Origin of the sequence: uncultured Streptococcus sp., assembly GCF_963545685.1 — a bacterium.
GTDB lineage: Bacteria > Bacillota > Bacilli > Lactobacillales > Streptococcaceae > Streptococcus.
In genome coordinates, this window is record NZ_CAUUKN010000009.1 from 1 (window position 1) to 54,104 (window position 54,104).

At 40.3% G+C, this 54,104-nt stretch carries 52 protein-coding genes and 3 pseudogenes; 14 read left to right on the forward strand and 41 right to left on the reverse strand.

From position 1 onward, the window contains the following. Positions 1-113: 113 nt before the first annotated feature. The 10 genes from RWZ99_RS03025 to RWZ99_RS03070 all read right to left on the reverse strand — a co-directional run bounded on the left by RWZ99_RS03025 (position 114) and on the right by RWZ99_RS03070 (position 8,693). Complete coding sequence (locus RWZ99_RS03025; RefSeq protein WP_314676266.1) at positions 114-1,328, reverse strand: ABC transporter permease; 1,215 nt, start codon at positions 1,326-1,328, stop codon at positions 114-116. Beyond that, complete coding sequence (locus RWZ99_RS03030) at positions 1,325-2,218, reverse strand: ABC transporter ATP-binding protein (RefSeq protein ID WP_314676267.1); 894 nt, start codon at positions 2,216-2,218, stop codon at positions 1,325-1,327. The genes RWZ99_RS03025 and RWZ99_RS03030 overlap by 4 nt, the downstream gene beginning before the upstream one ends. A gap of 11 nt (positions 2,219-2,229) precedes the next feature. After that, the gene (locus tag RWZ99_RS03035; RefSeq protein WP_314676268.1) at positions 2,230-3,030 is read right to left on the reverse strand and encodes a DUF3169 family protein; all 801 of its coding nucleotides are present in this window, start codon (positions 3,028-3,030) and stop codon (positions 2,230-2,232) included. Beyond that, positions 3,027-3,236, reverse strand: a complete 210-nt coding sequence (locus RWZ99_RS03040; protein WP_314676269.1) for a helix-turn-helix transcriptional regulator — start codon at positions 3,234-3,236, stop codon at positions 3,027-3,029. The genes RWZ99_RS03035 and RWZ99_RS03040 overlap by 4 nt, the downstream gene beginning before the upstream one ends. Positions 3,237-3,241: 5 nt before the next feature. After that, on the reverse strand, positions 3,242-3,562 hold the full coding sequence (locus tag RWZ99_RS03045) for a hypothetical protein (RefSeq protein WP_314676270.1): 321 nt from the start codon (positions 3,560-3,562) through the stop codon (positions 3,242-3,244). Positions 3,563-4,197: 635 nt separating this feature from the next. Next, positions 4,198-4,800, reverse strand: a complete 603-nt coding sequence (locus RWZ99_RS03050) for a nitroreductase family protein (protein ID WP_314676272.1) — start codon at positions 4,798-4,800, stop codon at positions 4,198-4,200. Positions 4,801-4,920: 120 nt separating this feature from the next. After that, positions 4,921-5,781, reverse strand: a complete 861-nt coding sequence (locus RWZ99_RS03055; protein WP_314676273.1) for a VOC family protein — start codon at positions 5,779-5,781, stop codon at positions 4,921-4,923. Positions 5,782-5,915: 134 nt separating this feature from the next. Next, positions 5,916-6,365 carry an Rrf2 family transcriptional regulator gene (locus tag RWZ99_RS03060; RefSeq protein ID WP_314676274.1) on the reverse strand — a complete coding sequence of 150 codons (450 nt, stop codon included), beginning with the start codon at positions 6,363-6,365 and terminating at the stop codon, positions 5,916-5,918. A gap of 185 nt (positions 6,366-6,550) precedes the next feature. Further along, complete coding sequence (locus RWZ99_RS03065) at positions 6,551-7,414, reverse strand: alpha/beta hydrolase (RefSeq protein ID WP_314676275.1); 864 nt, start codon at positions 7,412-7,414, stop codon at positions 6,551-6,553. Then, complete coding sequence (locus tag RWZ99_RS03070; protein WP_314676276.1) at positions 7,401-8,693, reverse strand: PTS sugar transporter subunit IIC; 1,293 nt, start codon at positions 8,691-8,693, stop codon at positions 7,401-7,403. Before RWZ99_RS03070 ends, RWZ99_RS03065 begins: the two co-directional genes overlap by 14 nt. Before the next feature lie 248 nt (positions 8,694-8,941). On the opposite strand from RWZ99_RS03070, the gene RWZ99_RS03075 reads away from it, so the two are divergent. Together RWZ99_RS03075 and RWZ99_RS03080 are read left to right on the forward strand one after the other, a co-directional pair. Further along, complete coding sequence (locus RWZ99_RS03075) at positions 8,942-9,862, forward strand: ABC transporter ATP-binding protein (protein ID WP_314676277.1); 921 nt, start codon at positions 8,942-8,944, stop codon at positions 9,860-9,862. A 4-nt stretch (positions 9,863-9,866) separates the two neighbouring features. Further along, positions 9,867-10,622, forward strand: coding sequence for a hypothetical protein (locus tag RWZ99_RS03080; RefSeq protein WP_314676278.1), 756 nt, complete (start codon positions 9,867-9,869; stop codon positions 10,620-10,622). A gap of 467 nt (positions 10,623-11,089) precedes the next feature. Here the strand turns inward: RWZ99_RS03080 and RWZ99_RS03085 are convergent, their stop codons facing one another. The 14 genes from RWZ99_RS03085 to RWZ99_RS03150 all read right to left on the reverse strand — a co-directional run bounded on the left by RWZ99_RS03085 (position 11,090) and on the right by RWZ99_RS03150 (position 24,758). Then, positions 11,090-11,338 (reverse strand): hypothetical protein, encoded by a 249-nt coding sequence (locus RWZ99_RS03085; RefSeq protein WP_314676279.1) that lies wholly within the window; start codon positions 11,336-11,338, stop codon positions 11,090-11,092. 97 nt (positions 11,339-11,435) lie between these two features. After that, positions 11,436-12,158 carry a hypothetical protein gene (locus RWZ99_RS03090; RefSeq protein ID WP_314676280.1) on the reverse strand — a complete coding sequence of 241 codons (723 nt, stop codon included), beginning with the start codon at positions 12,156-12,158 and terminating at the stop codon, positions 11,436-11,438. A 96-nt stretch (positions 12,159-12,254) separates the two neighbouring features. Next, positions 12,255-13,130, reverse strand: coding sequence for a HAMP domain-containing sensor histidine kinase (locus RWZ99_RS03095; RefSeq protein ID WP_314676282.1), 876 nt, complete (start codon positions 13,128-13,130; stop codon positions 12,255-12,257). Continuing rightward, positions 13,127-13,813: a response regulator transcription factor gene (locus RWZ99_RS03100; protein WP_314676283.1), complete on the reverse strand. Its 687-nt coding sequence runs from the start codon at positions 13,811-13,813 to the stop codon at positions 13,127-13,129. The genes RWZ99_RS03095 and RWZ99_RS03100 overlap by 4 nt, the downstream gene beginning before the upstream one ends. Before the next feature lie 166 nt (positions 13,814-13,979). Beyond that, positions 13,980-14,612: a nitroreductase family protein gene (locus RWZ99_RS03105; RefSeq protein ID WP_314676284.1), complete on the reverse strand. Its 633-nt coding sequence runs from the start codon at positions 14,610-14,612 to the stop codon at positions 13,980-13,982. 92 nt (positions 14,613-14,704) lie between these two features. Continuing rightward, positions 14,705-15,391: a YoaK family protein gene (locus tag RWZ99_RS03110; protein WP_314676285.1), complete on the reverse strand. Its 687-nt coding sequence runs from the start codon at positions 15,389-15,391 to the stop codon at positions 14,705-14,707. Between the two features lie 100 nt (positions 15,392-15,491). Continuing rightward, on the reverse strand, positions 15,492-16,334 hold the full coding sequence (locus RWZ99_RS03115) for an aldo/keto reductase (RefSeq protein ID WP_314676287.1): 843 nt from the start codon (positions 16,332-16,334) through the stop codon (positions 15,492-15,494). A gap of 131 nt (positions 16,335-16,465) precedes the next feature. Next, the gene (galE, locus tag RWZ99_RS03120) at positions 16,466-17,467 is read right to left on the reverse strand and encodes a UDP-glucose 4-epimerase GalE (protein ID WP_314676288.1); all 1,002 of its coding nucleotides are present in this window, start codon (positions 17,465-17,467) and stop codon (positions 16,466-16,468) included. 127 nt (positions 17,468-17,594) lie between these two features. Beyond that, a complete protein-coding gene (gene dexB, locus RWZ99_RS03125) occupies positions 17,595-19,205 on the reverse strand; it encodes a glucan 1,6-alpha-glucosidase DexB (RefSeq protein WP_314676290.1) in 1,611 nt (536 codons plus the stop codon). A 231-nt stretch (positions 19,206-19,436) separates the two neighbouring features. Further along, positions 19,437-20,741: a HAMP domain-containing sensor histidine kinase gene (locus RWZ99_RS03130; protein WP_314676291.1), complete on the reverse strand. Its 1,305-nt coding sequence runs from the start codon at positions 20,739-20,741 to the stop codon at positions 19,437-19,439. Then, complete coding sequence (locus RWZ99_RS03135) at positions 20,738-21,391, reverse strand: response regulator transcription factor (protein ID WP_314676293.1); 654 nt, start codon at positions 21,389-21,391, stop codon at positions 20,738-20,740. Before RWZ99_RS03135 ends, RWZ99_RS03130 begins: the two co-directional genes overlap by 4 nt. A gap of 69 nt (positions 21,392-21,460) precedes the next feature. After that, complete coding sequence (locus RWZ99_RS03140) at positions 21,461-22,837, reverse strand: FtsX-like permease family protein (protein WP_314676294.1); 1,377 nt, start codon at positions 22,835-22,837, stop codon at positions 21,461-21,463. Between the two features lie 13 nt (positions 22,838-22,850). After that, the gene (locus tag RWZ99_RS03145; protein WP_314676295.1) at positions 22,851-23,483 is read right to left on the reverse strand and encodes an ABC transporter ATP-binding protein; all 633 of its coding nucleotides are present in this window, start codon (positions 23,481-23,483) and stop codon (positions 22,851-22,853) included. 15 nt (positions 23,484-23,498) lie between these two features. Next, on the reverse strand, positions 23,499-24,758 hold the full coding sequence (locus tag RWZ99_RS03150) for an FtsX-like permease family protein (RefSeq protein ID WP_314676296.1): 1,260 nt from the start codon (positions 24,756-24,758) through the stop codon (positions 23,499-23,501). A gap of 305 nt (positions 24,759-25,063) precedes the next feature. Between RWZ99_RS03150 and RWZ99_RS03155 the strand changes: the two genes are divergently transcribed. Continuing rightward, positions 25,064-26,548 carry a DUF1846 domain-containing protein gene (locus RWZ99_RS03155; RefSeq protein WP_314676297.1) on the forward strand — a complete coding sequence of 495 codons (1,485 nt, stop codon included), beginning with the start codon at positions 25,064-25,066 and terminating at the stop codon, positions 26,546-26,548. A 221-nt stretch (positions 26,549-26,769) separates the two neighbouring features. On the opposite strand, the gene RWZ99_RS03160 is transcribed toward RWZ99_RS03155, so the two are convergent. After that, on the reverse strand, positions 26,770-27,114 hold the full coding sequence (locus tag RWZ99_RS03160; protein ID WP_314676298.1) for a hypothetical protein: 345 nt from the start codon (positions 27,112-27,114) through the stop codon (positions 26,770-26,772). Between the two features lie 262 nt (positions 27,115-27,376). On the opposite strand from RWZ99_RS03160, the gene RWZ99_RS03165 reads away from it, so the two are divergent. The 6 genes and pseudogenes from RWZ99_RS03165 (at position 27,377) to RWZ99_RS03190 (ending at position 32,958) form a co-directional block, all read left to right on the forward strand. Then, a complete protein-coding gene (locus RWZ99_RS03165; RefSeq protein ID WP_314676299.1) occupies positions 27,377-28,570 on the forward strand; it encodes a ferric reductase-like transmembrane domain-containing protein in 1,194 nt (397 codons plus the stop codon). Positions 28,571-28,882: 312 nt separating this feature from the next. Continuing rightward, positions 28,883-29,605, forward strand: a complete 723-nt coding sequence (locus RWZ99_RS03170) for a metal ABC transporter ATP-binding protein (protein WP_003004103.1) — start codon at positions 28,883-28,885, stop codon at positions 29,603-29,605. After that, on the forward strand, positions 29,602-30,444 hold the full coding sequence (locus RWZ99_RS03175) for a metal ABC transporter permease (RefSeq protein ID WP_003004302.1): 843 nt from the start codon (positions 29,602-29,604) through the stop codon (positions 30,442-30,444). The genes RWZ99_RS03170 and RWZ99_RS03175 overlap by 4 nt, the downstream gene beginning before the upstream one ends. An 11-nt stretch (positions 30,445-30,455) precedes the next feature. Beyond that, positions 30,456-31,385 carry a metal ABC transporter substrate-binding lipoprotein/fibrin-binding adhesin FimA gene (fimA, locus tag RWZ99_RS03180; RefSeq protein ID WP_314676302.1) on the forward strand — a complete coding sequence of 310 codons (930 nt, stop codon included), beginning with the start codon at positions 30,456-30,458 and terminating at the stop codon, positions 31,383-31,385. 75 nt (positions 31,386-31,460) lie between these two features. Continuing rightward, positions 31,461-31,610 (forward strand): annotated as a pseudogene (locus RWZ99_RS03185) (lipid hydroperoxide peroxidase); the annotation flags it as partial. Positions 31,611-32,304: 694 nt separating this feature from the next. Beyond that, on the forward strand, positions 32,305-32,958 hold the full coding sequence (locus RWZ99_RS03190; protein ID WP_314676303.1) for a metal-dependent transcriptional regulator: 654 nt from the start codon (positions 32,305-32,307) through the stop codon (positions 32,956-32,958). 16 nt (positions 32,959-32,974) lie between these two features. Here the strand turns inward: RWZ99_RS03190 and RWZ99_RS03195 are convergent. The 6 genes and pseudogenes from RWZ99_RS03195 to dhaK form a co-directional block, all read right to left on the reverse strand. Further along, positions 32,975-33,103, reverse strand: a pseudogene (locus RWZ99_RS03195) (D-aminoacyl-tRNA deacylase); the annotation flags it as partial. A gap of 97 nt (positions 33,104-33,200) precedes the next feature. After that, on the reverse strand, positions 33,201-34,292 hold the full coding sequence (locus RWZ99_RS03200; RefSeq protein ID WP_314676304.1) for a glycerol dehydrogenase: 1,092 nt from the start codon (positions 34,290-34,292) through the stop codon (positions 33,201-33,203). A 140-nt stretch (positions 34,293-34,432) separates the two neighbouring features. Continuing rightward, a complete protein-coding gene (locus RWZ99_RS03205; RefSeq protein ID WP_314676305.1) occupies positions 34,433-35,416 on the reverse strand; it encodes a Gfo/Idh/MocA family oxidoreductase in 984 nt (327 codons plus the stop codon). Positions 35,417-35,429: 13 nt separating this feature from the next. Next, on the reverse strand, positions 35,430-35,804 hold the full coding sequence (gene dhaM / locus RWZ99_RS03210) for a dihydroxyacetone kinase phosphoryl donor subunit DhaM (RefSeq protein ID WP_314676307.1): 375 nt from the start codon (positions 35,802-35,804) through the stop codon (positions 35,430-35,432). Positions 35,805-35,807: 3 nt separating this feature from the next. Continuing rightward, entirely contained in the window at positions 35,808-36,383 is a 576-nt protein-coding gene (dhaL, locus tag RWZ99_RS03215) for a dihydroxyacetone kinase subunit DhaL (RefSeq protein WP_314676308.1), read from the reverse strand. A 58-nt stretch (positions 36,384-36,441) separates the two neighbouring features. Next, positions 36,442-37,431, reverse strand: a complete 990-nt coding sequence (gene dhaK, locus RWZ99_RS03220) for a dihydroxyacetone kinase subunit DhaK (protein ID WP_314676309.1) — start codon at positions 37,429-37,431, stop codon at positions 36,442-36,444. Between the two features lie 324 nt (positions 37,432-37,755). Here dhaK and RWZ99_RS03225 point away from each other — a divergent pair, with 324 nt between their 5' ends. The 3 genes from RWZ99_RS03225 to RWZ99_RS03235 all read left to right on the forward strand — a co-directional run bounded on the left by RWZ99_RS03225 (position 37,756) and on the right by RWZ99_RS03235 (position 42,813). Continuing rightward, the gene (locus tag RWZ99_RS03225) at positions 37,756-39,015 is read left to right on the forward strand and encodes a threonine/serine exporter family protein (protein ID WP_314676310.1); all 1,260 of its coding nucleotides are present in this window, start codon (positions 37,756-37,758) and stop codon (positions 39,013-39,015) included. Positions 39,016-39,392: 377 nt separating this feature from the next. After that, the gene (locus tag RWZ99_RS03230; protein ID WP_314676311.1) at positions 39,393-40,847 is read left to right on the forward strand and encodes a KxYKxGKxW signal peptide domain-containing protein; all 1,455 of its coding nucleotides are present in this window, start codon (positions 39,393-39,395) and stop codon (positions 40,845-40,847) included. Further along, complete coding sequence (locus tag RWZ99_RS03235; protein WP_314676312.1) at positions 40,795-42,813, forward strand: hypothetical protein; 2,019 nt, start codon at positions 40,795-40,797, stop codon at positions 42,811-42,813. The genes RWZ99_RS03230 and RWZ99_RS03235 overlap by 53 nt, the downstream gene beginning before the upstream one ends. Positions 42,814-42,958: 145 nt before the next feature. Here RWZ99_RS03235 and RWZ99_RS03240 read toward each other — a convergent pair. The 10 genes and pseudogenes from RWZ99_RS03240 to RWZ99_RS03285 all read right to left on the reverse strand — a co-directional run bounded on the left by RWZ99_RS03240 (position 42,959) and on the right by RWZ99_RS03285 (position 52,990). Beyond that, a pseudogene (locus tag RWZ99_RS03240) lies at positions 42,959-43,792 on the reverse strand (metallophosphoesterase family protein). A gap of 201 nt (positions 43,793-43,993) precedes the next feature. After that, positions 43,994-44,569 (reverse strand): NADPH-dependent F420 reductase, encoded by a 576-nt coding sequence (locus RWZ99_RS03245; protein WP_314676313.1) that lies wholly within the window; start codon positions 44,567-44,569, stop codon positions 43,994-43,996. A 10-nt stretch (positions 44,570-44,579) separates the two neighbouring features. After that, a complete protein-coding gene (locus RWZ99_RS03250) occupies positions 44,580-44,900 on the reverse strand; it encodes a MoaF-related domain-containing protein (RefSeq protein WP_314676314.1) in 321 nt (106 codons plus the stop codon). Between the two features lie 19 nt (positions 44,901-44,919). Continuing rightward, positions 44,920-45,294, reverse strand: a complete 375-nt coding sequence (locus RWZ99_RS03255) for a nuclear transport factor 2 family protein (protein ID WP_314676316.1) — start codon at positions 45,292-45,294, stop codon at positions 44,920-44,922. A gap of 229 nt (positions 45,295-45,523) precedes the next feature. Next, the gene (locus RWZ99_RS03260) at positions 45,524-45,841 is read right to left on the reverse strand and encodes a hypothetical protein (protein WP_314676317.1); all 318 of its coding nucleotides are present in this window, start codon (positions 45,839-45,841) and stop codon (positions 45,524-45,526) included. After that, on the reverse strand, positions 45,831-46,436 hold the full coding sequence (locus RWZ99_RS03265; RefSeq protein WP_314676318.1) for a DUF1648 domain-containing protein: 606 nt from the start codon (positions 46,434-46,436) through the stop codon (positions 45,831-45,833). The genes RWZ99_RS03260 and RWZ99_RS03265 overlap by 11 nt, the downstream gene beginning before the upstream one ends. Continuing rightward, positions 46,426-46,701, reverse strand: coding sequence for an autorepressor SdpR family transcription factor (locus RWZ99_RS03270; RefSeq protein WP_314676319.1), 276 nt, complete (start codon positions 46,699-46,701; stop codon positions 46,426-46,428). The genes RWZ99_RS03265 and RWZ99_RS03270 overlap by 11 nt, the downstream gene beginning before the upstream one ends. Next, on the reverse strand, positions 46,688-47,425 hold the full coding sequence (locus tag RWZ99_RS03275) for a YhfC family glutamic-type intramembrane protease (RefSeq protein ID WP_314676320.1): 738 nt from the start codon (positions 47,423-47,425) through the stop codon (positions 46,688-46,690). Before RWZ99_RS03275 ends, RWZ99_RS03270 begins: the two co-directional genes overlap by 14 nt. 204 nt (positions 47,426-47,629) lie before the next feature. Beyond that, positions 47,630-47,956 carry a bacteriocin immunity protein gene (locus tag RWZ99_RS03280; protein ID WP_314676321.1) on the reverse strand — a complete coding sequence of 109 codons (327 nt, stop codon included), beginning with the start codon at positions 47,954-47,956 and terminating at the stop codon, positions 47,630-47,632. 270 nt (positions 47,957-48,226) lie between these two features. Beyond that, complete coding sequence (locus tag RWZ99_RS03285) at positions 48,227-52,990, reverse strand: glycoside hydrolase family 70 protein (protein WP_314676322.1); 4,764 nt, start codon at positions 52,988-52,990, stop codon at positions 48,227-48,229. Between the two features lie 390 nt (positions 52,991-53,380). On the opposite strand from RWZ99_RS03285, the gene RWZ99_RS03290 reads away from it, so the two are divergent. Both RWZ99_RS03290 and RWZ99_RS03295 read left to right on the forward strand, forming a co-directional pair. Beyond that, a complete protein-coding gene (locus RWZ99_RS03290) occupies positions 53,381-53,563 on the forward strand; it encodes a hypothetical protein (protein ID WP_314676323.1) in 183 nt (60 codons plus the stop codon). 18 nt (positions 53,564-53,581) lie between these two features. After that, positions 53,582-54,104: NAD(P)-binding domain-containing protein (locus tag RWZ99_RS03295; protein ID WP_314676324.1), on the forward strand; the 523-nt coding region annotated here is incomplete at its 3' end.

Consider the following 54,104-nt stretch of genomic DNA (forward strand, 5'->3'; position numbering starts at 1 on the left):
ACTCAATATAGTTCATGTCCGCCTCCTTTTCTGTAGTTCTATTGTAGTGAAAAGGTTTTCGAAAGTCAATTTGAAATCAAAAAGCCCTCAGCAAGAACTGAGAGCTCGATAGATTAGCGATAGCTAAGAGCACGTTTGATGGTCTTCCATGGTCCCAGGTCGTCGGTTTGGAGGATTAGGCTCGCATAGATACGGGCAATAAGCACTGTTCCCACGATGGTGAAGAGAATCGCAATTCCTAAAGAAGCCCATGATTCAAGACTAGTCGCATAGCCATTGATGGTACGGAAAGGCATGAAGAAAGTTGAAAAGAATGGAATGTAAGAACCAATCTTCAATAAGAAGACATCCCCGGCACTTCCCAAGGTGGTTACCCCAAGGAAGCTAAAGATAACTAACATCATCAGTGGCGAAATCGCTTTTCCTGAATCTTCAGGTCGTGCAACTGTTGAACCTAAGAAGGCAGAGAGCACCACATACATAAAGATCCCAAGGATAATGAAGAAGACTGTATTGAGCGAGATTGACTCTGCTAGGTGTTGGGTAATTGGAGAGTTTGGAGTAAGGATATCTTTAACAACTGGGATATCTGCTCTAAAGATCCAAACAGCTACCAAACCAATCACATAGACAAAAATGTGGGTAAAGATCACTCCGAAGAGTCCGAGCATGCGTGCGAAGAAATAGTCGGTTGCTTTGATACTAGAGAAGACCACTTCCATGATCTTCGTTCCCTTTTCACTGGCCACTTCTTGGGCTGTGATACTCGAGTAGAAGATCAAAATCATATAAAGCAGCATTCCTAGACCACCTGCAACCATGGTTTGCACCATTTTCAAGCCTTCTTTTTTCTCATCAATTTTCTCTTTCAGAGAAACCTGTTGAGACAAGGCTGTCAGTTGCTCTTTACTTAGATTGGCACGCGCTAGATTGATCCCTTGTTGGACCTGGCTTAATTTCGCAGCGACAAGGCTTTTCAATTCCGTCTTCATGGCTTGGTCGCCCACATAAGTGGCTTCTAGTTGACCATCTTTTTCATCGACCGTCAAGTAAGCAGCAGCTTTCTCATCCTTGATGGCTTTTTTAGCTGTGGCTTCATCTTTGTAGTCTAAGGTCAAGCCAGCGGTTCCTTTGAGGCTTTCTTTGACAGCTGGCACTTCTGTCACCAAGGCCACCTGGTTTTTGGCATCTGTAGAAGAACCTGTCAGATAACCGATTCCAATGCTCAACCCTAAAAAGAGGAAGGGACCCAAGACCATGAAGAGAAAACTCCATGATTTCACTTGTCTGAGATAGGTTTCTTTCATTACGACAAACATCTGTTTCATACTTCTACTCCTGATTCAAGTTTAAAGATCTCGTCAATAGTTGGGGCTTGGTGGTCAAAGGTCGCTAGGTAGCGCCCCTTGGTCAAGCGATCAAATAATTCTGGACCGGCTGACGCATCATCCAAGATCAGCTTCCAAGTCCCTTGCTTGGTCATGCTGACCTTGGTCACGTGTGGGAGAGCTTCTAGCTCTTCTTTGCTAAAGTCATTTGAGACAAAGAGGCGGGTCTTGCCGTAGCTATTACGGACATCTTGGACAGGACCCGATAAGACCACCGAACCATCACGGATCATAAGGATATCATCACACAACTCTTCGACATTGGTCATGACATGGTCAGAAAAGATAATGGTCGCCCCACGCTCTTTTTCTTCAAAGATGACCTGCTTGAGCACTTCTGTATTGACCGGATCCAGCCCGCTAAACGGTTCATCTAAAATGATTAATTTAGGCTCATGGATCAAGGTGATGATCAGTTGAACCTTCTGTTGGTTCCCTTTTGAGAGGCTCTTGATTTTATCAGTCAATTTTCCTTTAACTTGGAGTTTTTCCATCCAGGTCGGTAATTTTTCCTTGACCTCGGCAGTGCTCATTCCTTTCAAAGCAGCCAAATAACGGACTTGCTCAAAAATCGTGAGTTTTGGCATGAGGCTGCGCTCCTCTGGTAAATAACCAATTTCTTTGTAGGTCTCTTGGGTAATCGCTTTGCCATCTAGGTGAATCTCACCGCTGTAGTCCAGAAAGCTCAGGATGCTGTGGAAAATGGTTGTTTTTCCGGCCCCATTTTTCCCAACCAAACCAAGGATATGCCCTTGTTGAGCTGTTAGATCCACTCCAAAGAGGACCTGCTTATTGCCAAAGCTCTTTTCTAAATTTCGAATTTCTAACATGGATGACTCCTTTACTCTTTATAATAACGTTTGGTAATCTTGTATTGTGAAATAAGGATATAAATATAGATGATGGATACAACGAACAAAGCTAAGAGGATATCCGTATGGAAGGCAACTCCAATGATTAAGAGAGCAAGAAGAATGCTTGGCAAGATATAATTGCTTAACTTAACTACCACTTCAAAATTTTCCTCGTAGCTAATTTGTTTTTGCGCCTCATCCATCCTACTCATCATAAATTGCCGCACTTCCTTGGCATTTGCATTGCGAGGAATTTCCATACCATAAATTAATTTAAAGGTCTTACGATAGAGTTGGTCAGCTACGACAAACATAGCAAACAGGCTAACAAAAATATAAAACATGGTATAGCTTCCAAAGATATGCATATACGTTCCTGTCATCTTATCATCAAAAGAGTACTGTTGAGTATAAAAGATAATCACAAACATATAAGGAATCAGCAGAATCCCTTTGAAAATCGTAGCCAAGTCGTAACGTTTTTTCATCTGACTTTCAAATCTATAAGCCTCCTCATCTTCTGTTTCACTCATTTTGTAATAAGATTTTCGTGACATCAAAAGTAAGGACAATACAACCACAAAAATGATTAGAAAAAGAATGAAGCTTCCCACATACAAGTTCTCTTTATCAAAAAGATTTTGCAATTCAATGCTTGTTTTCGATCCAAACATTCCTGATAGGAAACCAACAATCCCTCCTACTACACCAGAAATTGTAACAATAATGATATTTCTCCAAAAACGGTAACGAGCGGATCGTTCTTGTTGTTGCTTTTTCATAATCATTCCTCTTCCTCTACAAGACTAAAAACATTTTCCACAGGCTCTTTGAAAACCTGGGCGATGGTGATGGCAATAATTACAGAAGGGGTATATTCCCCTCGCTCCAAGAGACTGATGGACTGGCGCGAGACCCCTGCTAGTTTGGCTAGCTTGGATTGGTTGAGCCCATCACGCGCCCTCAGCTCTTTTAGGCGATTTTTTAAGATCATAATGACTACCTCAATTTCAGTTGTTGAATGAATTCGACATCCTCAATACGAACTAATTTTGTCACCCTGTGATGTTTAATAATCTCACGTCTCAATTTGACCCAATCTTCATCGAAATCCACAACTTCCCAATTGCTTCCAAAACCATTTAGTCTAACAGTGACCGTTTGGCCTTTTAATTCTTCTAAAAGTCTAGACATGTCTTGATTTCCTTTCAATTGTTTTTCCAATCTTTTAATGCGTCTGTTCAATCCTTTTATCTTCTTTTCTGAGCCTGTATAAATTAGAATCAGCAAAGGGATAAAAATAATCCATAAGGTGTTCATAAGTGCTACTCTCCTTCTTTATCTAAAACTATTGTAACGCTTCTTTTTATTTTTGACAAGTATCTTTGTCAAAAATAAAAAGAATATTGTCAAATCTATTGAAAAAAAGATATCAATAGCACCTCTTTTCGAATTTTTTGTAGTATCCCTTCTTCAATAAACTAATTAAAAAATCTACATTTCAACTTCACCTCTTAAAATAAATCCTTAAAATCAACCATCAAGACCTAGTAGATTTTTTAGGATTCAGTTCGCCAATTTAGTGGTAAAGACTTTAAAAAATTAATGGGCATGCTAATGCGATAAAAAATCATTGATTAATCCAGGCAATTCAAAAAAGGGCACTAGTGAATATAGGTACTCGAAAGTTTGGAGAACTGTCTTAACCTAAGCCTAAAAATTAAAAATCGAGGGAGTCAAACTTTACTCATGGAACTTCTTAGAAGCTCACTGACAGTCGCTATCAGCTAAGGAAAGTTTTAAAATTCAAGCTATAACTTCCCTTGGACATTACTATTTTTGAGATAGAAAAAATAACAGGATTTCTCAATCCTGCTAGTCTTTTGTCTTATCATTTTGATAATGTTTAGTCATAGTACAGCCAATCGCCAAATCAACTGCCTGAATTACAGTGATTACTTATCACCAAAAACTTTGAAACGACCTTCTGTTTGGGTGTCTTTGTCTCCTGCTGGTGCTAGGATTTGGCCAAATGGTGCTTGAGCACGGAGTTTCCAGTTAGCTGGAATGTCATATTTTTCAGCTAATTGTGCATCAACAAGTGGGTTGTAGTGTTGTACATTCATGCCAATATTCTTTTCAGCCAAAGCCAACCATGTCGCATAAAGGGCGATTCCATGACCTTGCTCTGACCAAATTGGGAAGTTTTCAGCATAAAGTGGGAATTGCTCTTGAAGGCCTGTCACTACATCTTGGTCTTCGTAGAAAAGGATTGTTCCCTTAGCTTGAGCAAAACCTGCCAAACGTTCTTTTGTTCCCTCAAAGGCTTCTTCTGGGGTTACTTTTTCAAGCTCTGAATAAGCGATTTCATTCCAGAACGCATCTGATTCTTCATCCAGCAAAATCACCACACGTGATGTTTGTGAGTTGAAGGCTGAAGGTGTGTTAAGGACAGCTCCTTGAATGGTCTCAATCAATTCTTGGTTAGAGAGCTCAAGGTCTTTTTCCAAAGCATAGATTGAACGACGTTTTGTTTGTAAGTCTGTAAAGTAGGTCATAGTTATTCTCTCTTTCTTTATGATAAATGTTCATTGTTAAGCTATGTTGTAATATTTTTGTTTACAATAACCATTATAGCTGTTTTAAATGTAATGTCAATAGTTACGACTAGAAAATCACTAATTATTAATATTTTTTCTTACTCGTGTCAAAATACCATCCTTATCCTCAACTGTTAACTCATTCGTAGATAACCATTTGACCTCGGCTCCACGATTGTTAGCACGTTCTGCTATGCCAAGCAAGTCTTCCTTGTTCGCCACTTCAACGACGTAGTAAGCAAGACCAGGCATATCTTTGTCACGTTTTGACAAGTTTTTTCCGCCCCATTCGTTGACCGCAAGGTGATGGTGGTAATCACCTGAAGCAATCCAACTAGCACTTGGAATGGTAAACTTATCTGCTAGCTCCAAAACATCCTGATAAAAAGTCGTTGCTAGCTGACTATCTTTGACCGATAAATGAATATGCCCCATGCGAGTATCCTTAGCTATCACAAAAGGCTCAACCTTGCGTCCCATCTCGTAAATTTCTTGAGCTGATAGTTCTTCTGTTACACCAACGATGCGACCATCCTCACGAATATCCCATTCAGCAACAGGCTTGTCTCTATAAAGCTCAATACCATTGCCCTCAAGGTCTTCCAAATAAAGGGCTTCACTATAACCGTGGTCAGCTGCACCGACAAATGGATAGTCCAGCTCAGCAATGTGTTTGAAAACGTCTGCTAAATCTTCGCGAGATGGCAACAAAATCGCCATATGGTAAAGACCATAACTTGACTTGACCGCTTCCTCACGATTGGTTTCAATCAAGTGAACTAAAGGCCTGTTTCCAGCTCCTAAAATAACTTCCGTTTCCGTTTGGGTTAGAATTTCTAGTCCTATAATCTGTGTATAAAAGGCCACCTGACCAGCCAAGTCTTTCACATTTAAAACTGCCTCTGCTAAATAAATCTTACTATTATAGTCGTATGTCATATGATTTTCTCCTTTGTTGTAATCATTTCTATGACATTATTATACTTGATTTTATTGTAATGTCAATTATTACAACTTGGAATTTAAAAAAAACCGAATAACTTTCGATTTCTTATCGTTTAAAATTTAAAAAATCAAGCTTCAGTTTCTTTCCAGTTGACCTTAGCATCCTTTAAAATACCGGCTAAAGTTTTCTTTTCGAGTTCTTTTTCCATTGCCATTTGAACGTCTTCTAGGCTCTGATCCAAAAGCCCATGGATATTACGTCCTACTGGACACGCTGGATTAGGATTGTCATGAAAACTAAAGAGTTGCCCACTTGGACCGATGCTATCCACCGCACGATAAACCTGCAAAAGGTTAATCTCCTCTGGTGCCTTGACCAATGTGGCTCCTCCACTTCCCCTTTGAACAGAAATCAAGTCTGCTTTCTTCAGTTGCGACAAGGTTTTACGGATAATAACTGGATTGACCCCAACACTACCTGCCATTAAATCACTGGTTAGCTTCGTTTCATTTCCCTTATTTTGTGCTATAAGGGTCAAAATATGGACAGCAATGGTAAAGCGACTTGGAATTTGCATATCAAGAACCTCTCATTAATCTTTTTCTTTCCAATCAATTATAACAAAACCAACGTTGTAAAACAAGGAGTTACAACTACTGAAAGAGTTAGTCTTACACTAAAAAAAAAATAGAGCCATCGTAGACTCTATCCTTTTGTATTTGATAATAAGTAACTAGACTAATAATTAGGTAGTTTTCTAGCCTATTGAGGTTCTAGATTGGTCTTTTGCTTCTTACGAACCCCTTGTTCTTCGATATGTTGTTTGATCAGTTCCACTACTTCATCATTGGTTGGTAAATCCGAGTGTTGGGCATCTTCGCCTGTAACAGTGATTTCAGTATAACTTTTTGCCTGATTCTGATAGATATATTTCCCAGCGGACACACTGGCATCAGGAACCAGCTCGTCCGAATCATAGGTAATGGTTCCCGCTACCGAATAGACATGCAGGGTAGACGGAATATTCTCCTTAGCAGCTATAAAATCTGCTAGCATGACTGATTTATTTTTAATATTGGTTTCAGTGAAATTATAGGGTGTTCCGATAGTCATCAAAGAATTTATCTTGACATCGTAGTTGCTAAGATAATTTTCAATAAAAGCCGTGTAAATCAAGCCACCATTTGAATGTCCCACCCCCTTAAAATTATTGAAATTGTATTTATTCTGCAAGGCTTCAAAGGCCTGATTCATCATCTTGGCTTGTTTCTTGATATTGCTATAGCCATCTTTGTTATTCTCAAATCCAATAACAATGACTGGCTCGTTATCCTTATCAGCGATTTTACCCTCAAAGGTGATACGCCCATTGTTCCAAACCTTAACCTTGAGGAGGCTATGCTTGGTGCCACGACGGTCTTGATTAAGCTTACGTACTAGTCCATCAAATCTATTTTCCGTAGCGGAGCTTCCTGGAATCATGATAATGGGGGACAATTTTGAATTATAGAAAGTCTCTATTTCCTTGACATTTTTCCTAGTCCAACTATAGGATGGGACGGCTAGTCCAATAAGAAAGAGAGCAACAAGTATAAAGACCAATTTAGTTTTTTTATTTAGTTTCAATGCTTTCTCCTTCCTCTTTTAGACCGTGTTGTACCTTATTAGACAGACGCACAAATGGAATAAAGATAACAATATCAACTGCAAAACAGAGGAGACTAATAGCTAGAGCTCGTAAGCTACCCCCAGTTCCGATAAAGGCGTAAAGAAGACTTGGCGTGCCATCTGGAACTGGATAAACCGCAGCTGGCATAAGATGGATAGCCAAGGCTACCGCAGCAATGCCCATATTGACCATAGGTGCCAGTAGGAAAGGAACCAGATAAACTAAATTAAGTAAGACTGGTATCCCCACCATCAATGGAGCCCCATTGTTAAAGAGGCTAGGGAAGACACTTAGAAGACTTACCTTCTTATCCTTAAAACTGGTTGATGCTAAAAGTAGAGCCACCAAGAGGGCAAGCCCTGATCCAATGCCAGCAACCAAGCCATAACTATGATAAAGATTTGTTAGCGTATAAAGGTGGGGAATCCCAGTCGTCGTATGATGGGAAACAGCATAGGTCAGATTTTCCAAGGCAAAACTGTCCTCGGCAATGGAATTTAGGGCAAAAGCTTGACTATTCCCAATCCAAGCAGAAAAAGTGTTCAAAAGTCCCAGCATAAAGGTTGAGAACAGATGATTATCAGTTACAGTAAAGGTAGAAGTAAACTGCCTAATCGTCTGAAAAACATTTGCTTGTTCTCCAATCACAAAGAGAATGTTAAGGCCAATGGCTAAAATGAGTGATAAAAAAATGGGACGGACGGTCTTTGGTTGATAAATATAGTCCTTGTCCACAATCTGATCATCACTAGCTCTTGAGAAGCGAAAAATCTGGCCAACCAGATACCCCACAAAGATAGCCAACATAATGTTGATTGAAGCCGGTAAATTGATACGAGTCAAGACACCATCGTTTAACGGTGACAGCAAGAGCTCCTGCGATCCTATAATCAAGCTAACCAAAAGGGAGGTCACACCGGCTGTACCAGTACTTCTACCATAATGACCAGCTGTGTATTTTCCTGCAAAATAGGTTGATAAGGGTCCGCCTAAGCCACCAAGAAAGTTGGAAAGATTAATGAGAACCTGCCCAGTTATCTTAAAGGCCGGTAACCAGTCCGAAACTGAAAATAGCTGATTGATATAGCCAAGCTCTGAAAAGACCGATAGTGAAATTACTCGAATAATTCCTGAAAACAAAAAGAAAGGAAAGAGCGAAACCAAGGTCTTCTGAGTAATCTGGACAAAGCCTCGCTCACGAAACCAGAGAAACCTCTGGACCAAATAATTTGTCATAAAAGACTCCTAGAAATAGGCAAAAGTAAACTTTAAATTCAACGTTTTCTTACATTATAGCACAAAGAAAGAGGACTTGCCTTAATCTGGGTTACAGCACACACTCTCAGAATTTAGTCACCACCATTTTCATGATTTCTTGAAAAATTTAAGAAATATTTGAGAATTTCTTGATGGTTATTTAATGACTTTATATTACAATAAAGATGAAAAGAAAGCGGTATCAAATAAGCGAAAGGAGGCTTATCATGAAAAAGGTACTTGAGGTCAGACATCTGACAAAACGTTACGGCCAGCATCTAGCTCTAGACAATGTAAACCTGACCTTAGAAAAGGGTGAAATCTATGGGCTTATCGGAAGAAACGGGGCAGGCAAGACGACACTGATTAAGGTCATCACTAAACTCATCCGCCCTAGCCAAGGTAGTGTCTCCCTCTTTCACTCTACCTCCAAATCAGAGTGGACCCACGCACTGAAACGTGTTGGTTCTGTGATTGAAACACCAGTTGCCCTTAACCATCTCAATGCACGTCAAAACCTACGTTACTACTGCAAGATTCATCATGTTACAAACCCTGACAAGATTATTGATGAAATCCTTGATACGGTTGGACTAGGGCACACTGGCAAGAAAAAATTTCGTAGTTTCTCACTGGGTATGAAGCAACGTCTAGGTATCGCAATTGCACTGATTGCAAAACCAGACCTACTTATTTTGGATGAACCGATTAATGGTCTTGACCCAGTAGCTATCAAAGAATTCCGGCAAATGATTAAAAAATTGAGCGAAGAGCAAGGTATGACAGTTCTCATTTCTAGCCATATCTTGTCTGAACTCTATCAAGTTTCAACTCGCTTTGGCATTATTGATCACGGTCACATCATCCGTGAAATCACTAAGGACGAATTCGAACATCTCAGCGAAGACTATATCGTTCTTAGGACCAACCAATTAGCCCTAGCTAGTCACATTCTCCAAGAAGATCTTCACCAACACTTCAAAGTTGTTAACGGCGACAATGAAATTCATATTTTCGATAAATCCCATGTTATAAAGACAATTGTCAAAGAACTGGTTAAACAAGAAGTTGACATCGATGAAATTTTCTACAAACGACAAGACTTAGAAAACTACTTCACACAGTTGCTAGATTCAGAAAGGAGGTAGAGCCATGTTACACACTATTCACGCCGATTTCTATCGACTCTTCCGTTCTAAAGGATTTTGGATTTCTGAAATTATCCTAGCCCTAAACATTATTTCTGGTGTCCTATTGGGAAGCACAGGGCATGTTGGCGTAGAAACTGGTGCAAAAGAAGCCGTTCGAAGCGCCTCTTCATGGACTGGTGTCGGATCACTGATTAATTACTCTAGTAGTATCTCTATCACAGTCCTCTTCACTTTGATTGTTGTCTCTATTATATTGGGCGTTGACTTAGCACAAAAGTTATATAAGAATAATCTCACCTCTGGTATTTCACGGAGCGGATTCTTCTTTGCCAAGCTAACTGTCATTGTAGCGATTACTTTAGGACAACTCCTCTTGTCTTACGGTCTTGCCTTCATCCTTGGTACACTTTGCCATGGTCTTGGAACTGTACCTGACCACTTTGTTAGGAACTTTGCCTTGACTTTCCTTCTCCAATTCTTGTGTAATTTGGCTTGGGTCAGTCTGACCACAGCTGCACTCTACCTCACACATTCCATCGTGACAACCTTTGTGACCTACACCCTTGGTTTGGTAGCTTTAACCGTACCAGCAGCAATCTTCCCTAAAGTAGAAATTTTGAAATACTTGTCACTCAACTTTAATTACGCCATGACTGCAGACAAAACTGTCATTCAAAATACTGCAATCGTGACGCTAGGATTTATCCTAGCATTCACAACACTCAGCTTAATTATCTTTGAAAAACAAGACTTATGAGTACAAAAATAACATCGTGTGAGAGAGATGTCAGATTGAAGGAAAAGTCTATTTTGGATAATTTTCTTCAATCTTTTTTTAGTAGAAAAAGAAAAAATCTTAAAAATAGCACTACATCGGCATTTCTAAGAGTTTCAACCATATGGGAGCCACCTCCAAGATGGCAATTATTCTATTGCTGATAGAAGTTGTCTATGTTCTGAAAGCTGATTTATCGGCTTTTTATTTTATCAAAAAGTTTAGTTACTTTTAAATTACACTCTTAAAAGCTATGAATATTCAACAAATACAACTATATATATCAAGATGTATGAGTATGAAAATTCCATAAAAATAGGCTAAAATCCATAAAATAGAATAGTCTCTGCTAGCTCAAATTAGTTTTAGCTACTTTTCTTATTTTTTGATATAGATTTAGATTAAATTTATTCTTTTTCTAGCAAAACTAACATATTAATTAGTTAATATTATTTTCGTTTCCCTATTATTTTTTCAATATCATTTATGAAAAATGATAGGAGATTTCCTCTACCAACTGATTTGACACCTAAATCTTTTCGCATTGCATTCATTACTTCTCCCATCAAGATTAGCGTTTTTTCTGGAGAATCTTTCATATTATCATCTAAAGAATTTTCTCTAAAGCTATTCCATTTTTTAACAACTTGAGATGAGCCCCATATTATCTGGTCTATGAATATAATTAATGATGTCAAGAATTAACAAATACAAACTCTAGTAGTTTTAACTTTAAGTGAAAGAGAACAACTGAACCGATCAAGTCTCGTTTAGAAAAAAGCATGATATGAGAAGCTACTCATTTATATAATTTTCAAGGATTTCAAGTATTTTTAATTCCTTTTCATTTAAAACATTGAGAATACGATCAATATCCTTTTCTCTATTTTCAGGTGTAAAGATACATTCTCGATACAAATCTTTTTTATTATTGTTAACTTTTTTAGTGTCAAAAATGTTATGATAAACATCAATATTCTTTTGTTCTAGGATACTTCTAGCTTCGCTGTGCATCTCCAAAGATATCTTGATGTTTGTATCCTTAAGCCCCTCATCATTAAGAAATATATAAATTATTGACGCTACTAAAAAGGTCATTCCTCCAAAAGATTTTTGTGATACTTTATTCTTACTCGTAATCCAACCAAATTCTAAATCATAGTATTTATCTTCATCTCTTCTAACTAATAAGGCTGCTTCAGAGATGACATTGTTGATGTCCTCATTTCCTTTATAACGATAAAGAAGTTGGAATCTAGTATTAGTTCCAAGATATCTTTTAAAATCTTCATACTTATTAAAATCCTTATAACTATATTCTGAACATTTACGTCCATTCCAGTTATCACCTTCTCTAATTAAAAATAATTGTTCATTGGTATGATATAAATCCTTTTCCTCCTTAATCTTCATTTTATTATATACATTTATAAGCTCTTCAGCAGAATCATACTCAGTTTCTTTCTCACTTTTTTCTTTGTTAAATACTTTTAAAGCTTTTTTTCTCCAGTTAAACATATTTTAACTCCTTAATACTTTTTATATCAACCTTTATTCTATTCTATAAAATAAAGATGACTATATCCCCATCTTAACAATTCAAAACCTTTTAATTCATAATCTCACAGTTAAATAGAACCATTCATTCTCATAGGCCAGATGCAACTCACCCTCTAAGACTTGAACTAAGTGTTCAGTGATGTAAAGACCAAGTCCAGAGGAATCCTCGGTGTCTGAGAGGTTTTCAGAATAAAAGCGGGTCGTTAATTGGTCAAGATGCTGTATCGGCTGTTGTACCATATTACTAACTGATAAAATAATACCATCATCCTTTTTCTGCAATGTTAGTTGGGCTTGAGTCTTACCATGTTTTAGAACGTTAATGATAATATTCTGAAATAGACGTTCAAAAATATCATTATCCATTTGACATTGGATATCAGGGGCTACTTGGATATCTAGTGTAATCCCTGTCTCCTGAAACATGTCATAGTAAGGCAGGATAGACTTAATCACAAGTTGAGAAAAGTCCACGTCTTGAAATTGAGGTTGAATGGCACCCTCTGTTAATCGTCGATATTCCAACAAGGTTTCCAAACGCTTTGAAACAGTCAGTAGATTTTTAGAAATCTTCTCCATAGCCATTTCATCTTCACTACTACTTCGAAGACTTTGCTGAGCATAGCCACTTGCTACTGTCAGTGGCGTTCGTATATCATGGGCAATATTACTGATAGCCATGTCCATGGTTTTCTTTTCTTGAAGAGCGACAAGATTAGTCTTTTCAACATGGTTAAAGAGAGACTCAATCTGATTCGTCAGGATAACTAAAGATTTTGGCTGGTTTTTAAGAGTAATCCGTCTATGGCTTTCTTCAAGCAGCTTTTCTTCAATCTGCTTTGAGAGAGACTTAACAGCCAGATAGTAACGGACGAGATAGATAGTCACCCCCAGTAGGAGCACTGTCAATACAATAAGTAGTCCTCTCATGAGTCATCTCCTTTAAGTCGCACACCTAAGCCCCAAATCGTTTCGATATACTCTGAACTTCCATCCACTTGGGCTAGTTTCTTTCGTAGATTACTCAACTGTGCATTCAATGTATTATCACCTGATAGATAAGGGGCTTCCCAAACCGTCTCATAAAGGTCCTCTTTAGTAAAAATTTTCTTTGGATTTTGTAGGAGTGTGTGCAAAATTTGAAACTCTTTCTTACCCAAACGTATGGTTTTTCCATTACCCGAGACTTCAAAACTGTCTGGATTTATCTTGATGTTTTTAACTTGATAAATGTTCTCAGTCGTACTACTTCCCTTGATGTGTTCACGTAGTTGAACGGAGACACGCGCATAAACTTCTTCAAGATCAAAGGGCTTAACGATGTAATCATTTGCACCATTAAGTAAGTACTGGCTAATCAAGTGCTTGTCACCCAAGGCTGTCAACATAATCACAGGTACAGAGCTTCTTTGTCTGATAAACTTAAGCACCTCTTTACCACCCTTACCCGGTAACATGATATCTAGGAGAACTAAATCAATCTCTTGACTTTGAAACAAAAGCTCTCCTTCGGTCCCAGAGTAGGCTTGAATAATATCATGTTCTTCAGAAAATAAGTTGAAAAGAATACTCTGGATATCCTCATTGTCTTCAATTTGTAAAATACGTGCCATGTCTTAATCCTCCAATGATACTACCAATTGTATATGCTCAATTTTTCTTTTATCTTAACAAAAAGCCAAATTAATGACAAGGTACATGACGACTTATTGATAGCAAAAAAGACAATACAAAAAAAACCGTAAGCCTCTACTTTCGAGACTTACGGTCAATTATTTATTAAGCAAAGGTTGTAACAGCAGAGGCATCCAAACGAACAGATTCAAATCCTTCTTCATTGGCTTCCCCAAGGGCAATAATCAAAACAGGCACATGTCGGTCTTCATCAAGACCAAACGCTTTTGCAAGTCCTTCTTTTTTATAGCCACCGATGGCATTAGTATCGTATCCATAAGAGCGAGCGACGAGCATTAACTGCATAGCGGCCAAACTAGCATCGATGTGGACAATTTCATTCATCACTTCACGAGGAGAATTTTCATACATTGGTACAATGCTTGACAGTTGTTTCTCCTTGACCTCTTCAGGCATTTTCCCTTGAGCAACGGCTTTTCCATAAATTTCTTCTGCTTTTTCTTGGCTCTTCAAATCGGCAAAAATGAGAACCATGGCTGAGGATGTTTCATTTTGTACACCATTGTAGCTGACAAAAGGTTTCAATTTATCTTTGCCTTCTTCGCTATCAACGACGACAAAACGCCAAGGTTGCATGTTCACTGATGATGGGGCTGTAACGGTTTTATCCAAGATTTCCAACAATTCTTCTCGTGGAATCTTGACAGAAGTATCAAAGTTACGAATGGAACGACGGTTATATACAATATCTGAAAAATCATTGCTTACTATAGGCATCTTATGTCTCCTTTTTATCATTAGACAAAATTAATATAACCAAGATTATAACACAAGACTATTTTTATCAAAAATAATTGCTACAAAAGTGCTTAAAGATTGCTCTCCTTGAGTCCTAGTCGTTTCACTTCAGATGAATAGTAAACCATGATGGTAATGAGGCTGAGTGTGATTAGCCAGATTGACTTAATATCAATGAAGTGCATCAGAAGAGCTGATACAACAGCACCAACCACAAAACTACCTACGACAAAGCCATAATTAACCGCCTGACGACGATATTCTTTCTGATCTTCACTTCCCTGAATAACATAGTAAAGTGCCGTCAGCATCCTTCGATAATTGCCTGAAGTCATAAAAATCACAAAGGGGTGATTTTCAATCTGACTACCGGTAAAAGTCTTCATCATGACACCTGCAGAAAAAGCAATAATCGGAAGCTCTAATAGAGCATTTGGCGTTAAGAATGGTAAAATGGCAGTCATCACACAAAGAGGAAGCAGACCGTAAACACGCCAGTAAGCATTCTTACGATGGTCTTTAAACCACATACCAAAAAGAAAACCCAAGGAAAAGAAAAGAATGGAAAAGCATCGCAACATGTTATGGAACATGCTACTACTACGCCAGTCTGCAACTAATAGAAGAATATTCCCTGTCTGAGTGGCAACCAAACTATGGTAATACATATGACAAAAGACATCCAAAGCTCCCCCTGAAAAACTGAGCAAGTTGGCCATCATACGTGTATTCTGAGGCAAAAGATTTCGAGACTCCATTACGTAACTCCCATCTATAACTAAAAAAATGATAGTTTCATTATAGCAAATCTAAAGAAATACTCTAAAAAGCAACCCTGACGAGTTGCTTGCAATCCTATTAAAAATTAACTGTATCAGGATCATCCTGAGTTTTGATGCCTTGAATCTTATCCAAGACTGCCATATCTTCCTCTGACAAATCAAAGTCAAAGATATCCAAGTTGGCTTCAATATTTTTTGGTGTCACTGACTTAGGTAGTGGTAAGAAACCTTTTTGAAGACTCCAACGTAAGGCAACTTTAGCAACAGATTTTCCGTTACGTTCAGCCACTGCTTCAACATCTTCATTGCCAAAAATACTACCAGTACCTAGTGGGCTGTATGCTTCAAGAAGAATGTCACGCTCGTGGCAATAGGCAACCAAATCTTCTTGGTCACAACCTGGAGCCAAGAGAATTTGATTGACATGTGGCACAATTTCAGCCGTTTCAAGGAGGGCTTGGAGGTGATGTTGCATAAAGTTAGACACACCGATAGCACGTACCTTACCTTCTTTGTAGGCTTCTTCCATTGCCTTCCAAGCGCCTGCATTGCCGGCCTTCCAAGCATCATTCTCACGAAGTGCCTTTGGATTAGGCCAGTGGATGAGCAAAAGATCCAAATAATCCACACCTAATCTTTCGAGAGACTCGTCAATAGAGGCCTTAGCCAAATCGTAATCGTGCTTGTCATTCCAGAGTTTAGTCGTTAGGAAAATATCCTCACGCGCCAAGTCACTATCAGCAATCGCCTTACCTACAGAAACCTCGTTACCATAGATTTGTGCTGTATCAATATGTGTGTAACCCGCCTTAAGGGCGAAACTAACGCTATTGTAGGTTTCTTCCCCTTCTGGAATCTGCCAAGTCCCAAAACCAATTTTAGGAATCATAACGCCATTTGAAAGTGTATATGTTTCCATCCTGTTCTCCTTTTCAAGTTGTAACAGAATTATCTTAAAAGATATCAGATAAAAATGCAAAAATTTGCTATGGACTATTGGAAAGACTGCTATAGTAATTTACTACCAGATGGTGCTCCTACTCCTTATGATTAATCTCTATCATCATAGCCTTTTGGATGGCTTGAATGCCATGCCCAGGCACTTTCGATAATTTTTTCGATATTGTCAAATTGTGGTTTCCAACCTAGTACTGTACGAGCCTTTTCAGAGGATGCAATCAATGTATCTGGATCACCAGGACGACGGTCAGCTTTCTCAGCTGGAATTTCTTTACCAGTAACCTTACGAGCTGCTTCAAGAATTTGAAGATTTGAGAATCCTGTTGAAGAGCCGAGGTTGAAGGCTGTCGACTCATTACCCTTGCGGAGATATTCCACTGCCAAGAGGTGGGCATCCGCTAAGTCGAATGGATGCACATAGTCACGAACATTAGTACCATCTGGAGTATTGTAGTCGTCTCCAAAAATCATGATTTTCTCACGAACCCCTTGAGCCACTTGGAGAATAATTGGCAAGAGGTGGGTTTCAGGACCATGATCTTCACCAATCGAACCATCAGGTTTGGCACCCGCCACATTAAAGTAACGAAGAGGAACATACTTGATGCCGTAGGCTTGGTCTGACCACTTCATGATGGTTTCCATCATAAGCTTGCTTTCACCGTAAGGATTGATTGGGTTTTGTGGTGTAGTTTCAAGGATTGGGATTTCCTCAGGAATACCATAAGTCGCAGCTGTTGATGAGAAGACAATGTATTTGACATCACATTCGTTCATAACCTCAAGCAACTTCACCATACCAGAAGTGTTATTGTCAAAATACTTAAGTGGTTTTTCCATAGACTCAGCCACAAGTGAGTAGGCCGCAAAGTGAATTACCGCATCGACATCAGGATTTTCCTTAAAGACTTTACGCATAAAGTTCTGATCTGCTAAGTCCCCCTCGTAGAATACAGCGTCTGGATGGACTGCCGCACGGTGACCCGTCACCAAGTTATCCACGACAACAACTTTTTCTTGGCCTGCTTCAACCAAACGGTCTACCATGTGAGAACCGATGTAACCAGCTCCACCTAAAACTAAGATTGCCATAAAATTTACCTTTTTCTTATTTTTCTATTATTATAACATAATTCTAGTCTATAGGACTAACCTGAGTTACGTAAGGTGAAAGAAGATAAAAATGGTCGCCAACAGTTAGTTGACAACCATTTTCTTTCTATTTCACCTTCACACAAAAGGCATCCCAAGCTTGGAGTTTACCTTGGTCTGTAATTGACTCTAATTCGGTATTGGCAATGACAACTTCAGCACCATCGAAATCATAATCAAAGTCTTGTTCTTGGTCTGATAGATTAACTGCAACTAGATAGCTGCTATCTTGAGTCTTACGAATATAGGCAAAGACCTTATCGGCAGTTTCCAAGAGTTCAAAGTCAGCATCAATCAACCAATCCTGTGTTTTGCGAAGCTCAACCAGTTTCTGATAAGTATAAAAAATCGAATCTGGATTAGCTAGAGCTGATTCAACATTTATGTTCTTATAGTTAGGGTTAACAGCTAGCCATGTTTTATCAGCTGTGCTAAAGCCAGCATTCTTACTGGTATCCCACTGCATTGGTGTTCGGGCATTATCACGTCCCACATGGCGAATCTGGTCCATGATAACTTCTAGCGATATTCCTTTTTCGAGAGCTTCTTTGGCATAGTTGAGAGATTCAATGTCATTCAATTCTTCCAAAGTTCTAAAAGGATAATTGGTCATGCCGATTTCTTCACCTTGATAGATGTAAGGTGTCCCACGCAAGAGATGAAGGAGGATAGCTAGGGCCTTGGCTGACTTCTCACGATAGACACCAGTATCTCCCCACATTGAAAGAATACGAGGAAGATCATGATTATTCCAGAAAAGTGAGTTCCACCCTTGTCCCAACTCTAACTCAGTTTGCCATTTATTAAAAATAGTCTTAAGTGCTGAAACATCTAACTCCTTCTCATACTCCCATTTAGGACTATCTGGCTTATGCTGAAGTCCAATATGTTCAAACTGGAAAACCATGGAAAGCTCTTGATTATCTGGATTTGAATACTGTTTTGCAATTTCAGGTGTCGCTCCCCATGTTTCACCAACGGTTAGAAGGTCATGCTTTCCAAAGCTCACCTGGTTCATCTCCTTGATATAATCGTGAAGTTTTGGACCATTTGTATCAATCAGTTGATCTGGAATCTTGCCAATCATATCAATCACATCCATACGAAAACCACCGATTCCCTTGTCAATCCAGAAATTCATCATGTCATGAATTTTTTGGCGCAACTGTGGATTTTCCCAGTTGAGGTCTGGCTGTTTCTTACTAAAGAAATGCAGATAATATTGATCTGAGGTCTCATCATATTCCCAAGCGGATCCACTAAAAATAGATACTAACTCATTAGGTTCGTCTCGCCATATGTAGAAATCTCGTTCAGGACTTTCTGGATTGTCACGCGCTTCGATAAACCAAGCATGCTCATCAGAAGTATGGTTCACCACCAGATCCATGATAATGTGAATATCATGCTTTTTAGCTTCCGCCAAAAGCTCATCCATGTCATTCATATCCCCAAAAATGTCTGCAATTGCCTCGTAGTTAGCGATATCATAGCCATTATCATCCATTGGACTGTCATAAACAGGAGAGAGCCAAAGAGCTGTGATACCAAGTTTTTGAAGATAATCTAATTTGCTTGTTATCCCCTTGAGGTCACCGATTCCATCACCGTTGGAATCCATGAACGACTTAGGGTAAATTTGATAAATTGTAGCCTTGTGCCACCAGTATTTCTGCATGATTCTACTCCTCGTATTTATTACCATCGTGAGTCTGATAGTTCTATTTTACGTTTTTCTCGAAGTTATGCAAGCGTTTTTTTTTCTATTTTGACAGCTTTCAATGACCTCTAGTCCAGACTCCTTAATCTTTTGGTAATGTTGAGAAATAATAGAGTTAAAATGTAAGGTTAGACTTTGCTTAGCTTAACAATACAAAATAACGACGGTTAATGCCTTAACCGTCGCTTTTTACTTTTTGGGCAAGACCATCACAAAGCGCCTCCCCGCGGAACTTTCTTCAAATCTATAGCTAAGTTGCTCATGCTCTAGAAGGTATTTGACCACAAAAAGGCCTAATCCTCCTTCTTTCTTAGACTGAGCTTTAGTTGAAGTATTTTCTTTAGATACAATCGTATTTTCAATGACAAAGTCGGTTCCTTCATTTTCTAAACCTATTCGAATTACTCCGCCCTTATCAGAATGCTTGACAGCATTACTGATGATATTTGAGAGAACTAATTTCAAAATAGCTAAATTCATGAAAATACCAGTTGCCGGAAGATAATTTTCAATTGATAGAGAGCGACTCTCAACCAACACTTGATTTTGAGTGAGTATGCGATTTACCACATCATCTAACTGAATCCACTCCTTATCACCACCTAATTCTTGAACAGAAGACAGGGACAGGATTTCCAGGACAATCTGGTTCATCTCATCGACGATGTCAAGAGAGACCGATAGGTAGCGGTCCCGATCCTTGTAGCGACCGATCTTATCCCGCATATTTTCTAGGATAATTTTCAAGCTAGCTAGAGGTGTCTTGATCTCATGCGAAGCCCCTCGTAGAAATTCTACCTTCATCTGCTCCAACTTCAGATTTTCTTGTTTTTGCTGCTCTAGATTATCAATCACTTCTAAGAGATGGTGATAGAGATCATTTATCTGTTGCTTTAAAACACCAATCTCATCTTGTGAATGAATGGGGAGACTTGCTGTCCTATCTAGGCGCTTCATCCGCTTAGTAATCTGCTTGATTTCAAGAATTGGAGTAGAAATCATGCGGGCATAGAGATAGGATGCAATCAGCGACAGAACAAAAGAAGCAAGGAGTGTATAGGGAAGAAAGCCCAGACTGATGTCTCGCGCTTCTTTTTGGGAATCAATAGTCGCTAAGAATTGCAAGGTCAAGTCCTGCCCTTCTTTGGTTTGAATCTTTCGCTCTTCAATGACCAGGGAATTATTCTGGCTGTCAGGGTTTACGAGCAGGTCATCCTTAATCTCTATGGCATTTTGTTTTTCCTTGCCCTTGATAGAGACCTTGATATCATTAGTCTTAGAATAGAGGGCACTAACCGTCTCAATGGTGTCCACGTCCTGACCTTGGAAACTCTCAGCCAGGACTTGCGATTTCTTCAAAATCGTCTGGCGCTGGGACTCAATATAGGTCGATGGAAAAATAAAGTAAACCGAAGCATGTAAAAGGATCACTAAGCTACTAAAAAGGGCAAAGGTGATCAGAAAGATCTTTGCAAAGATACTCCGTTTGGTCATGGTCTCTCCAATTTATAGCCGACATTGCGTACCGTTACGATACAGTCCAGCTCTAGTTTTTTTCGTAGTTCCTTGATATAGACATCAATCACCCTGTCAAAAGGGATCTCCTCCGTCTCCTTCCAGACAGCATCGAGGATCTGAGAGCGGGTCCGGGCCTTGCCTTCATGCTGGAGCAAGTATTCCAAGATTTCCAACTCCTTGGCATTCATGGAAATGGCTTGTCCAGCTAGCCTGGCGGTATAGCTCTCAAAATCCACCCGCGCCTCTCCATAGGTGAAGACCCGTGAAGGCTGGAGCTTTTTAAAAATAGCTTCGATCCGAACCTTCAAGAGGGACAAGGAGAAGGGTTTTTCCAGATAGCCATCTGCTAGCTCTCCAAAGGCCGTCAACTTATAGTCCTCATCATGGAAGGCCGTTAGCATGAGGACAGGGACTGAGCTGGTCTTACGGATTTCTTTCAGGACTTCCAAGCCATTGAGGATAGGAAGCTGGATGTCCAGCAAGACCAGATCCACTGTTTCTCTTCGAAAGAGGTCCAGGGCCTCCTTCCCATCGCCTGCTTCGAAGATGTCATAGCCACATTCCATGAGATAGTCGCTCATCCCTTCTCGAATAAGGACTTCATCTTCTACGATTAGTATTTTCATACATTATCCTTTTCATATATATAGTCGCTTTCTTTCATTATACCGTTTTTTATAGGTGCAGCAAACTTATCATTCAACATCAACTAAGAGGTCTTTGGGTTTCTTATGAAGAAGCCAGCGAGAAGAAATCAAGGATACCAAGCTTAAGATAAAGCCACCAACTAGAATAACTACCAAAAGTTGCTTAGGTTGGACTGTCATATGAATCTGAGTCAGAGTCTTCCTGAAGCTCTCTACCTCAGCCCCCCCACCAAGATTTGCAGCTAGAGATTCTTTGGTCATTTGCTTATTGATACCTGCCGTAACATTGGAAAGGACTGTTTTACCAACTTTTTCGGCAAAGAAACTAGCCAAACCATATGATAAAAGAAAGGCTGGTAAGGCAATCATCAGCAATTCCATTAAAAATTGACCCGCAACCTGTGTCTTTTTAAGTCCCAAGGCTAAAAAGATACCAACTTCTCTACGACGAGCATTTAACCATAAAATCAACAGAAGGGTTAGCAATAAACTTGTAAAAATGAGACTTCCAATAAACATACGATTTGCCACACGATACATCCCAAGAATAGATTCCTGTAATGCAGGATAGTTTGATGAGCTCTTAACAAGATCGTAGAGGGTCCAGTTAATGTCCAACTTTTGAATCTTTGCTATCAAGGAATCAAGATTTTGATCGCCTTTAGCAAAGAAAGTGGCGTCCTCATAAGTGGCAGTTTCTACGGTATTACCGTAGAGTTTTGCTGCTGTGTCTAGATCAGTGATGAGGGTGTTTTCATACAACTCCTGAGCATATGTAACGGCTGCTTGATTTTGACCAGAAAATAAACCTTTGATAGTCACTTCTACTGTTTCATCAGCCCTTTTTTCGTTATCAGCATCATAGAGATTAGATCTAAGCTTTACTTTATCTCCTACATTAAGACCATTCTTTTTAGCTAAACCTTCGTGCATCAAGATTTGATTATGGTCCTTATCGGTTAGATGTTCTCCTTGGACTAGTTTGTAGGCTCCAGAGACAAACTTATCTTCTTTTGATGAGTCATTGACTCCTGTCAACATCAAGGTAGACTTAAAATTTTTAGCACGTTCTGGCGACTGATTTTGTAGCGTTTGCTCTGTTTCAATAATCTCATAGTCTAGTAAATCACCAATACCGTTTATCCGTTTAATCGTCGAAACAATCCCTTTAGTCTCACTAATCTTTTTAATATCTTCTCCCTTAAGATTTCCAGCTCCTCGAGGAGTTCCAGGATTCGTGTTACGATTAATCTGCATTGAAAAACTATTGGTGATTGACCCTAGACTCTTGGATGCTGCTTCTTGGGTTGCACTTCGCATAGCAAGTCCTAACAAACTAAGAGTACTCATCAAAAGAATAATAGTTAACAGTAATAGTGACTTTGACCATTTTCGTGTAATATATGCAAAAGCGTTTCGAAACATAAGAGTCCTTTCTTTATTTTTTCTTTTCTATGAGTTGTTTCTTCTTCAACTCTAAAACCACATCAGATGCCTGAGCAACTTCCTTACTGTGCGTAACAACTATGACACATTTTTGGCGATCTAAGGCCATTCTTTTAAGGATAGCAATAATATCCTTCGCAGTTTCCTCGTCTAGATTTCCTGTCGGTTCATCTGCTAAGATAATCGGAGCCTCTGAAACCAAAGCCCGCGCAATAGCTACACGTTGTTGTTGCCCACCTGAAAGTTGCAGGACATTTCGATTAATTTGCTTTTCATCTAGTCCCAATTCAGAAAGTATCTTCTTATCGGCATTTTTATTAACAAGTCGTACATTTTCTAAAGGTGTAAGATAATCAATAAGATTGTAATTTTGAAAAACAAGCGCAACGTGGTGTCTACGATGATAACTGGAGCCTTTTTTCTTGATATTTTCTCCGTTAAACAAGATCTGCCCCTTCTTGGGATAATCAAGACCTGCCAAAAGGGAAAGTAAGGTCGATTTTCCCGCTCCAGATTGCCCAATAATACTATAAAACTTACCTTTCTCGAAACGATAATTCACCTTCGAGAGGATAGATTCACTTTTATTTTGATAACTATACGTAACATCTTTGAGTTCTAACATAGTGTTCCTTTCTCCTTAACTCATATTAGATAAGATTTCTTTTGGAGTTTTGCGCCAAATGAGACCTGTTGTCACACCGAGCGATAATATTACCAAGAATAGAAGACATAGATAAGATAGCCCTAAAGGTAGTCCCTGAGGAATTTGATCTAATAACTGAAGAGCCTGCTGCTGTCCTTGCTGACCTATAAATTCTTGCAAGAACAGTCGACTTAGTAGCCGTCCAATAGTAATGGCCGGTAGCAAAGACATAAGGGACACCAACAATATCTCCACAAGAAATTGAGCAAAAATACGTCCCTTGCTCTTCCCAATTGCTAAAAGAATACCTATCTCATGATTTCGCTCACGCGTCCATAGTGCCATTAAAAACGAGAGGATACCTCCTCCTGTAACAATTAAACTAATCATCATCGTTCTGACGATTCCTTGTAGCGCTTGAGACGATTCCTTCAAGGAGTCAAAAGCCTTACGGTCCTCGTCCAAACGTAGACGATACCAATCGATATCCAATTGTTCCACTTGTTTAATGACTTGGTTGATTCTATCTGGATTCTTAATACTAAAGGATAATTTTGTCACTAACTTATCAGTCAAATTAAGCAGTTGGCTAGCATCGTCATAATGGAGGAAGATTTGATTTTCACTTAAATCTGAGGACATTCCAGTAAATGTCTCCTCCTTCTTGCCAGAAAAAATACCAACGATATCAAAGGTCATTTCCTTAGCGCCATTTTCAGTCATCTGAAAATTGGACAAGGTCAGCTTGTCTCCGACGCTTAGCTTATTTTTCCTAGCAAGCGATTCATGAATCATAATTTGCCCTTTAGCAGATAAGTACTTCCCCTTAAGGAGTTGAAAAGCACCACTCCTAAAATCAACACTTTGGCCTGTTTCCTTAGTGAAAGTGGCTCCCAAGGCTTGATTAGCCTCATTATCGAGGTCATCGCGTTCCACCGTTTGTTTTCCTGTAACGACCTTCTTATCGACTAGTCGCACTGGACTTATATATTGAGGTATCGTTGACATCACATCAGATAGCTGACTAATCTTCGCCCCCTCTTTCCAGGAAAATGCACTGCCTCTTTCTTTACTTACCAGAGCAAAACCTGCCCCACTTGATTTCCTGATTTGTGCCTCCATTCCTCCACCAACTTGCATAAGAGAGAAACAAAAATACAAGCAAGATAATATCAAAAATAAAATGAGAAAAAGGATAAAATTCCGCGTTTTTTTGCGGAAAATATAAGCAACTGCCTGTTGTAAGAGAACCATCTTCCACCTCCATTTAAGACATTAGCCCTCAGCTACACCAAAGATAAGTGACGGCGCTTTCATTTTCTTATCCTAATTATAGACGACAAATGTGAAACCTTTATGAAATCAAATATTCTAAACTAATCGTTATCTAAAAATCTGACTGCTGAGATGCAGAGCCTCAATTAAATAATAACTCTAAAGGACTATCAAAAATTCGCTTCATGATTGACTTTAAACTCCTTTTCTCCCATAAATCGTCTTTCGCTAATAGCATTTACCTCAGGCATTTGATATAATTTTTGTCAGAGGTATTTTTATTTATGAAGAAACAAGCTTTTAGTTCTGAACAGTATTTGAATCTGCAACGCGACCATATTTTGGAGCGCATTAACCAGTTTGACGGTAAGCTCTACTTGGAGTTTGGTGGTAAGATGTTGGAAGATTTCCACGCTGCCCGCGTCCTTCCTGGTTATGAACCTGACAATAAAATCAAGCTCCTTCAAGAGCTTAAAGATCAGGTTGAAGTGGTTATCGCCATCAATGCTAGCAATATCGAGCACTCTAAGGCTCGTGGTGACCTTGGCATTTCTTACGACCAAGAGGTCCTTCGTCTGATTGATAAATTCAACGAGCTCAATATCTATGTGGGTTCTGTTGTCATTACACAGTATTCAGGTCAACCTGCGGCTGATGCCTTCCGTAACCAACTGGAAAAAAATGGCATCACGTCTTACATTCACTACCCTATCAAGGGCTATCCAACGGATATGAACCATATCATTTCTCCTGAAGGTATGGGGAAAAATGACTATATCAAGACTAGCCGTAACCTTATCGTCGTTACTGCTCCTGGTCCTGGTTCTGGTAAATTAGCGACATGTATGTCTAACATGTACCACGACCAAATCAATGGCATCAAATCAGGTTATGCCAAATTTGAAACCTTCCCAGTTTGGAATTTGCCGCTTCATCACCCAGTCAACTTGGCCTATGAAGCTGCCACTGCCGACCTTGATGATGTCAATATGATTGACCCCTTCCACTTGGAAACGTATGAAAAAACGACTGTAAACTACAACCGTGACATCGAGATTTTCCCAGTCCTTAAACGTATGCTTGAACGTATTCTTGGTGAGTCTCCTTACGCTTCACCAACGGATATGGGTGTTAATATGGTTGGTTTTGCCATTACGAATGATGAGGTAGCCAAAGAAGCTTCTAAACAAGAAATCATCCGTCGCTACTATCAGACTGTTCTTGATTTCAAAAATGAACGTGTGCCTGAGTCTGCTATTAAGAAGATTGAATTACTCATGAACGATCTTGGTATCACTCCTGAAGATCGTCAAGTGGTCGTTGCAGCACGTGCTAAGGCTGAAGAAACAGGTGGTTCTGCCCTTGCGCTTGAGTTGCCGAATGGTCAAATCGTCACTGGTAAAAATTCGGAACTCTTTGGTCCGACAGCGGCAGCTCTGATTAATGCTATCAAGACTTCTGCAGGTATTGCAAAGGAAACAAAACTCATCGAGCCTGAAGTGGTTAAACCTATCCAAGGTCTGAAAATTGACCATCTGGGAAGTCGAAATCCTCGTCTCCACTCCAACGAAATCCTCATTGCCTTGGCCATTACAGCTGCCAACAATGCGGATGCGACGCGTGCCATGGAGGAACTTGGTAACCTTAAGGGTTCTGAAGCTCACTCAACAATCATCCTTACTGATGAAGATAAAAATGTTCTCCGTAAGCTTGGTATCAATGTCACCTTCGATCCTTACTATCAATACGACAAATTGTACCGTAAGTGATAAATGACTATAAACATCAAAGACCTCAGTGTTAGTAACTGGGGTCTTTTAAAAATGACTTTAGATTGATAAAGAAAAAAGGGAAACTCTATCGAGTTCCCTTTTTGATAACCCACTTTTCCGTCTCGACCCGTTCCCAATGAAAAGGGAGTGGCCTAGCATTATTATGAAAAAGTGAGTTAAAGGTATCAAACAGAGGGCTAAGCCACTCCCGATTCTAATCAGCCTACGATTTCTAACTTGAGAAAAGGTAAGCTAAAAAGCAAAATTATAGTAGATAGGACAGCAACAAGTGGGAGGTAACGACCTCCAACAAGGTAGAGTAACAATGGAGCTATCGCTATGAAACGATTTAGAAAATTGCTAGTAACCCGAACGGTTTGTCCGTCCTCCACAGTAATAGTATTAGACTTGTAACCCAATTTACCAACACTCAGACGAGCTTTTGATGACGGTAGGGAAACAGTCACTGCTTCCACACCAGAAACTGTCCCGACAAGACTGGTGTCTACTCGAATGGGACTCTTTCTAGCCACCTTACTAGCTTCTATTGTAATACTTGCCACTAGGCATCTCCTTTTCCTATCTTTCTACCTGATATTATACACTTTTCGAAACGCTTTCACAAGCTAATTGACTATTAAATCAACCTTTCTTGAAAATCATTTTGTCTTTTCAAAACGTATTGGATTCCTCGATGACTATATCAATATCAGCTTTTTCATTCAAAAAATTAATTATTTTTGACAGGAAATCTCTTATAAGATAAAATGTAATAATATAATTTACAACTAGTTAGTAATAATGTAAATATAGAAAGAAGGTTACATGAAACCAAATAAAGGAATTCTCCTACTAACCGTAAGTATTGTTCTGACTGTCTACACTTGGCTAGCAAGGGGCATGACAAACTTCGTCGCTCCTGGTCTAGCTTTAACAATCTTATCATGGACTTTTATGTTGGCAACTCGATCACGAATTTTAGAAAAACTCTTTAATGGAATTGAGAGAATGTACGCTATCCACAAATTTCTTGCCATCTTATCAGTTATTCTCCTGGTCTTCCACAACATCGGTATGGGGAGTCTATGGGGTTCCCGTCTAGCTGGTCAGCTAGGAAACCTTGGTATTTATACTTTCTTGGCGATTGTGGTTCTGGCCTTTCTTGGTAAAAGTCTCAAATATGAAACTTGGCGTTGGCTTCATCGTTTGGTTTACTTAGCTTATATTTTTGGTCTCTTTCATGTCTACTTGATTTTGGGACAAGTATTGACTAAGCCAAGTCTCTTATCCTTGGTAGTGGGGGGCTTCGCTATTCTTGGTTTAAGCTCAGGTTTTTATATCATCTTCCTCTACCAAATTTTCGGCTTTAAAAATCGTGGGAAGATTGTGGGCTTAGAACGTCTAAACCATGACACAACAGAAATAGCCATTAGGTTAACACGTCCAATGGATTATCAGTTTGGTCAATTTGCTTTTATTAAGATACTTCAAGCTGGTTTTGAAAAGTCACCTCACCCTTTCTCTATCTCAGGCGGACATGGCAATATTATCTATTTTACCGTTAAGGCCTCAGGTGATCATACCAAACAAATCTACAAGAAGCTCAGAGTCGGAAGCCCTGTAGCTATCGACCGTGCCTATGGTCACATGTTGCTAGATCAAGGGCGTGACAAGCAAGTTTGGATTGCAGGTGGTATCGGCATTACCCCTTTCATTTCCTATATCCGTGAAAATCCTGTCCTTGATAAAAAAGTCGACTTTTACTACGCCTATACAGGTGAGCAGAATGCTGTCTATCTGGAGATGTTGGCTGCATATGCTGCAAAAAATAGAAATTTCAAACTCCACACTATTAATAGTCAAGTAGATGGTTATCTGGACTTCACTGACTATCCTCTTACTGATGACACAACTGTCTTTATGTGTGGTCCAGTAAAAATGATGGAAGCATTTGCTAAAACCTTTAGGGCAAACAATCCAAAGGCTGAGCTCGTTTATGAGGGCTTCAGTTTTAAATAAAAGCAGTTAAAAATCTTTAAATTCGATTAACACCCCAAGAGCTAGATAAATTTTCTAACTCTTGGGGTGTTTTTTTCAACTTTAAAGCATATCATAAAAATCATCTTGTAAACATAGCATGATTTTATCACTTTCATTCTTTTCTATTAACCTTATGAAAAATAGGTCAATTTTTCAATGATTACAAGAGATTTAAGTTGAATTATTTTAAAAATTCACTTGACTTAACTTTTTATTCGTGTATAATTATTTTAAAAATTAACTTGACTTAATTTTTTTATTCATGTATATTAATAGTAAAGGAGCAAAATCATGATTCAAATTGAACATCTCAGTGTTGCTTACCAGCAAACACTGGCCTTGGAGGATCTTTCCCTCACCATCCAGGGTCCAACCATCCTAGGAATTCTTGGACCCAATGGAGCAGGAAAATCAACCCTGATCAAGGCCATGCTAGGTCTTCTCCCTCATTCGGGAAAAGTCCAGCTCGATCAAAAAGATCTCAGCCAAGTTCTTCAACGGGTGGCCTACGTCGAACAGAAATCCGCTATTGATTTCCACTTCCCCATCACGGTGAGAGAGTGTATCTCACTGGGTCTTTATCCCCACCTTTCTATCTTCAAGCGAAAAAGCAAAGAGGATCTCCAAAAAGTGGAAAATGCCTTGAAACTTGTCAATCTTCTTGATCTAGCGGATCGCCAGATTGGCCAACTTTCAGGAGGGCAATTCCAACGGGTCCTGATCGCCCGCTGCTTGGTCCAAGAAGCAGATGTCATCTTTTTGGATGAGCCCTTTGTAGGGATTGACTCCGTTAGCGAAGACATCATTATGCAGACACTAAAAACCTTGAAAAAAGAAGGCAAGACCATCCTGATCGTCCATCACGACCTCAGCAAGGTCCCAGCTTACTTTGACCAAGTCCTCCTCCTTCATCGTAAACTGATTGCATTTGGGAAAACAGAGGAAACCTTTACCAAAGAAAATCTGCATGCAGCCTATGGGCATGAACTCTTTATAGGAGGTGGCGTCGGATGATTACAGAATTTATCGATGGATTACAGCAATTCCACTTCTTACAGAATGCCCTGATCACAGCCATCGCCATCGGGATTGTCGCTGGAGCCGTTGGATGCTTCATTATTTTAAGAGGCATGTCTCTCATGGGAGACGCTATCTCACACGCAGTTCTTCCTGGTGTGGCTCTGTCCTTTATCCTGGGCATCAATTTCTTTATTGGCGCTATTGTCTTTGGCCTCCTGGCGTCCGTCCTTATCACCTATATCAAGAGCAACTCCATCATCAAGAGCGACACTGCAATTGGGATTACCTTTTCTTCTTTCCTCGCCTTAGGAGTCATCCTGATTGGAGTCGCTAAAAGTTCCACCGACCTTTTCCACATCCTCTTTGGGAATATCTTGGCCGTCCAAGACCGGGATATGTGGATAACCATCGGTGTTGGTGCTGCGGTCTTGCTGGTGATTGTCCTACTCTTTCGACCCTTACTGCTCACATCTTTTGATCCTGTTCTGGCTCAATCCATGGGCGTCCGGGTCAAGGTCTATCACTACCTCCTTATGGTGCTCTTGACCTTGGTTTCTGTCACTGCTATGCAGAGTGTCGGAACCATTCTCATCGTCGCCATGCTCATTACACCCGCTGCGACGGCCTATCTCTATACCAATAGTCTCTGGTCCATGATGCTCCTTTCATCCGGATTAGGTGCTCTTGCATCCATCCTGGGACTCTTTATTGGCTATAGCTTAAACATCGCCGTCGGGTCTTGTATTGTCCTCACTTCTGCTGTCTTCTTTCTCATCAGCTTCTTTATCGCTCCTAAGCAGAGAAAGAATAAGCACGCTCTTTCATCTCATTAAAGGAGAAACACATGAAAAAAACCGCTTCTATCCTCGCCCTCTTTGTGGCGCTCTTATTTGGTCTGTTGGCCTGTAGCAAAGGCTCTTCTTCTGGAGCTTCTGGTAAATTGAAAGTGGTCACCACCAATTCAATCCTTGCAGATATCACTAAAAATATTGCTGAGGATAAGATCGATCTGCACAGTATCGTTCCTGTCGGCAAAGATCCTCACGAATACGAACCGCTTCCAGAAGATGTCAAAAAGACTTCGCAAGCAGACCTCATCTTCTACAACGGGATCAACCTCGAAACCGGTGGCAATGCTTGGTTTACTAAATTGGTCAAAAATGCCAATAAAGTAGAAAACAAGGACTATTTCGCAGCCAGCGATGGCGTAGAGGTCATCTACCTAGAAGGCCAAAACCAAGCTGGAAAAGAAGACCCTCACGCTTGGCTCAATCTCGAAAACGGGATCCTCTACGCTAAAAACATTGCCAAACAATTGATCGCAAAAGATCCCAAAAATAAGGACTTCTACGAAAAAAATCTAGCAGCCTATACTGAAAAACTTAGTAAGCTCGACCAAGAAGCCAAACAAAAATTCAACAATATCCCAGAAGAGAAGAAGATGATTGTAACCAGTGAAGGCTGCTTCAAGTACTTCTCCAAAGCCTACGGCGTCCCATCTGCCTATATCTGGGAAATCAATACGGAAGAAGAAGGGACACCTGACCAAATCAAAACGCTGGTAGAAAAGCTCCGGCAAACCAAAGTACCGGCCCTCTTTGTCGAATCCAGTGTCGATGAGCGTCCTATGAAAACTGTGTCTAAGGATACCAATATCCCGATCTATGCAAAGATCTTCACTGACTCGATTGCCAAAGAAGGAGAAAAGGGCGATAGCTACTACAGTATGATGAAATGGAATTTAGAGAAAATTGCTGAAGGTCTGAACCAATAAGGTGCCAAATTCATTAGGTCCTCAAATTAATCAGTAGCTCTTCCCCCTTCATTGATGTACAATGAAAAGAAAAAAGGAGTCTTGATAAATGAACAGCATTTGCTTGCACATGCTGTTTTGGTCTTAGATGCGGATAATAAGGTCACTTACGTTGAATACCTAAACAACGTCAACAGTGAACCAAATTACGACGCTGCAATCGAAGCCGTCAAAGCACTTGGATAACGAAAAAATACGATGAAGCCCATTCTGGAGAAGGACTCGCGAACGTTAGCGAGGGATGCCTTATATAGCTTCTTCATCACTTGCCCCTCTACTCCCAAAGTGCTCCCGAATCCACTGTGACAGGTGGCAGAGAGCAGATAGCGTAACTGGTGAAACTGGCGTTTTAAGAACTGATTGCCCTCTTGACTAGCCAGTGAGTCCCTTGCAAAAGCTACTTGCACCACTCATGAAAAGGACCGCAAAAAAGGCGAATGAGGTTGTCAATCTGGCCAGAACCGCTTCAGTAAGAAGGCGGTCTCCTCACAGGTCCCTGATAAATCCCGTGGCATAAAACAGAGGTTCATAACCCCTTTTAAGAGGGCTTGGGCACGGCCTTCCGTCAACCCTTGCAGTTCTCTCTGCCACATCTCTTGAAAAAGAGGGCTGGCAAAAACGAAGATAGACCGGTAGCAAGCTTGCCTTCTTGCTTCATCCCTACAAGACTGCAATCGGTTTTCTAAGTGACCAAGACCTCTGGTCGACCAACCCGGCTTTTCTAATTCCTGCCGCTGCATCGGCACACTCCTTTCTACATTGCTCTTGGTTTATGCTTCTATACTATTATCCTTCGCTTTCCCAGACAATTCCTATCAACTGACCAAGCCATTTTGCTCTTTTTTTGATATACTAGAAGAAGCGAAGAAAAGAGGACCCTATGACACCAAATAAAGAAGATTACCTCAAGTGCATCTATGAAATCGGCACGCAACATGAAAAAATTAGTAACAAAGAAATTGCGGCCCGGATGCAGGTTTCGCCTCCAGCCGTGACTGAGATGGTCAAGCGCATGATCTCAGAGAATCTTCTCATCAAGGACAAGATCCACGGCTATCTGCTCACCGAGCTCGGTCTCCAAACAGTTTCCGATCTCTTTCGCAAGCACCGCTTGATTGAAGTGTTCTTGCTCAAAAAACTTGGCTATACTACCGAAGAAGTCCATGAAGAGGCTGAAGTACTCGAGCATACTGTCTCCGACCGCTTTATCGATAAACTTGACCAGATGTTAGACTCTCCCCAGACCTGCCCCCACGGAGGAACTATTCCACCGAAAGGACAACTTCTCATCGAGGCTTACCAGAATCGTTTGTGTGATGTCGGCGAATTGGGAAACTATCGTTTGCGAAGAGTCCAGGATAGCTTTGAATTGCTGAATTTTTTAGACCAAATCCAGCTATCCATTGGAGATGACATTCTCTTCAAAGGATATGACGATTACACTGGCCTCTATCAGCTCCAGATCAAAGATAAAGACATCCAAATCAATCACCTGATTGCCCAACAACTTTACATAGAAAAACATGCCCTTTGATTCAGGGCATGTTTTTCTATGGATTTTTCGTATCGAGGATGATGGTTACCGGGCCATCATTGATGAATTCGATTGCCATATCTGCAGCGAAGATACCTTGTTTGATAGGGACTTCCTTTTCTAACAAATCATTAGAATTATTATAGAACTGGTTACCCACAAAAAGGAGGGATAAGGGCTTGAGTGGGATAGTATTCCTATACGGGAATGGAGGCACTTTCCTGACAAAAGACCTTATTTACTTAGTCCAATCCATTAACATAAGCATCTACTGCTACGATTGCTTGGGCAATATCAGATGCTTTCACTTCAAATGGCATTTGATGGATGGTTTCACCCTCAATGGTTGCTTGTTGGCCAACCTTGAGAAGATCTTCGTAGCTTGCATTTTCAAGATGCATTTCTTTAAGAGTAGTTGGCATGCCAATTTGTTGATAGAAGCGAATGTATTTATCCAAAACTTCTTTTGGACGATTTTCTAAGAACAATTGCACAAGAGTTCCGTAGGCTACTTTTTCACCATGAGTCAAATGGTGAATATCGCCAGTGAGGGCTGTGAAACCATTATGGATGGCATGGGCAGCAGCCAAACCACCACTTTCAAATCCAATACCACTAAGAAGGGTATTAGCTTCAATAATGTTCTCGAGGGCCGGCGTTACCACTTTAGCTTCACAAGCGGCCATGGCTTGTAGACCATCTGCAAAAAGAATCTCTTCACAGCGTTCAGCAATGGCAACCCCTGCTAGAGTTTGGTGTTTACCTAGCATAGTTTTTCCGTTAGCTTGCATAACTGCTCGAGCTTCTACCCAAGTTGCTAAGCCATCTGCGATACCAGATGCTAACAAACGTTTTGGTGCTTGAGAGATGACCTTACTATCCACCAAAACCAACTCTGGGTTCTTAGAATAGAAGATATAGCGCTCAAAGGCACCCTCGTCAGTATAGATAACGGATAAGGCTGAAACTGGAGCATCTGTAGATGCGATGGTTGGAGCAATAACAACTGACGATTGTATAAGATCCGCAATGGCTTTAGCACTATCGATAGTCTTACCACCACCGAGTCCAATGACTAAATCACAGCCTTCTTCTTTTGCCAGACTGACCACACGATTAATTTCATTATCCGATGCTTCACCATTAAAGAAGACTGGTACAACTGTGACTCCATTTTGAGAGAGGTATTCTTCAAAACGTTTACCCACAATGTCATAAACTACTGAATCACACAATAGTACAGGGTGACTTCCTAGTTCCAAAATAGCTTTTGCATTTTCAAATAAGGCATTTTCACCTTGAATGTAACGTGACGGACTTGCAAAAATTCTCATAGTCTTTCTCCTTTGAAATATAGTTATATAGAATCAGTTAAATGGACCTATTCCTATCCTACACAGGACTAAATCCTTTTAAGAGACTAGCTATCTTTTGTAATCAGTACATTATACTAGTCTTGTTTATCATCTAGCTGCTACTCTTCTTCTGGGTAGACCAAGCCCCAATCTTTGCGGAGTTGGGTCATGAGCTCCATGACATCTCGGCTATAGTTCAGATAAAGATGATTTTCTTGACCTGAGACGGCTGCTTCCATATCTAGGACTTCATATTGGAGGGCTTTGGCAGTTTCTCCTGCCTCGATAACTTCTTGTGAGCCATCTTCCGTATAGGTGATGACTGCCTTTTGCCCTCGTGGGTACTCGTAAAGTTCGATATAACCCTTATCATAAGCAATGGTGCCACGTTTAGGTTGTTTGGCATGAAGGCTCAGTGTCACCGTCGCCATTTCCCCTTCTGCATTGGTAAGGAGAATACCCGCTTGCTCATCAACACCAGTCGGAGCTAATTTAACCTGTGAAACCATCTCTGTCGGTTGTGACGTCATAAACCAACGCACAAAGGATAGGGCATAAACTCCGATATCAAGTAGGGCCCCACCAGCCAAATGACGATTGAAAAAGCGGTTGGTCATGTCATATTCTTTATAAGAACCAAAGTTCATCTGGATTACCTTGAGAGGCCCTAACTTACCACTCTCCACGATTTCAGAGAGTTTTCGATAGATAGGCATATGGAAAATGGTCATGGCTTCTGCCAGTTTGACATGATTTTCTTCGGCGAGTTGGATAGCTTCTGCCAATTCCTCACTGTTTAAGGTGATAGATTTTTCACAGAGGACGTGTTTGCCTGCTGCTAGTGCCTTGCGAAGAAAATTGATATGCGTATTGTGAGGCGTTGAAATGTAGATAATATCTACTTCAGAATCTTCAAACACTTCATCAATCTCTTTATAAACCTTTTCAATGCCATATTTCTCAGCAAAGGCCACTCCCTTGTCATAGGTACGATTTGTAACGGAATAGAGTTTACCACCTAGGGCCTCTAAAGCCTGTGCCAACTCATTTGCGATAACACCAGTCCCAAGACTTGCCCACTTATACTTGATTTGATTTTCCATAACGTAACTTCCTTTATTTTTGAATGGTTAATCCATTTACCTGAGATAAGATTTCAACCTCACTCGCTCCTGCCTGAAGAAGGGCTGATGCCGTGTAGGCCCCCTCAATAAGGGGGACCTGTTGAATAAGAATATCCTTATCTGAAAATTCTTCAACCATCTCCAAATTCATGCGAGCACTGCCCAGATCGTAAAAGGCCAAGAGACGTTTAGCGGGCTGACTATCCACTGCTACTTGAACATGGTCAAAACTAGATCCCAGTCCACCATCTTCAAGACCACCTGTAGCCGTCAAAGGAATATCTGGTGCAACTTCACGAATCAGACTCACCAATCCTTTGGCAATATCAGCTGAGTGGGAGACAATCACAATTCCAAGTTCTGGCATGTCCTATTCCTCCGCTTCTAGTAAGGCTTTGAAAAGTAAGCCAGACGAATACGAGCCTGGGTCAATGTGACCAATAGAACGCTCACCTACATAAGAGGCACGTCCCTTGGTAGCAACAACATCCTTAGTTGAAAGAACGGCTTGATCGATGACTTCATTCGTTAATTGACCTCGTTTAACTGCTTCAATAACTGGGCGCCAAACATCAACCATAGTTTTTTCGCCAACTTGGGCATGGCCTCGTTTTTCAATCATTTCGGCACCTGCCTCAAGGACGCCTGCTAAATCTTGACCAGCTTGTTCAGCCTTCATCATCCCCATAAAGGCAGAGCCATAGAGAGGACCAGAAGCCCCACCAACCTTGCTTATCAAGGCCATTGATACCGTCTTCAGAACATCTGCTGCACTTTGAGGGTCTGATGTGTTAATAGCTTCAACGGCTGCTGCCATACCACGCGCCAAGTTAGCCCCGTGATCACCATCTCCGATAGGACCATCTAACTCAGATAAGTGATCTTTTTCTGCTTCAACTTTTTGATTAAAGACTTGCATCCATTTTACTGCAACTGTTTTATCCATAATTTACCTATTTCATTTGTGTTTTTCTAAATTGATATATCCTTGCTTAGCCAAATCACTACCAAGCAATGGTCTTAACAGGACTTTCTAGAGCCTCAAGCCAAGCATCATCTTCAATCTTCATGAGTGTCAATGACAGACCAGCCATGTCAATAGAAGTCATGTAGTTCCCTAGTTTTCTATAGGTCACTTCTAGACCTGCACCTCCAAGAATGCTTGCAACATCATTGGCAAAGACATACTGCTCCATGAGTGGCGTTGCGCCCATACCATTGATGAGAAGAGCATAGCGCTCACCAGACTTAGCATCAAAGGCTTCAAGGAGCTTACCAGTCAATTCTTCTGCTAACTGGCGAGATGGCTGCATAGACTCCTTACGATAACCTGGCTCACCATGGATACCAATACCATATTCGATTTCATCCTCTGCTAGGACAAAGCCAGGCTTCCCAACCTCAGGAACCGTCGCCCCACTAAGGGCCAAACCAATAGTGTGGATATTAGGAACAATCTTGTCAGCCAAGACTTTAATATCCGCAAGAGACTTACCTTCACGAGCCGCATGACCTAGGATTTTATGGACGAAAATAGTACCTGCAACCCCACGACGACCTTGTGTATAGAGGCTATTTTCCACAGCAATATCATCGTCCACAACAACGCTAGCTACTTCAATGCCTTCCATCTCAGCCAATTCTTGAGCCATCTCAAAATTCATGATGTCGCCTGAATAATTTTTAACAACCATGAAGACACCAGCCCCTTGGTCCGCTTCCTTAATGGCTTCCAAAATTTGATCAGGCGTTGGTGACGTGAATACAGCACCTGCAATAGCAGCTGAAAGCATACCATCACCCACAAAACCAGCGTGGGCTGGCTCATGACCACTTCCACCACCAGAAATGAGACCTACCTGACCAGCAGTCTGCTCATTTCTTACAATGATATCAAAACCTTCAAGGCGATGAACAAGATCATTGTGAACATAAGCTAAACCATCTAACATCTCAGTAACGACATTTTCAGGTTTATTGATAATTTTTTTCATGGAATTTCCTCCTTTTCAAAGGGATCATCTATTTGCACTTCAATTTACTTCCATCTCAAATCAAATCATCCTTATAAATAAAGGTTTTCAGCCATTTTAAGAGAGGAAAAGTAAAATCGTGTAAACGCATACATTTTATGATTCAATTGTAGCATTTGCCTCAATCAATGGCAAGTTAAAAGGGAAGGTCGTCATTTCCCTAACATATATTATTAAGTAGAAGAAAAATCTCATAAAAAGACGTATTTTAGTCGCCAAAGCTATTGAAAAACCAGCATTCAAACCTTATAATGGAATGACGAATGAAGCGCTAGGGAGGTTCAAATGACCATCGATTTTCCAAGAGATACAGAAACCCAAAACGAAATGGATGCCGTCCTTCAGGCAGGACGAGTCCTTATGGAGAGCGGCGCCGAGATTTACCGTATCGAAGACACCATGGTGCATATGGCCAACGCTCTTGGTATCAGAGACTTCTCCACTTACGTGGTTAATCGAGGTGTCATGATTTCCGGACTCAACCGCTCTGGTCTTAAGGAGTCTCGTGTCCTAGCTACCTCAGCCCCTTCTATTCATCTAGGAAAACTAGAGGAGGTTAACCGCCTGTCTCGTGAACTGGCAGAAGAGCCAAATCAGCCTGTTTCTAGCATTTTCCAAAAGCTGAGAACCATTGAGCAGAAGACTTACTATCGTCCTTTAGAGGATATTATAGCCTGTGTCATTGGTGCTGGGAGCTTCTCGCTAGCTCTTGGAAGTAGCTGGATTGATGGGACTGCTGCGGCTATATCGGGACTTTTTGTGGGGATTGGTATGCAGTTCCTTTCCCGTTTTATTCATACTAGTTTCTTGCAGATTATCCTCTCTAGTGCCATTGCCGCTCTATCAGCTAATATTCTCTATTATCTGGGTATCGGGCAACATCGTAGCGTTATCATCCTGGGAACCCTGATGATTTTGATTCCTGGGGCCTACTTTGTTAATGCTATCCGTGAATTCACCCAAAATAACTACTATAGTGGCTTGGCCCTGATGCTGTCAGGGGTCTCCACTTGCCTGTCTATCTCTGTCGGTGTTCTTGCCATGATTTCCCTTCTCCCCTTTGCGGAACAATTATCAGGCATGTTCTCAACACCGTCTACCTCTTGGCAGGAGGTTTTGATTCAGACTGTCATGGCAGGACTAGGAACCGCAGCCTTCTCCGTGCTATACCGAGTGCCTAAGAAATACTTCTTAGACCTTGGAACACTAGGTGCCGTCTCATGGCTCCTCTACCTCTTGATTTGGAATAATACCCATCACGAAGTTTTAGCCATCCTCTTTCCTGCCCTTCTGGTCACTTTCACCTCACGCTTTTTGGCCCACTACCGTAGATGTCCAGCTACTGTCTTCCTAGCCTCAAGCATGTTCCCACTCATTCCAGGAATGAGCTTCTACCGTGCCATCTACTTCCTCTTGATTGGAAATGCAGACCTAGGCCTTAGCTTCCTACGAGCTTGTTTCCTAGCCTCATTTACCATCGCCATCGCCGTCAGTTTGACACAACAAATCCCTAGCCACTATTTTGTACTAGGGAAGAAAAAATAAATTGTTGAAAGCCATTGGTCTTGTATGCCAGTGGTTTTTTTCGCCTTCTAAACTTAGTGAATAGAATCTTGAAAACATCAAAGATAAGCCACTCAAAGAGACGTTCACTACTAACTTAATGCAAATACATCACTAACACTCTTTAAGAAGAAACACAATGAAAAATTATCATTCCATATCCTATCCGTTTTGTTTAGAAAAGAGTTGGAAAGAGATTTCTACAAAAGACGAAAACGTTTACATATTTCTTTGATTTTATTAGAATGTGATGATAAACTTAATACGTAAGCAAGAATTCTGTAATACTACTTTAATTCCACTCATGAGTTAACCTTATCCTTACTACTATTGTTTAGTTTAATGAAAGGAGCATTATCATGGAAAAGAAAGTATATTTTATACTTCACAAAGTTAAAAAACAATGGGTAACCATTGCAATAACTGGTCTAGCTCTAGGACTTAGTTTTGCAAGCTTGGGCTATGTGAACGCAGCTGAACAGACTCCCCCCACCTCAGAGCTAACTGTTGAAAGCAGCATCCAAGAAAGCAAAATTGATGACATAAGCTCGTCAACTAATGAAGTCAATACTAAACCAGAAGAAAACAAATCTTTCGACGCCCCCAATACAAGAGAAAACTTAACTGAAACTACTTATACTGAATCTGACCTAAGTACCACTGAAGCAACTACGCCAGAAACAAGTACTTCTGAAATTAACTCTCAACAAGCTCTTCATTCGGAAGTCTCTACTGTCACTAGCAGTGAAGTCGTAAGCTCTGGAACATCACATTCTGAAACAAATACAGCCCATAAAGTAGAAGAAAGTCCCGTGATATCCGGCGGTCATTACACTAGTGATAGTCAGGGCAATTGGTACTACATTAAGGACGAGAAAGCACTTACTGGTATGCAAAATATTGATAATGTGACTGTCTACTTTGATGCCGACGGTAAGCAAGTCAAAGGAGACACCCGTCAAGTTAATGGAGCAACATATCACTTTGAGAAAGATAGCGGACAACTTACTCGCAATGCTTTTGCATCTGATAAGAATGGAAATTGGTACTACTTAGGCCAAGATGGGAAAGCACTTATAGGTAAACAAGTTATTGACAATATACCACTCTACTTTTACCCTAATGGTGTCCAAGCTAAAGATGCCTTTGTCGTCCTAGATGGAAATTCCTATTATTTTCAAAAAGATACTGGCCAAATGGTTCGTGATCGTTTTTGGTCAGATGACGATGGAAATTGGTACTATAGCGATAAAGAAGGAAAACTTGTCACAGGCGAACAGACTATAGATGGCTTCGACATGTACTTCTACCCAGACGGTGTTCAGGCTAAGGGTGAAATCGTTACAATAGGTATCGAACCCTATTACTTCGATAAGGATAGTGGTCATAAGGTCATAAATACCGACATTACTATCAATGGAAAAACTTACCACGCAGAAGCTAATGGACTTTTGATTGAAACTGAACAGAAACTTCCTCAACGTCCACTTGTTTCTGGTGGCCATTTCCAAGAGGATTCCTCAGGCAACTGGTATTATTACACCGCAACAGGAGAGAAACTAAAAGGATGGCAAAATGTAGATGGAGTAACTCTTTACTTTGATGAAGAAGGTCGTCAAGCGAAAAATGGGGAAAAAATCATTGACGGCTCCCATTACTATTTTAGTCACTATTCAGGTGCTGTAAAAACCAACTATTGGCATACTTGGTCTATTGAAATCAGAAGATGGGAACCATTTGCTAAAACGTATAACGTCTATTATGGTTCTGATGGTCGACGTTACTACCTTCAAAGGACAAAACTACCTCTTTGATAATCATGGAAAATTGGTAAAAGATGCCTTTTATATTCAGTCATTACGTGTCTTTGTTGGAACTTTAAATACTAGCTATCGCTCCAATAAATTTGGCCAAGTACTGACCGGAGAACATCATATTAATGGTGATGACTACTATTTTTCAAATTCTGGTTCAGCAGTCACTGGTATCGTCACAAAAGGAGACAAGGACTATTACTATTTTGAAGGCAAACTTCTGAAAAACTATCTCGGACCTTTACTCGAACGTCAGAATCTGGATTATGATGCATACTACTCTGGCATCGTAGGTACAGATAAGGATGGGGTTTTACTTACAGGTGTTCACACTGCAAATAATGGTAAACTCTATTATTTTGAAAATAATAGAAATACCCCCAAAATGTTTACAGTTACAACACCTACTTGGAAAACGATTGATGGTAAGCTATACCACTTAGAGCCTAGCATAAACAGAACTTACAAGCATGGTGGAAGAAGTTATACCGATACCATCAGGGAAGAAGTAGACATTATTGACCACGGAGTACGAACAAAGACCGATAAGATTAAACGTATTATTGGTGATGATTTTAGTAATCTATACTATCTTGATGAAAATAATGATTTTTACATCGGACATCTACTTCCAGAAAACACAGATTTAACTAAGATTGAAGAAACTGTAATTCAAAGTGACAATAAATTCTATGCTTTCAATAGAACAAGTTCGCTTTCCGAAACTTCCCCTCTCACAGTTTCCAAGACCTTAGTTTACAATAAAAAAGCCTACCTCATTGATGATAAAGGAGTAGCGACCGAAACTAAACTAACAAATCGTTTCGAACACGATGATGCATGGAATTGGTACTACTTTGATAACGAAGGAAAAGCTGTCACAGGACTTCATTCAATAGATAATGTCACTCTATACTTTGATAAAGAGGGCAAACAAGCTAAGGGAAGACTTGTCGAAATTGACGGTCAAACACATTATTTCGATAGAGACAGCGGAGCTATGTGGACTAACCGAACACTTGAACTTAATGGTATTCGTTATGTCATTGACCAAAATGGTTATGTAACTATGAATAAACCTGGACAATTTATTCAAGATAAAGATGGTGATTGGGCTTATATTAAAGAAAATGGACAGTTAGCCACTGGACTTCAAATTATTAATCATCAAAAATACTACTTTGATCCAACTGGAAAACAAGCTAAAGGAAAACGACTTCTGCTTGATGGAAAGTACTATTTCTTCGATGAAGATACTGGTGCTATGTTCGTAAATAAATTCCATGAAACAGGCGATTACTTTTCTAAAAAATATACTTATTTTGGCGAGGATGGAAGCCAGATATTTGGTTGGGCAACTATTGACGGTAAACGTGTTTATTTTAAAGAAGATGGCTACCAAGTTCGAAATGATACATACAAGATAGGTGATTTCGAGTATTTCTTCAAAAAAGACGGTAGTATGCTTTCTGATGATATTGACGGCAACTACAAATACTATTATGCTGATAAGGACGGTCATCTACAGTTCGGGTGGGTTAATCACAATAATGAAACCTACTATATTAGCCCACCATGGGGAGCTGAAAATCGAACATATCTAGAAACTATCAATGAAAAGACCTATCTTTTTGGCCCTAAAGGACGACTTCTAAGGAATACAGCTACAGACATCTCGACCACTTGGAATGGTTTCTGTGTTTCTGATGAAAATGGAGTTGTAAAAACAGGTGTCATTCGGTTAGAAGATAATAGGCTCTACTATTTCAATCCTGAAATTTATTCGACTACTCCTTTAAGTGGCGAATGGGCAGAGTTTGATGGTAAACTTTATCATTTTGAAAATCCGATATCAGTTAGTCCAGACTCAAAGGGTTCTCCGATTACCACTAACACTACTCTTGAAAAAGATGGAAAAACCTATATTATTGACGAAAATGGAGTAGCTACAGAGAAAAAGGATTAATATTCAACAATAATTTAAAAACAGCAACCATTTGAAAAACACCTCATTTTTGCCAAAATCTATTCAAAAACACCAGAAATCATTTTTCTGGTGTTATCTTTTCTAAAACCTAGTAAGTCTACCTAACAAAATCTCTTTCATAAATCTACTTCAAATCAAAATAGTCTTTGACATCTTTACCATAGCCATACTGTTGGTTCAAAGTCTCTAACAAGTCTTTGTTATGACCTGGGTAATTGTAAATTCTTCGTAGTTCTTGATAAAGCTCAATATAGGGCAACTGTTTGTCTTTGGCTAACTGCAACTCTGCTTCATAATCATAGGCAATCTTTCGAAATTGAAGATTAGTAACCCCATCTTCTTCGATATCGAGCATGGCATACTGGGCCCTGTGATTTTGCAGAGGTGACCAGTCAAAATAAGGCATCCCAATCGTGCCAGGATTGAGAATCTGTTGCCCCTTACTGCCATAGCGAAGCAGTTGCTTATGAACATGACCGTAAATCGCCATATCTGTTTGATCATCTAGCAACTGATCAAAATGACTGGTATCATTAGCTGGACGTAACTCACCTCCGTAGTTCTTCTCCGGTAAGTGATGAGCCAGCGAAAAACGAATCCCATTGATTTACTTCTTCACAACCAGAGGCAGAGAACGTATCCAATCAACATATTTAGAATCTAGTTCTTCCATCAAGTACTGGGTGAGTCTCAAGAGCTGAATTTCTTGAGGACTCTCCAGACCATACTCCCCATCCAAAGCCTCCAAAACGCAATCATCCCAATTTCCTCGAACGGTGGCTGTTATCGGAATTGAAGACAGAAGTTCAAAAAGTTCATTTCTTCCTGGTCCAGGCAGCAAAATATCCCCGATTAACCAATATTCTGTCGCACCCAACTCTTGCGCATCCTTGATAACTGCCTCAAGAGCCGTTGTGTTTCCATGAATATCTGACAAAATTGCAATACGATGTCTCATCTATACTCCTTTACTGATGGTCTACTAAGTTAAACCTAGTATAAGATCGACTATTCTTCCTCACCTTCATACAAACTTGTCACCAAACGTTCAAAGGGCTCTATATACTCCCAGTACTCAATAGAGCGAGACCCAAAGTCTCGCTCTATTTCTATTTTTCATCCAATAAGTTGACAAATTTTACCTCTATTGCCAAGCTCATTAATCTAGAACTGCAAAGCCACCTGTCCAAGAAACTTGTTCTCTCGCTGCTAAGCTGATTTGTAAAAAGCCCATGGCTTCTAATTCACGAGCGCGTTTCAAACTACCTGCATCTTTGACACGAAGGTCACTTCCAGACAAAACTTCTTCAATTTTTGCCTTGGCATCAGCATGATCTGAGGCTAGTAAAACCGTCGTCATAGCTTGATCTGCTACTTTTCCTGTCGCCAAGCTTGCTCCAAAGGTCGTGTTAAATCCTTTCACAACAAAACTAGTTGGCAATTTTTCTTGAATCAGTGCAGCCGCTGAAGAATCAGCTGGAACTACTAGGTCATCAAAGGTATCAAAATTAACTGGATTGCTAATATCAATTATAATTTTTCCTGCCAATTGGCTAGCATAAGTTGAAAGAATGCCCTCAATTGCCCCATAAGGGACTGCCAAGACAACAATCTCCCCAAAAGAAGCTGCTTCTTGGTCTTTTGTAATGAAATTAACTGTATTGCCAGCTTTTTCAAAACGACTAGCAATTGCCTGTCCCATATTTCCTTGTCCAAAAATTGTGATTTGTGCCATTGTATTTCTCCTATTTAATAAATTCAAATGTACCTGAATGCGTCAATGTTTGTCGTTGTCCAAAGGCTTCTGGATCATTCCAAGACATGAACGCCCAAACTGTCCCTTCTGCAAGATTGATATGATGTGTGATAGAATTTCCAGTTGACTCAATCCAGCTAACACTGATAAGGTCATCTGTCAATTCCTTTGTATAAATCCTATCTGTCTCACTTCCCAAGCCATCTTCAGCAAGGCTAGTCCAAGTCATCTTATTGTCTGCCAAGTATTCTAATTGAAATTGAAACCCTGTTTCAAAACGTACTACAGCTGTTCTACCTTCAAGTTTCATCTGCTTTTACTCCCTTTCATTACTTAATTGGAAACATGGCATTGCCATTCACTGCTTCGCTAGCTGGAACCTCTTCTTGCATGACATCCCAATGTTCAATAAATTTTCCATCTTCAACACGGAAATAATCTACCGCAATCATTGTTTTTCCAAACCAGTTTGAATAGCGACCATGCACTGCAACGATATTACCTTCTTCCATAGCAATACCTGGTTCATAAGAAATTTGATTGTCTTCTGATGTGATAAATCCACGAAGGACATCCAAACCATTTGGCATGCTTGGGTTGTGTTGGATCATATCGTCTTTCCAAAAAGTTTCAACTTTTTCAAGATCTTTTTCGTTAAATACTGCGTTAAGATAGTTAATAGCTTGTTCTTTAAGTGTTGACATCGTTATTCACCTCTAAAAATATTTTTTGATTGAGAAGTTCATCCTCAACCTTGGCTTTATTTTACATACTTAGTGATAAGTTGTAAAATATAATGCTCAAAAGGTAGCCCCTAAAAGAAGCTACCTGACAGAATCTCTATCATCAATCTACTTCAAATTAAAATAATCCTTGACATCTTTAGGATACAGACGCTCAATCGAGTCCTTCTTACGACCCGAATCATTGCCATTATTTCACATCACCCTCATACAAGCATGCCACCAAACGTTCAAAGGGCTCTATATACTCCCAGTACTCAAAAGGGAGATTTGAGATCTTACTTAAATCATTATCATCAAAATGATACACGAGATGGCGTAGTATTTGATTTTCAATATAATGGAGATCCCTCAACTGCTCGAGACTGATTGTATCCAGTTCTATGATGTAGTGACACAAGTCATCAAGTGCCTTTACATCAAATTTTTTCTCCTCGTGTAGGAAGTAGAGAAAGCTCTGATTCTCGGCCCTTTTGTTATCTTCTATCAGATTGCTTTTATACGTCATTCTTACATCCTTTACTTAAATAGCGAAAATTGGCTAACAAGATACTCAAGATTAGAACTACAAAAACACCTAAAATAATAATTGTAGTATAGGGGTTAAAGCATAGGCTGATTAACAAGGCAAGACTCATTGCAACCATTAGGTAAGCTAACTTTCTCGCTACTGAGTTACTGCTCTCACTGTGATTTTTAGTAGCTAGACCAATACTCTTAGGGAGATAATTTCCGATGACTAGGAAAATGAGTGCCACTAACCAAATGATAGTCAATCGAACTTGGATATGACCTCCTAAGGCAAACGTCAATATGAGATATTGGATGACGACTGTAGAAATTGGAATAAGCCATAACAGAAACTCTTTTAAGAATGGAATAGTTACTTGTTTAAAAAATGAAAAACAGAGATTGTAAATGACAAGAGCAATAAAAGGAAGGACAACTATTGCCAAATTGCAATCCATAAAACCATTAGCTTGTTCTTCCACATTAAAGTGGATAGCCACCTGATTTGGGAGTTGCTTGTAAAGGGCTAAGCCGATAATAACCGGTGTGAGTATCACAATATTACCAATGACTCTTTGCATATTATTTTTCATCTTCTTTTCCTCCAAGTGACTGAATCCAGGTTAAAATTTCTTCAAAAACAGTTAAATTCAAACTATAGTAAATAAAATTCTTCTGCTTTGCTTCTTCAATAAGTCCTGCTTTTCTCAAGGTCGATAAATGATGAGAAACTGTTGCAGGAGCCAAGTCAAACTGCTGGCTGATCTCACCTGCCGACTTAGGTCCAGACTTTAGATAGTCTAAAATTTTTCTCCTCACAGGGGCAGAGATGGCTTTTAAGGTTTCAGATAAGCCCATGTGTTTCCTCCTTTTTCCAAATTTGGCGTGTTACAAGTCCGACACCTAGCACATAAATAACTAATATGGCTTCGATTAATAAGATATTGCTGACTATCCCTTGTTGATAAGCACCTGCCAAAAAATCAATGGCAGCATGGAGTAAAATAGCCCAGAAATAGAATGAAAGCTTATGCTTAGTGACTGCTAGAAAATTCCAAGCTGTAAGCAAGACTTGTAACAGCAAGGCAACCAGTCTTTCAAAGAGAGACATAACCACAGCAAAGCCAGTTAATTGGTTGACCTGACTCACAAGAAGTGAAGGTAACTGACTGGCCTGACCTGAATGGATGGCCTGTAAAACAATGATGTTAGTAAGTAAGCCCATCACTCCAAGCAAGATAAATTCACTAAGACCATGTCCCAAACCGTAAGCTACAATATCAGACGTCATCAAACTTCTTTTCTTTGCAAGGACCTTAAAAACCAAATAGCGAGTCGTTTCTTCAACAAGGCCAGCCATAAGACCCCCGTAAATAATGGTGAACCATTTAGAAGAGTGAGCAAAACCAGATAAAATCAAGGCATTGATAGGTCCTTCAATCATCATGACTGGTAAGGCAAAACCAATCAGTCCCACTAAAAAGAGCTTGAGCGAAAACTTCCATCTTTTCTTCAAGACGATAAAACTTATGATGACGATAACTAACATGGCAAGAATTGTCATAAAAAGGAGTGTTTGCATTTGATTTATCCTTTCATTGAGACGGAATAGGAATGCTATCTTGGTGAGAATACCTATTTCTATACTTTTCGAAATAGATTATACGCTTTTCATAGACTACAGTCAATTTTATTTCGAAAAAAATCGAAATAGAATCACAAAAAAAAAGACCGTTTTCACGATCTTTTTTGTCATTTTAATTATTAATCATCACAAACAGACAAATCATCTTAGAAACATGCCGATTGATGACAAGCCTCTTGCTAGATTAATGTTACGTTCTGATTCATTTTGGAATTCTGTGAGATTCTTACTCAACTCACTCACTCCAGAACTCAGTGAAATTCCTTTAGAAAGATTGCCGACTGCTAAAACTTGAATAGCTCTGCATAATTCTGCAAGAAGTTCACCATTATCCTTCTTTCCAACTTCGATTTCATTTTTAAACGTTACAAGCAACTTCCTCTCATTTTCAGTTGTTTCTGGATTTATAATTAGATTATAGATATTGTTTAAGATATCCGAAATTTGCGTGTTATTACTTTTTGTCATCTGGAACACTCCCTAAATAGGTCCTGCCTTTCTCAAGGTAAACATTTGATTTATACTATCATCAAATTCGGAAAGAAATGCTATCTTGGTGAGCACACCTATTTTCTTTTTTTGAAAAAGATTCTACGCTTTTCATAAACTACTGTCAATACTATTTCGAAATAAAATCGAAATAAAAGCACAAAAAAGACCGTTTTCACGATCTTTTCTTGAGAATTTTCCCTCATTCTCGTCTGTGTGTTCTCTGGTCAGTCACCGAGGTACTACTGCTTATCTTCCTGGGATATATTCGCCAGTGTTGGCATCGTAGTAACGGCGTTGGCCATTGACTGTGACGTAAGCACCTTTAACCTGGCGACCTGATTGGTCAAAGTAAAGGTGTTGGCCATTGATGACTTGTTCCCCTGTCACGGCATAACCATCTGCTCCAAAGTAAGCCCAGACGTTAGGCTCGATTTGAGCGAAACGGTTGGTTACAGGTTGGCCATCATTTTCATCATAGTACTTGTAACGACTGCCGACCTTAACGGCCTTGCCCTTGTATTGGATTCCATTTTGGTCAAAGTAGTATTCCTTGCCATTGATCGTCCACTTGCCTTTAAGGGCCTCGCCTTCAGTATTGAAGTAAGCCCATTGGTTTGGTGCAACCTCAGCAAAGCTGCTTGTTACAAGAGCTCCACTGTGGGCATCATAGTAATAAGTCTTACCATCTTCGACAACAGTTTTCCCCTTGACTTGGATACCATTTTCATCAAAGTACTTAAGGTATCCATGATCAGCACGAACTTGGCCGATAGCCATTGAACCGTCGTGTTTGAAGTACATCCACTGGTTATCACCTACTTGGAGGTAGCGTCCGCTAGCGAGAATTCCTGTTTCTGGCTCATAGTAATACTTAATGCCGTTTTCTTCGATAATTTCGCCCTTAGCTTGGCTACCATCTTCCTTGAAGTAATAGAGGTGACCATCAATGTATTGACGTCCAGTAACACGGTTCCCCTCTTTATCAAAGTAGTTCCAAGCTTTAGTCGCTGGATTGTAGACAAAGATGCTACGTCCAATTTCGCCTGCTGGTGTGATGTAACGGGCCTTACCATTTTCAAAGATAATAGAATCCGCTCGGTTGCTGTAGGCCGTACCGACACTACCATCTTGGTTAAAGTAATAAGTCTTACCGTCAATGACACGTGAACCAGTCACAGTGTTACCATCAGCGTCAAAGTAATAACGTTTACCTGTGCTGCTATCTGTAGCAAAAACATTGCGTCCCATATCACCAGTTTCTGCAACATAATAATGCAATTTGCCATCATCTGTACGGACAATGCGATCCTTGGCCTGAATACCAGTTTCACGGTCAAAGTAGAAATGGTGACCACTCCAATGAAGGTTACCTACTACCATGGTTCCTTGAGTCGTAAAGGCACGCACCTGCTTACGCTTGTCGTCAAAATCAACAAAAGCATTCTTAACCATAGCACCGTCTAAACCATAATAGTAAGTATAGCCGTTGTTAGCACGACGAAGGGCGTTACGCAATTGGATACCATTGTCAAAGAAATAGTAATCCTTGCTATTGATGGTTTGAGTACCCTTGGTCATCTTACCGTCAGCACCGAAGTAATACCAGTTGCCGTTGCCGTCTTGAACAAATTCATTTTTAACGACTTGGTTATCACGAAGGAAGTAAACGTCTTGTCCACGACGTTGGAAGACTTGAGTGCTTGTGATGGCACCTGTGTCACGAAGTGGTGTTGGCAAGAGTTGGCTGTTGGCTGAAGTATTAAAGTACTGGTTGGTCTTATCATCACGAAGGACAAAGTTGATGCCTCGTCCAAGGATGTTAGTTCCGTTGAAGTACTTGGCAGACCATTTGGTAATCTTTTCATTCGTAGGCAATTGCTTACCATTTGAGATTTGCACACGATTGAAAATAGATGGGTACTTAGCTTTAAGCTCATCAAGGAAGGCACCACCGTACTTACCTTGATAGTCTGTGCCATCTGTACGAGTATTTGCCACATAGGCTTGGTCAACAATCTGGTAACCCGCTTGGTGATAACCGTAACCATTTACACGTGTGGCATTAACCACTTCTTTACCAGGAAGGTTATAGATTTGGTCTGGCACCCAGTCAGCGATGGCTTGGATGCCGTCTTTGTGGAGAGCTCGAAGGACGTTAAGGAGATCCTCAAGTGAGCCGTACTTGTTATTTTGACTCAAGGCCATATCGTAACGGTCATCAAAGGCATAACCATTGTCAATTGTTGAATCAAGGAAGGTACCATCCTTACTTGAAACGTACTGTGGTGGAAGTCCAACCGATGTGATACCCCAAGCTTTGAGCAAGTCAGTGTTCTTAGCTAGGACACGGTTCATGTAGAGTTCTGGCTGATCGTCCGCAAAAGCTTGGAAGTTTGAGAAGGCTTCATACATTACTTGCGAATCTAGAGCTGCTGAAGACTTGTAAACTTGACCGTCGCTATTGGCACGGTTACTTGGCTGTGTACGTGCGTCTTGATTAGCCTTAGCCCCGACTGGTACCCAGACACCGAGGTAACCTGATACTTGCACATTTTCCACACCAAAAATATCATTGGCATTGAAGGTCAAGTTTCCGTTTCTGTCTGTTCGCTTAAGAAGGTTTGAAGGGACATCAGAATCATTTAGATAGGTCTTGATACCATCTTTGGTTGTCAAAAGCAATGGACGGTAAAGCTGATTACGGTGAGCTCTACCCATGTTCATCGTTACAGTTTCATTGCTACCCAAACGGAAATCGTAGTTGTTGGTCATGATGACACCCATTCCTTGCGTACGGGTTTCAGCAGTTCCCCAATCAGTGCTGTTATTCGCACCTTTACCATAACGAACAGATGTCAAGAGGCCGTCATTTCCGACTTTCTTCACTTCCATGTCTTGACCACCAGCTACATACTTGATACGGGCACGCAAAAGGGTGTCGATGGCATCAAAGTAAGGTGTCTTTTGAGCCATGTAGTGACCGTCTTCACGGTAGAGGTCACCGTAATAAACACGTGTCACAGAGTCCTTGTTGGTCAACATGAGAGCATAGACAGATGGCAAGTTGTAAGACGCATAAGTCTTGTGAGCTGTATTGATATCAGCGTTATAAATCTCGAAGGCCTTCTTGATTTCATCACGGGTGAAATTGTAGCCAAATAGATTTGGGTTAATACGATCACGGATGATACGTTGGATAATAGTTTGGGCTTCCGTATCGTGAGCACGAGTGAAAATATAGTTAGCCATACGCTCACTATTTTTATCATTGGCACCACGTGGATTCAAACTACTGTTGATGAAGGCCGTCATGTCCCCAAGCTGCATACGTGTATTTTTATCACGCATCAAAAGGTTGGTAAGAGCATTACGAAGGGCATTATCAATCGGCAGTTGGGCCCCTTTAGTATCCTTGTTGTAGTATGGGTCGTTGGCAGACCACGCTTCCAAGTATGACAAGTGTTTGATCGCATTGGCTTCAGACTTGTCAACACCATAGGCTGCTTTGAAGTAATCTGAAGCGATTTGGAGAAGGTCAGCATCCACATTGTCCAAGGCATCGACACGCAAACCATCAAAGTTGGCAGTTGGGTCATTGGCCATGATGCTTCCGATATTCATCATGAAGTGGAGCCAGTTAAGTTGCTCTGCCTGAACAGCTGGGTTTGAGTTGTCAATATCGTTGGCAAGCAAGAACTCCACACCACCGATAGAATTGTCCTTGAAATACTTACGTGTCCCAGTCTGGTTTGTCGGTGTGCGGTTTAGGAGACGATAATCAGAGTTGGCATGGCTAGTACGGTTACCAGTATCACCCTTACTGTTATTAAAGAGCAACTGTCCACCTTGCAAGTGGTCATATGAACTATTTTCAGTACTGCTATTCCAACCTGGCTGAGTCTTGATAAATTGGTCAATACTTGTACGCAACCAATTGGTATTGCCTTCACGCGCGATACGTTCTTCAATCTTAGTCTGAACCATCTTGGCAGCTTGATCTAGACTTTCCTGACTAGAGTTAGTTGAAAATGATCCCGCACCAAGACCTTGATTTTGCATGTAGTTAAGGTAGTTAACCTGAGTTGACTTGTCAGGCCACCAAACCATCAAGAGTGGACGTTTGTCAGCCTCGGTTGAAGCTGTCCAAGTCTTACCATCCTTGAGAATGCTCTTTGGACGGTACCAAGCATCCGCTGTGATGAAGGTGTCCAGTTGGTCTAAAGATTTGTCATCGTTTTTGTAGAGCTGGTTTCCAGATGAAAAATCCACAGTCGCCTTGATAGGTTCTGTTGAAAATTCATCCTGTGACTTGGTCGCAAGAGCTCCTGTTTCAGCATCAAAGTAATAAGACTTACCGTCTTGCTCAAAGACGAAGTTCTTACGCACACTACCGTCACTATTGACATAGTATTGTTTACCGTTGATCCATTGGATACCAGTCGCTGTGTTGGTGTTGGCTTCTCGAGTTTCTGCCAAGGCACGGCGGCTACGTGTATGAGCTTCTGTATTTGCCGTATCGGTTGTCGCTGCACGGTCTGTAGTAGCTACACGATCCGTTGCAGTTGCTGAAGCATTCGTGTTAGTATTTGTATCTGTAGTTGTGGCACTAGTGTCAGCAGCTGCTGGTTGCACATTTGTACTTGGTGCTGCTTGACCTGAGTTAGCGTCCACTGTCGCTACGTTTGTAGTAGGTGCCGCTGCCCTATCTGTAGCATTGGTTGTCGTGCTAGTCGCGTCTGCGACAGGAATAGCCACGCTCGCAGTATTAGCATCTGCTGAGATCGTTGGTGCTACTGTAATTGCTGCATCATTAGTTGTAGCAGGCGTGTCTTGAAGCAAATCCTGACTGCTATCACCCGACTGATTTGCAGGATTTTGCTCATCGGCCTGAACCTGTTGGTCCGCCAACAAAGTTCCACCAGCAACGGTAACCATTGAGAGTGCTGTTACCCCAATAGTCACCCAGTTCTTCTTCACTTTATGCATTTTAAAGCGTACTTTTTGTTCCATAATAGTTACCTTTTTCCCTTATATTATTTCTATCATAAGCTATTTGACAAGAGAATACAATTACACAACTGTAATATCAGTTTAATGTATCTGCCTTCATTTTCTCAGAAAACGTCCTTTAATCATTTGCCTAATGTATGACTCTTGTGAACAAATGCACTAAGGATAAGATAAAAACAAGTAAAATCGTTAGGTTTTAGACTATTTTAGAAGGTGGAATCAACCTACAAAATTAATCTAATTTTAAATAAAAAACCTTCTTTTTCTAAGACGAAATAATAAGCTTATTACTGGCTTCTAAGAATAAAACTTGTTATACTTTAGCCATCCTAAAAATAACTTTTATTTTTAATTCCTGACAATGCTATCACTTACCAAGCAGGAATTGTTATGGAAGATGGTGACATGGTCGCAGTTCATGGTCGCTACACTAACTGGTTCGGCAAGAGCATGATTGCGGTTGACTACTTCCACGTGGTAGATTGCAAATTCATCGAACATTGGGATGTCATGCAAGAAGAAGTCCCAGCTAATCAAGTGGTCAATGGAAACACTATGTTCCCAATCAAATAAGAAAGAAGGAAACTCAATATGACACAAGTAACTATTTTTGGTAAAGGCAATATGGGCCAAGCCATCGCAGGCCAATTTGAAAAAGCAGGCCACACAGTCAACTTTGTAACAGCCCAAGAGCCAGCAAAAGAAATTGGCGATATCATCATTCTGGCAGTTCCTTACGCTGCTCTTGATAGCATTGCTGATACATATAAAGAACTTTTGGTTGGTAAAATCGTCATTGACATCACCAATCCAGTTAACTTTGACACCTTTAATGACCTAGTCGTTCCTGCAGAATCTTCTGCAGCAGCGCTACTTCAAGAAAAATTGCCTCAAAGTTATGTTGTCAAAGGATTTAATACTACTTTTGGTGCAACTTTAGCAAGTGGAAAAGTCGCTGACCAACTACAGACAACTGTACTGTTGGCTTCTGACCATGAGGAAGCCAAAAACACTATCGCTCAAGCTCTTGCAGCTAGCGACCTAGCGGTCAAAGACGCTGGCAGCCTGAAACGGGCACGTGAATTGGAAGCAATGGGTTTCCTACAAATCAGCT

Excerpts from the sequence above, each read along its gene's own strand:
- RWZ99_RS03025 (WP_314676266.1), bottom strand. The coding sequence starts at position 1,328 with ATGAAACAGATGTTTGTCGTAATGAAAGAAACCTATCTCAGACAAGTG.
- RWZ99_RS03030 (WP_314676267.1), bottom strand. The coding sequence starts at position 2,218 with ATGTTAGAAATTCGAAATTTAGAAAAGAGCTTTGGCAATAAGCAGGTC.
- RWZ99_RS03035 (WP_314676268.1), bottom strand. The coding sequence starts at position 3,030 with ATGATTATGAAAAAGCAACAACAAGAACGATCCGCTCGTTACCGTTTT.
- RWZ99_RS03040 (WP_314676269.1), bottom strand. The coding sequence starts at position 3,236 with ATGATCTTAAAAAATCGCCTAAAAGAGCTGAGGGCGCGTGATGGGCTC.
- RWZ99_RS03045 (WP_314676270.1), bottom strand. The coding sequence starts at position 3,562 with ATGAACACCTTATGGATTATTTTTATCCCTTTGCTGATTCTAATTTAT.
- RWZ99_RS03050 (WP_314676272.1), bottom strand. The coding sequence starts at position 4,800 with ATGACCTACTTTACAGACTTACAAACAAAACGTCGTTCAATCTATGCT.
- RWZ99_RS03055 (WP_314676273.1), bottom strand. The coding sequence starts at position 5,781 with ATGACATACGACTATAATAGTAAGATTTATTTAGCAGAGGCAGTTTTA.
- RWZ99_RS03060 (WP_314676274.1), bottom strand. The coding sequence starts at position 6,365 with ATGCAAATTCCAAGTCGCTTTACCATTGCTGTCCATATTTTGACCCTT.
- RWZ99_RS03070 (WP_314676276.1), bottom strand. The coding sequence starts at position 8,693 with ATGACAAATTATTTGGTCCAGAGGTTTCTCTGGTTTCGTGAGCGAGGC.
- RWZ99_RS03075 (WP_314676277.1), top strand. The coding sequence starts at position 8,942 with ATGAAAAAGGTACTTGAGGTCAGACATCTGACAAAACGTTACGGCCAG.
- RWZ99_RS03080 (WP_314676278.1), top strand. The coding sequence starts at position 9,867 with ATGTTACACACTATTCACGCCGATTTCTATCGACTCTTCCGTTCTAAA.
- RWZ99_RS03090 (WP_314676280.1), bottom strand. The coding sequence starts at position 12,158 with ATGTTTAACTGGAGAAAAAAAGCTTTAAAAGTATTTAACAAAGAAAAA.
- RWZ99_RS03095 (WP_314676282.1), bottom strand. The coding sequence starts at position 13,130 with ATGAGAGGACTACTTATTGTATTGACAGTGCTCCTACTGGGGGTGACT.
- RWZ99_RS03100 (WP_314676283.1), bottom strand. The coding sequence starts at position 13,813 with ATGGCACGTATTTTACAAATTGAAGACAATGAGGATATCCAGAGTATT.
- RWZ99_RS03105 (WP_314676284.1), bottom strand. The coding sequence starts at position 14,612 with ATGCCTATAGTAAGCAATGATTTTTCAGATATTGTATATAACCGTCGT.
- RWZ99_RS03110 (WP_314676285.1), bottom strand. The coding sequence starts at position 15,391 with ATGGAGTCTCGAAATCTTTTGCCTCAGAATACACGTATGATGGCCAAC.
- RWZ99_RS03115 (WP_314676287.1), bottom strand. The coding sequence starts at position 16,334 with ATGGAAACATATACACTTTCAAATGGCGTTATGATTCCTAAAATTGGT.
- galE (WP_314676288.1), bottom strand. The coding sequence starts at position 17,467 with ATGGCAATCTTAGTTTTAGGTGGAGCTGGTTACATCGGTTCTCACATG.
- dexB (WP_314676290.1), bottom strand. The coding sequence starts at position 19,205 with ATGCAGAAATACTGGTGGCACAAGGCTACAATTTATCAAATTTACCCT.
- RWZ99_RS03130 (WP_314676291.1), bottom strand. The coding sequence starts at position 20,741 with ATGACCAAACGGAGTATCTTTGCAAAGATCTTTCTGATCACCTTTGCC.
- RWZ99_RS03135 (WP_314676293.1), bottom strand. The coding sequence starts at position 21,391 with ATGAAAATACTAATCGTAGAAGATGAAGTCCTTATTCGAGAAGGGATG.
- RWZ99_RS03140 (WP_314676294.1), bottom strand. The coding sequence starts at position 22,837 with ATGTTTCGAAACGCTTTTGCATATATTACACGAAAATGGTCAAAGTCA.
- RWZ99_RS03145 (WP_314676295.1), bottom strand. The coding sequence starts at position 23,483 with ATGTTAGAACTCAAAGATGTTACGTATAGTTATCAAAATAAAAGTGAA.
- RWZ99_RS03150 (WP_314676296.1), bottom strand. The coding sequence starts at position 24,758 with ATGGTTCTCTTACAACAGGCAGTTGCTTATATTTTCCGCAAAAAAACG.
- RWZ99_RS03155 (WP_314676297.1), top strand. The coding sequence starts at position 25,064 with ATGAAGAAACAAGCTTTTAGTTCTGAACAGTATTTGAATCTGCAACGC.
- RWZ99_RS03165 (WP_314676299.1), top strand. The coding sequence starts at position 27,377 with ATGAAACCAAATAAAGGAATTCTCCTACTAACCGTAAGTATTGTTCTG.
- RWZ99_RS03170 (WP_003004103.1), top strand. The coding sequence starts at position 28,883 with ATGATTCAAATTGAACATCTCAGTGTTGCTTACCAGCAAACACTGGCC.
- RWZ99_RS03175 (WP_003004302.1), top strand. The coding sequence starts at position 29,602 with ATGATTACAGAATTTATCGATGGATTACAGCAATTCCACTTCTTACAG.
- fimA (WP_314676302.1), top strand. The coding sequence starts at position 30,456 with ATGAAAAAAACCGCTTCTATCCTCGCCCTCTTTGTGGCGCTCTTATTT.
- RWZ99_RS03190 (WP_314676303.1), top strand. The coding sequence starts at position 32,305 with ATGACACCAAATAAAGAAGATTACCTCAAGTGCATCTATGAAATCGGC.
- RWZ99_RS03200 (WP_314676304.1), bottom strand. The coding sequence starts at position 34,292 with ATGAGAATTTTTGCAAGTCCGTCACGTTACATTCAAGGTGAAAATGCC.
- RWZ99_RS03205 (WP_314676305.1), bottom strand. The coding sequence starts at position 35,416 with ATGGAAAATCAAATCAAGTATAAGTGGGCAAGTCTTGGGACTGGTGTT.
- dhaM (WP_314676307.1), bottom strand. The coding sequence starts at position 35,804 with ATGCCAGAACTTGGAATTGTGATTGTCTCCCACTCAGCTGATATTGCC.
- dhaL (WP_314676308.1), bottom strand. The coding sequence starts at position 36,383 with ATGGATAAAACAGTTGCAGTAAAATGGATGCAAGTCTTTAATCAAAAA.
- dhaK (WP_314676309.1), bottom strand. The coding sequence starts at position 37,431 with ATGAAAAAAATTATCAATAAACCTGAAAATGTCGTTACTGAGATGTTA.
- RWZ99_RS03225 (WP_314676310.1), top strand. The coding sequence starts at position 37,756 with ATGACCATCGATTTTCCAAGAGATACAGAAACCCAAAACGAAATGGAT.
- RWZ99_RS03230 (WP_314676311.1), top strand. The coding sequence starts at position 39,393 with ATGGAAAAGAAAGTATATTTTATACTTCACAAAGTTAAAAAACAATGG.
- RWZ99_RS03235 (WP_314676312.1), top strand. The coding sequence starts at position 40,795 with ATGGTTCTGATGGTCGACGTTACTACCTTCAAAGGACAAAACTACCTC.
- RWZ99_RS03245 (WP_314676313.1), bottom strand. The coding sequence starts at position 44,569 with ATGGCACAAATCACAATTTTTGGACAAGGAAATATGGGACAGGCAATT.
- RWZ99_RS03250 (WP_314676314.1), bottom strand. The coding sequence starts at position 44,900 with ATGAAACTTGAAGGTAGAACAGCTGTAGTACGTTTTGAAACAGGGTTT.
- RWZ99_RS03255 (WP_314676316.1), bottom strand. The coding sequence starts at position 45,294 with ATGTCAACACTTAAAGAACAAGCTATTAACTATCTTAACGCAGTATTT.
- RWZ99_RS03260 (WP_314676317.1), bottom strand. The coding sequence starts at position 45,841 with ATGACGTATAAAAGCAATCTGATAGAAGATAACAAAAGGGCCGAGAAT.
- RWZ99_RS03265 (WP_314676318.1), bottom strand. The coding sequence starts at position 46,436 with ATGAAAAATAATATGCAAAGAGTCATTGGTAATATTGTGATACTCACA.
- RWZ99_RS03270 (WP_314676319.1), bottom strand. The coding sequence starts at position 46,701 with ATGGGCTTATCTGAAACCTTAAAAGCCATCTCTGCCCCTGTGAGGAGA.
- RWZ99_RS03275 (WP_314676320.1), bottom strand. The coding sequence starts at position 47,425 with ATGCAAACACTCCTTTTTATGACAATTCTTGCCATGTTAGTTATCGTC.
- RWZ99_RS03280 (WP_314676321.1), bottom strand. The coding sequence starts at position 47,956 with ATGACAAAAAGTAATAACACGCAAATTTCGGATATCTTAAACAATATC.
- RWZ99_RS03285 (WP_314676322.1), bottom strand. The coding sequence starts at position 52,990 with ATGGAACAAAAAGTACGCTTTAAAATGCATAAAGTGAAGAAGAACTGG.
- RWZ99_RS03290 (WP_314676323.1), top strand. The coding sequence starts at position 53,381 with ATGGAAGATGGTGACATGGTCGCAGTTCATGGTCGCTACACTAACTGG.